The 40,766-nt window shown below is 65.3% G+C and carries 40 protein-coding genes; 16 read left to right on the forward strand and 24 right to left on the reverse strand.

Annotated elements, in window-relative coordinates; all coding sequences use genetic code 11:
• Positions 1-1,028: 1,028 nt before the first annotated feature.
• From CKO28_RS13575 to CKO28_RS13590, 4 genes are all read left to right on the forward strand, one after another.
• The gene (locus tag CKO28_RS13575) at positions 1,029-1,526 is read left to right on the forward strand and encodes a hypothetical protein (protein ID WP_200341329.1); all 498 of its coding nucleotides are present in this window, start codon (positions 1,029-1,031) and stop codon (positions 1,524-1,526) included.
• 156 nt (positions 1,527-1,682) lie between these two features.
• Positions 1,683-2,477 carry a P-loop NTPase family protein gene (locus CKO28_RS13580; RefSeq protein ID WP_200341330.1) on the forward strand — a complete coding sequence of 265 codons (795 nt, stop codon included), beginning with the start codon at positions 1,683-1,685 and terminating at the stop codon, positions 2,475-2,477.
• Positions 2,478-2,485: 8 nt separating this feature from the next.
• The gene (locus CKO28_RS13585) at positions 2,486-3,343 is read left to right on the forward strand and encodes a hypothetical protein (RefSeq protein ID WP_200341331.1); all 858 of its coding nucleotides are present in this window, start codon (positions 2,486-2,488) and stop codon (positions 3,341-3,343) included.
• 41 nt (positions 3,344-3,384) lie between these two features.
• The gene (locus tag CKO28_RS13590) at positions 3,385-5,958 is read left to right on the forward strand and encodes a type IV secretory system conjugative DNA transfer family protein (protein ID WP_200341332.1); all 2,574 of its coding nucleotides are present in this window, start codon (positions 3,385-3,387) and stop codon (positions 5,956-5,958) included.
• A gap of 92 nt (positions 5,959-6,050) precedes the next feature.
• Here CKO28_RS13590 and CKO28_RS13595 read toward each other — a convergent pair whose 3' ends face one another.
• Both CKO28_RS13595 and CKO28_RS13600 read right to left on the reverse strand, forming a co-directional pair.
• Positions 6,051-6,314, reverse strand: a complete 264-nt coding sequence (locus CKO28_RS13595; RefSeq protein ID WP_200341333.1) for a hypothetical protein — start codon at positions 6,312-6,314, stop codon at positions 6,051-6,053.
• A 21-nt stretch (positions 6,315-6,335) separates the two neighbouring features.
• Positions 6,336-7,556 (reverse strand): hypothetical protein, encoded by a 1,221-nt coding sequence (locus CKO28_RS13600; protein WP_200341334.1) that lies wholly within the window; start codon positions 7,554-7,556, stop codon positions 6,336-6,338.
• A gap of 135 nt (positions 7,557-7,691) precedes the next feature.
• Between CKO28_RS13600 and CKO28_RS13605 the strand changes: the two genes are divergently transcribed.
• The 3 genes from CKO28_RS13605 (at position 7,692) to CKO28_RS13615 (ending at position 9,284) form a co-directional block, all read left to right on the forward strand.
• Positions 7,692-8,186 carry a hypothetical protein gene (locus CKO28_RS13605; RefSeq protein ID WP_200341335.1) on the forward strand — a complete coding sequence of 165 codons (495 nt, stop codon included), beginning with the start codon at positions 7,692-7,694 and terminating at the stop codon, positions 8,184-8,186.
• 82 nt (positions 8,187-8,268) lie between these two features.
• Positions 8,269-8,622, forward strand: coding sequence for a heavy metal-binding domain-containing protein (locus tag CKO28_RS13610; protein WP_200341336.1), 354 nt, complete (start codon positions 8,269-8,271; stop codon positions 8,620-8,622).
• 47 nt (positions 8,623-8,669) lie between these two features.
• Positions 8,670-9,284 (forward strand): hypothetical protein, encoded by a 615-nt coding sequence (locus CKO28_RS13615; protein WP_200341337.1) that lies wholly within the window; start codon positions 8,670-8,672, stop codon positions 9,282-9,284.
• An 81-nt stretch (positions 9,285-9,365) separates the two neighbouring features.
• Here CKO28_RS13615 and CKO28_RS13620 read toward each other — a convergent pair whose 3' ends face one another.
• Genes CKO28_RS13620 through CKO28_RS13635 form a run of 4 tightly spaced genes read right to left on the reverse strand, consistent with a single transcriptional unit; the run spans position 9,366 to position 14,114 of the window.
• Complete coding sequence (locus CKO28_RS13620) at positions 9,366-9,938, reverse strand: hypothetical protein (protein ID WP_200341338.1); 573 nt, start codon at positions 9,936-9,938, stop codon at positions 9,366-9,368.
• 13 nt (positions 9,939-9,951) lie between these two features.
• A complete protein-coding gene (locus tag CKO28_RS13625) occupies positions 9,952-11,646 on the reverse strand; it encodes a hypothetical protein (protein WP_200341339.1) in 1,695 nt (564 codons plus the stop codon).
• Positions 11,647-11,672: 26 nt separating this feature from the next.
• Positions 11,673-13,679 (reverse strand): SH3 domain-containing protein, encoded by a 2,007-nt coding sequence (locus CKO28_RS13630; RefSeq protein ID WP_200341340.1) that lies wholly within the window; start codon positions 13,677-13,679, stop codon positions 11,673-11,675.
• Between the two features lie 24 nt (positions 13,680-13,703).
• The gene (locus tag CKO28_RS13635; RefSeq protein WP_207168822.1) at positions 13,704-14,114 is read right to left on the reverse strand and encodes a hypothetical protein; all 411 of its coding nucleotides are present in this window, start codon (positions 14,112-14,114) and stop codon (positions 13,704-13,706) included.
• 45 nt (positions 14,115-14,159) lie between these two features.
• On the opposite strand from CKO28_RS13635, the gene CKO28_RS13640 reads away from it, so the two are divergent.
• Positions 14,160-14,513: a hypothetical protein gene (locus CKO28_RS13640; protein WP_200341342.1), complete on the forward strand. Its 354-nt coding sequence runs from the start codon at positions 14,160-14,162 to the stop codon at positions 14,511-14,513.
• 138 nt (positions 14,514-14,651) lie between these two features.
• On the opposite strand, the gene CKO28_RS13645 is transcribed toward CKO28_RS13640, so the two are convergent.
• Positions 14,652-17,054, reverse strand: coding sequence for a hypothetical protein (locus CKO28_RS13645; RefSeq protein ID WP_200341343.1), 2,403 nt, complete (start codon positions 17,052-17,054; stop codon positions 14,652-14,654).
• A gap of 150 nt (positions 17,055-17,204) precedes the next feature.
• Here CKO28_RS13645 and CKO28_RS13650 point away from each other — a divergent pair, with 150 nt between their 5' ends.
• Positions 17,205-17,501 carry a hypothetical protein gene (locus tag CKO28_RS13650; protein WP_200341344.1) on the forward strand — a complete coding sequence of 99 codons (297 nt, stop codon included), beginning with the start codon at positions 17,205-17,207 and terminating at the stop codon, positions 17,499-17,501.
• Between the two features lie 155 nt (positions 17,502-17,656).
• A complete protein-coding gene (locus CKO28_RS13655) occupies positions 17,657-18,103 on the forward strand; it encodes an RT0821/Lpp0805 family surface protein (protein ID WP_200341345.1) in 447 nt (148 codons plus the stop codon).
• An 82-nt stretch (positions 18,104-18,185) separates the two neighbouring features.
• Here the strand turns inward: CKO28_RS13655 and CKO28_RS13660 are convergent, their stop codons facing one another.
• Positions 18,186-19,514: a hypothetical protein gene (locus CKO28_RS13660; protein WP_200341346.1), complete on the reverse strand. Its 1,329-nt coding sequence runs from the start codon at positions 19,512-19,514 to the stop codon at positions 18,186-18,188.
• Between the two features lie 262 nt (positions 19,515-19,776).
• Between CKO28_RS13660 and CKO28_RS13665 the strand changes: the two genes are divergently transcribed.
• Positions 19,777-20,331 (forward strand): hypothetical protein, encoded by a 555-nt coding sequence (locus CKO28_RS13665; RefSeq protein WP_207168823.1) that lies wholly within the window; start codon positions 19,777-19,779, stop codon positions 20,329-20,331.
• 3 nt (positions 20,332-20,334) lie between these two features.
• Here the strand turns inward: CKO28_RS13665 and CKO28_RS13670 are convergent, their stop codons facing one another.
• From CKO28_RS13670 to CKO28_RS13730, 13 genes are all read right to left on the reverse strand, one after another.
• Positions 20,335-20,784: a hypothetical protein gene (locus CKO28_RS13670; RefSeq protein ID WP_200341348.1), complete on the reverse strand. Its 450-nt coding sequence runs from the start codon at positions 20,782-20,784 to the stop codon at positions 20,335-20,337.
• Positions 20,785-20,920: 136 nt separating this feature from the next.
• Positions 20,921-23,002, reverse strand: coding sequence for a hypothetical protein (locus CKO28_RS13675; protein WP_200341349.1), 2,082 nt, complete (start codon positions 23,000-23,002; stop codon positions 20,921-20,923).
• 360 nt (positions 23,003-23,362) lie between these two features.
• Complete coding sequence (locus CKO28_RS13680) at positions 23,363-23,878, reverse strand: metal-dependent hydrolase (RefSeq protein WP_200341350.1); 516 nt, start codon at positions 23,876-23,878, stop codon at positions 23,363-23,365.
• Complete coding sequence (locus CKO28_RS13685; protein ID WP_200341351.1) at positions 23,878-26,349, reverse strand: hypothetical protein; 2,472 nt, start codon at positions 26,347-26,349, stop codon at positions 23,878-23,880. Before CKO28_RS13685 ends, CKO28_RS13680 begins: the two co-directional genes overlap by 1 nt.
• A gap of 112 nt (positions 26,350-26,461) precedes the next feature.
• Positions 26,462-26,839, reverse strand: coding sequence for a hypothetical protein (locus CKO28_RS13690; RefSeq protein WP_200341352.1), 378 nt, complete (start codon positions 26,837-26,839; stop codon positions 26,462-26,464).
• Positions 26,840-26,857: 18 nt separating this feature from the next.
• Positions 26,858-27,355, reverse strand: a complete 498-nt coding sequence (locus CKO28_RS13695) for a thermonuclease family protein (RefSeq protein ID WP_200341353.1) — start codon at positions 27,353-27,355, stop codon at positions 26,858-26,860.
• 26 nt (positions 27,356-27,381) lie between these two features.
• A complete protein-coding gene (locus CKO28_RS13700; RefSeq protein ID WP_200341354.1) occupies positions 27,382-27,942 on the reverse strand; it encodes a hypothetical protein in 561 nt (186 codons plus the stop codon).
• Positions 27,943-28,013: 71 nt separating this feature from the next.
• Positions 28,014-28,445, reverse strand: coding sequence for a hypothetical protein (locus tag CKO28_RS13705; RefSeq protein WP_200341355.1), 432 nt, complete (start codon positions 28,443-28,445; stop codon positions 28,014-28,016).
• Positions 28,390-29,424, reverse strand: coding sequence for a helix-turn-helix domain-containing protein (locus tag CKO28_RS13710; protein WP_200341356.1), 1,035 nt, complete (start codon positions 29,422-29,424; stop codon positions 28,390-28,392). The genes CKO28_RS13705 and CKO28_RS13710 overlap by 56 nt, the downstream gene beginning before the upstream one ends.
• A gap of 127 nt (positions 29,425-29,551) precedes the next feature.
• Positions 29,552-30,586: a replication protein RepA gene (locus tag CKO28_RS13715; RefSeq protein WP_200341357.1), complete on the reverse strand. Its 1,035-nt coding sequence runs from the start codon at positions 30,584-30,586 to the stop codon at positions 29,552-29,554.
• 624 nt (positions 30,587-31,210) lie between these two features.
• Positions 31,211-31,654, reverse strand: a complete 444-nt coding sequence (locus CKO28_RS13720) for a hypothetical protein (protein ID WP_200341358.1) — start codon at positions 31,652-31,654, stop codon at positions 31,211-31,213.
• Positions 31,655-31,773: 119 nt separating this feature from the next.
• Positions 31,774-32,451, reverse strand: coding sequence for a metallophosphoesterase family protein (locus CKO28_RS13725; RefSeq protein ID WP_200341359.1), 678 nt, complete (start codon positions 32,449-32,451; stop codon positions 31,774-31,776).
• On the reverse strand, positions 32,441-33,937 hold the full coding sequence (locus CKO28_RS13730; RefSeq protein WP_200341360.1) for an AAA family ATPase: 1,497 nt from the start codon (positions 33,935-33,937) through the stop codon (positions 32,441-32,443). The genes CKO28_RS13725 and CKO28_RS13730 overlap by 11 nt, the downstream gene beginning before the upstream one ends.
• Before the next feature lie 264 nt (positions 33,938-34,201).
• Here CKO28_RS13730 and CKO28_RS13735 point away from each other — a divergent pair, with 264 nt between their 5' ends.
• Positions 34,202-34,585 (forward strand): hypothetical protein, encoded by a 384-nt coding sequence (locus tag CKO28_RS13735; RefSeq protein ID WP_200341361.1) that lies wholly within the window; start codon positions 34,202-34,204, stop codon positions 34,583-34,585.
• Between the two features lie 9 nt (positions 34,586-34,594).
• Here CKO28_RS13735 and CKO28_RS13740 read toward each other — a convergent pair whose 3' ends face one another.
• Complete coding sequence (locus CKO28_RS13740) at positions 34,595-35,797, reverse strand: hypothetical protein (protein WP_207168824.1); 1,203 nt, start codon at positions 35,795-35,797, stop codon at positions 34,595-34,597.
• 111 nt (positions 35,798-35,908) lie between these two features.
• On the opposite strand from CKO28_RS13740, the gene CKO28_RS13745 reads away from it, so the two are divergent.
• Positions 35,909-36,463: a hypothetical protein gene (locus CKO28_RS13745; protein ID WP_200341363.1), complete on the forward strand. Its 555-nt coding sequence runs from the start codon at positions 35,909-35,911 to the stop codon at positions 36,461-36,463.
• 383 nt (positions 36,464-36,846) lie between these two features.
• Here the strand turns inward: CKO28_RS13745 and CKO28_RS13755 are convergent, their stop codons facing one another.
• Together CKO28_RS13755 and CKO28_RS13760 are read right to left on the reverse strand one after the other, a co-directional pair.
• Complete coding sequence (locus tag CKO28_RS13755; RefSeq protein ID WP_200341364.1) at positions 36,847-37,440, reverse strand: ArdC-like ssDNA-binding domain-containing protein; 594 nt, start codon at positions 37,438-37,440, stop codon at positions 36,847-36,849.
• 94 nt (positions 37,441-37,534) lie between these two features.
• Positions 37,535-37,900: a hypothetical protein gene (locus CKO28_RS13760; protein WP_200341365.1), complete on the reverse strand. Its 366-nt coding sequence runs from the start codon at positions 37,898-37,900 to the stop codon at positions 37,535-37,537.
• A gap of 501 nt (positions 37,901-38,401) precedes the next feature.
• Between CKO28_RS13760 and CKO28_RS13765 the strand changes: the two genes are divergently transcribed.
• The 3 genes from CKO28_RS13765 to CKO28_RS29135 form a co-directional block, all read left to right on the forward strand.
• Entirely contained in the window at positions 38,402-38,824 is a 423-nt protein-coding gene (locus CKO28_RS13765) for a fasciclin domain-containing protein (protein ID WP_242480559.1), read from the forward strand.
• 374 nt (positions 38,825-39,198) lie between these two features.
• Entirely contained in the window at positions 39,199-39,552 is a 354-nt protein-coding gene (locus CKO28_RS13770; protein ID WP_200341367.1) for a hypothetical protein, read from the forward strand.
• A 196-nt stretch (positions 39,553-39,748) separates the two neighbouring features.
• A partial coding sequence (locus tag CKO28_RS29135; protein ID WP_338050131.1) for a methyl-accepting chemotaxis protein occupies positions 39,749-40,766 on the forward strand: 1,018 nt, incomplete at its 3' end.

The following is a 40,766-nucleotide window of genomic DNA, read 5'->3' on the forward strand; positions in this document are numbered from 1 at the left end:
GGTCTCTGTCAACATTGGAGGGGCGCGACCGGTGGGATCGTTGTCAACATTGGAGGTTGGAGGCCGCCCTCGGCGGCGGTGTCAACATTGGAGGTTGGAGGCCGCCCTCGGCGGCGGTGTCAACATTGCCTGAGGGATGGAGGCCGAGACGCGGGAGCGTCGAGGCCGTTCCCGTGCTTTCGCCGCCCAGGAGCGCGGGAGCGCGACCGGCGGCCTGTCAGGAGCCGCAGGAGCGGCGGAACGCCTTTCCGGCGGCCATCGGGCCGGGAAGACCCTGGAACGGGTCTGTGAGCCTTTCGCGTGGGGCCTCGCCCCGCCGGGTCTTTTTTGGGGGAGCCGCCCAGCGGCCTCGCTTTCCAGCCCAGCGGAGCGTTCGTTTGGCGGCGTCAGCCCAGCTCGGGCGAACTCGCCCGGTTTTGATTCTCATTTCGAGGCGGCGGCAAGCCCCGCCGAGACGGCCTGCACGACCGGCCTCCGCGCGGCAGCGGGAGGCGTCGGCAGGCGCAGGGGGTCAAGGGCGCGGGGAGGCGGAGACGCCTTTCCCCGCTCGCGGACGCCCGCCCTGTGGGCGATGTCGAGAACCGGAAGGGATCGAGGGGTCCGGGAGAGACCCATTGCGAGGGCAGGAGGACGGGAAGCCGTTACACCATACGCATCCACCGAATAAAACCGTTATGGGAACCGAATGTGCGGCGTACGAAACCGATATGTGCGAACCCGACTGAGCGTCATTGAGCCGTTATCCGCGCGGCACGAACGCGGCACAGATGCGAATCGAATACGATATGTGAACGGGACGGCAGCGAAAAGGACGCGTGATGATGGCGATATCGAAGCGTTGCGTAGGCGGTATATCTTCCGCGTTTTTTCGTTACGCCCACATTGAAATCAGACCCTCCTCATGATACCTTAAGGAGCGTTTGGAGTGCGTCAGCAGGGCACAGATGACTACCGGCCAGTCACCGTACGAGGCTTTCCGAGAACTCGCGCGCCAGCCCATGGGGCCGACAAAGGAGCGGATACGCCCTGTGGTCCACCTCATCCGCTGGATGCGGGAGGAGCGCGGCGCGCGGTTCGCGGACATCGCGGACATGCTGCATCGTGCCAAGATCGTGCCGAAGCCGGTCAAACCGGACACCGTGCGCATACATTATCGGGCACTCGTGAAGGAAGGGGCGCTGGACGCGCCCGCTCCGGAGGGGTTCGAGCTTCCGGCGACGGGCAACCCGTCGACGTCGCAACGCCGGGAGCGAAGCGCGCCGGCGAAAACCCCGGCAGATCGGCCGAAACCGGGCGGCGGGGCGAGTCCCCGCGAGGGAACGCGCCGGAGTTCGCGCAGGGAAGCCGAGGAGGGCGCGCGAGAGTCCGCGGCGCCCCAGGCAGGTCAGCGCGGGACCAAGCGAACGGCCACTGCCGGAGACGCGGCCGCAGAGTTGCACGAAGAAGCGGCCCGGGAGCGGCGACGCCGGCAGGGGCATCGCGCGGAAGCAGACGCGCAAGAGCTTTTCCGCCCCGTCGACGACTAAGGGGCGGACGTCGAGACCCCCGCCGGTCGGCGGGGTGTGCAGTCAAGTTGCGAGGAGATCGTGATGTCGCAAGACGAGAAGCAGGCGAAGGGATCGGAGGAAGAACGGCACGAGCCGGTCGGGATCGATCACAAGGAGGAGACCCCAGTTCTCATCATGGCGTCCAACGACGGAGGCGTCGGCAAGACCATGGTCGCCGTCAACGCGCTGATGATCTGGGAGCGCTGCGGCGTGAAGCCGGCCGTCGTGGAGATGGACAGCGCGCGCTCCCTGTCGGGCATTCTCGGCGAGGACCGCGTCGACCTCTCCCTCGATCAGGGGCAGTCCATGGATGAGCTCGCGCGAAACCCTAGGGCCGCCGAGGAGTTCTTCGACCCGACGTTCGACGTTTTCGCGTCCGGCCCGACCGTTGTCGATCCCGGCGCGAACGTTTTGAAGCCGTTCCTCGAATGGATCGAGCGCTCCGAAGGCGCTGGCATCTGGCAGGAAGAGGGCATTCGCCCGCACTTCCTCGCCGTCGCGGACGACGACCAAGAAGCGCTCAAGGAGGCGTGGAAGACCATCGAGCGCGTGCGCGAGGTCTTCGGCGACTGGGCGAAGGTGTACCTCGTGCTGAACGACCGCGCGGGGACCGGCTTCCGCTCGATCTCTGACCTCAAGTTCTGGAAGCGCGTCAAGGAGATGCGCGAGGCCGGCGAACTGACGCTGATCGGGACGGAGAACCCCGAGAACGACGGCGAGGTGCCGTTCGTGCGGCGGTGCGACAGCTTGCTGTGGGAGGCGGTGCGCACTCAGGGCTACACGCCGTTTGACGCCTACAAAGAGCGCGAGTCCATCGCGAAGAAGGCGGGCATGAACGCCATGAAGGCCACGCGGGCCAAGAAGGCCCTGCGGGACTGGGTGGCGCACATCCAGGACGCCTTCGCGCCGATCGCGCCGAAGCGGGGGTAGCCGTGGCGATGCGCGACGCCGACATGGGCAAGGCGGAGAACCCCGGAGGCGGCGCCTCCGGGGTTTCCCCCGCCGGAAAGCCGAAGGTTTCGAGCGGCCCGCTCATCTCAGCCGCCGAGCTTCTTCGCGAGGAGAAGCTGGACGAGCGGACCATGAAGCGCTTCAGCCGCAAGGTCCGCATGCGGCTGCGGCGGAAGCCGCCGCGGGAGCGCGCCCAGATCGAGCGCGGCGTACTCGAAGAGTTGACGGATGAAGACCTGCGCGGGGCGCTCTCCGATCTCGTCGAAGACGCCCGCAAGGAAGGCGTCAAGGAAGGCCGTAAGGTCAAACTGGAGGGCAAGTCCAGGACCTCGCTGAAGCGCCTGGTGTCCGGCGGCGCGAGCGTGCGGTCGCGCGGGAAAAAGGCCGGCGGCGACAAAGCGTCGAGCGACGACTACGACGAGCTTTTCGAGGGGGCTGCGAGAATGCTCGGCGCGAGCCGGGAGTTTGCCCGCGACGGCGCCGACCGTTTGAAGAAGCCTGCCCGTTGGGCCTTGAAAGTCGTGCTTCCCGTTGCGGCGGTGCCGCTCACGCAAGCCGCGGTGTTCGACTACGCGCAGTACCAGCCGGGCGGAGAGAACTTCATCTGGGCGATCGCGCTGGCCCCCGCTTTCTGGTTCGCGGTCTTGGCGCTCTCAACGCGGCTGCGGGGGTCGGCCTTGGGGTTGACGGCCCTGTGCCTATGGCAAGCGGTCTTCGTCGTCTCGGACGGCGGCTTCGCGATACCTGGTGACTCCTCCCAAGACATCCCGGTCGGAGCGGCAGTGGCGATCCTCGCAATGGCCCCGTTTCTCGCGATGTCTTGGAGGCGCACCCGGATGAAGTGAGGTCCGGGCGGCAACGTCTCAGTTAGTGAAAGGTCGGATGGATGTTCTTTTACAGGGTCTTCAATTGGATTTGGGCGCGGGTGTGGCTCGGGATCGTGGCGACCACCCCGTTCTGGCTCCCGGCGATCCTCGTCGGAACCGTCCACATCTGGATCGGGTGGATCCCGGTTTTTGGCGGTTGGCTTGAGGGCCTCGCGAACTGGAAACTCGTCGGAAACCTGTTCGGGACGCCGTTCGTCTGGCTGATCGCGCTGCTGATCTCGACGACAGGGCTGGTCGGGTCTTTCGGGCTCAACACGCTCGCGTTCCTTCACGTGTGCTTCATTTTCGGTTGGGTGCGGTTCGAGCTCGTCAACCGGATCGCGCCCGGACTGTCCGAGTACGGACCCTGGTGGGTTCTCTTGAACGCCGACTACGCGGTGTGGTCGTCGCTGCTCTTCTTGCCGGTCATGCTGATCGTCAACTTCGTGTGCGTGCGAATGGACAACGGCATCATGTACGACAAGGTCAGCGCGTGGTGGTACCGGTCGATGAACGGGGGCCGGTCCTTCATCCAGGCGTCGACGACCGGGCACGGCAGCTCCGCGTTCATGAGCATCAAGCGCGCGAAGGCGAAGTTCAGCCAAGAGCACAGCCTGTTGAGCCGTTTTCCGAACGGAAAGCTGCCGGAACCGAAAGCGGTCATCGGTTGCGCGTCGCCGGGGGCCAGTTACGACCGGAAGAAGCGGGAGTGGGTCAGCACGCCGAAGAAGAACAACCAAGCGCAATTGCTCTGGAAGGGAACCGAAGGCACGGCGGCGCATTTCCTGACCGTGGCGGGTTCCGGCGCGGGCAAGACCGCGTGCGTGGTCATCCCGAACACGTTGACGTGGACGGGCCCTCTGATCGTCTTGGACCCGAAGGGCGAAATCTACGCGGCGAGCGGCAAGCGCAGGAAACAGGACTTCGGGCAGAAGATTTACCGCCTGAAGCCGAAGGACAGCTACAGCGACGCGATCGACGTCTTCGGTTGGCTGGACCCGTCCGATCCGGCCCGGTTCCTGCCGTCGGTGAGCCAGATCGCCGAAGCGCTAGTGCCGGAAAACAGCGAGGGCGGCGACAACAAGTTCTTCCAGAAGACCGCGTCCAACCTCGCCTACGGCATCATCCTGTGCATGCTGGGCGAGCACTACGCGGGCAACCCGGACTACGCCGACCCGCCGACGATGAACACTTTCAACCGCATCGCGTCGCTGACGCCGGAGCGGATGATGGAAATGATCGAGGAGTGGGAAGGGCTTCTCAACGAGAGCTACCGCGAAGCGGAGAACCGCTTCCTCGAACTCCAGGGGACCGACGACGAACCGGAAGACAAGGACGAGTTCCTGCAATACGCCCGGTATCCCGGCTTCACGGTGTCGGCCATCACGGCGCTCGGGAAGATCCCGCGCGAGATCGAGAAAACCTTCCCGAACGCGGTTTCCACCCTGACTTCCGAACTCGGCTGGATGGACGACTGGAAGACCTCGAAGATCGTCCGCAAGCCCGGGCGAAACGGCCGTTATTTCAACCCGCTCCAGGTGTTCGACGGGGACGTGACCCTTTACATCCAGATCCCGGTCGCGACTCTGACCAACAAGAAGAACGCGGGACTGCCCCGTCTGATCCTAACGTGCCTGATGCAGCCGATCTTGCAGGAGCACAACGAGGACTCCGTCGAAGGTGGAGACAGCGAAAACGGCGACACCCAGGGCGTCGCGGAAGCCGACGGCGAAAACGAGAACGCGGGCGGCGGACCGAGGAAGCTGTCGAAGCGCCTGCTGTTCCTGATCGATGAGATGCCGGCCCTGGGGTCGATGCCGATCCTGCACGAGACGGCGAACAACATCGGCCGCGGCGCGGGCATCACGCTGTGGGGGATCGTTCAGGACATCGGCCAGGTGAAAGACAGTGCCGGAGACAGCGGCAAGCGCAACTGGCTGAACAACGCGACCGTCCAATGGTTCGGCGTCACCGGGGAAACCGCGAAGGAGGCGTCCGAGATGCTCGGCCAGACAACTGTGGTCGAGCAGACGGAACAAGGGGAGGCCCGCAAGGGCAGCGCCTCCAAACCCTTCTCGGACTGGGGGTCCAAGGGGTCCTCTTACCGAAACATGGCTCGTTCGCTTCTGACGCCTGACGAGCTGTCCCAAATGCCGCCAGGTCAGGTGCTCGTCATGGCGAAGCAAGAGCAGCCGGTGTTGTGCGGGCTGCCGTTCTACAAGGGGCACGTCGAACTGAAAGCCATGATGAATCGCGCTGAAGCGCAGTCTCAGACGGCTGCCCCGGAAGGCGCGGACAAGCCCGCCGGCGAGGGCGATGGAGCCAAGCCGACGGCCCATTCAGCCGAGAGCGCCTCCGCCCCGGAACGCCGTGTCCCGAAGGTCGGCAAACGGGGCGTCGACGTCCGCCGCGTCGAAGAGGCCATCGACGCCGGGGACGGCGAGAAGGATCCGCATGGGCTTTCCGAGGAGGCGCGCAGCGGCATCGAGGGCTTGAAGCGCGTTGAGGAAGACACGGGCCGCCTGAAAGCGGCGAGCTACGACTTCCGGAAGTTCAAAAAGAAAAAGGAAGAGGACGAGAGCCGAACGGTTTGACCGGAGCTTCCGAAAACGGCCCTGTAAAGAGAGAGAGGCCCCTGGGTTCGTTCCCAGGGGCCTTTTTCGCGGCCAGTGAGGCCGGTCGGAGGTCAGGGGTCGATCGAGCGGCCCTGGCCTTTCGAGTTGCCCCCTGCGGAGCGCTGCGAGGCTTCGCGGAAAGGCTTGAAGGGATCCCGGCGGTCCGTGATCTCGGGCGGCGCCGCTTCCGGGAAATCGTCTTCCATTCCCTCCAGGTCGAACTCGGCTCCGGAAGGCGTTCCGCGTCGTTTCGGCTCGCCTTGGGCCTCCGCGTCGTCGCCCGAGGGCGAAACGCCGGCTTCGTCGTCGATGATGTCGAAGATGTCCCGTGCCATCCCAACGCTCCAGTGAACGACTCAGTCGATGTCCAATCCGAGAGCTTTCGCGGGAACGACCGGTTTCGGCTCCGGTGAACGGCTAGGCTCCGCCGCGTCTTGATCGCGCCCCGACTTCGGCGGCGCGCTCACGGACCCTTTCTCGGAGATCCGCGGCGCGCTGCGTCCAGTCCGCTCCGGCGAGCGCTCGGTCGCGGCCGCCTGCACTTGTTCGGCCTTCGCCTCGCGCTTGGGCAGTTCGGACGTCAGCCCCAAAGCCCTCTGGAAGTTGTCCGGGTCCATATTCGAAATGAGGTCGCTTCGCGCGTCGAACGCCTTTTGGAACCCCTCGGGCACCTTTTCATGCGCGCCGGGACCGAGGGGGGATGGAGCCGGACCGAAGTTCGAGTGGGGGTGCGTGCCGAAATTGTCCTCGAACTCGATGAACTTCCGCGGGGCGAGCGAGGGCGAGCACGACCGCAGGGACTGCATGATCCCCGGCTCGACCTTGGTGAGAATGGCGAGCCGGTCGTGATAGTCCTGCGAAATGTCGCGGAGATCTCTCCAAGCCTTGTCGTACTTCGCCTTGGCGTCTTCAGCCGCTTTTGCGCGCTCGTGCCAGTGTGCCTGCGTGTTCGGCAGCCGCGAGCGCTGCCAATCGATCTGGGCGATCTTGCGCATTTGGTCGACGGCGGCCTTCATGTCGGGGGGCGGCTTGATCGACCCGTTGCGGAGGCCGATCCGCTCTTCGCGAGCGCGGGCGTACTCCTGCATTTTCCCGACGGCTTCGATCTGGTCGGGCGTGGGCCCCTCTTCTGGCTCCGCGTCCGTGATTTCGCCCGCTCCGCCGCCGGAGACCTCGATCGCTCCCCTGCGGGCGCCGTCGACGTCCTTCGCCTTCGACTGGGCGCGCTGCGCCTGCATGGCGTTCGCCCGGTCGTATTGCTCTTTGGCTCGGGCGAAATCTTCCTGGAGCTTCGTTTGATCGCCGCCGCTGAGGAGGTGGCGGTGGTCCGGAAGGGCGTTCCCGAGGAAAAGCGCGAGCTGGTCCCTGACCTCCCGGTGGCGCTGGTACTCCTGGTACCGGCGACCCTCTTCCTGTTTCGCCCGGACCCAAGCCTCTTTGCTGCCTACGTTGCCGCCCGTCATCTCGTGGCCGAGGCGACCGGCCTCCTGCCGCGCGCGCTTCCACACGCTCACGCGGGTGGCCGGGGCCATTCGGGACGGAGGCGTCGCTCCGGCGTTTTGCGCAACCTGTTCCATAACTGACTCCAAACTTACATCGCTCGCTTCCATATGGTATAATACACGAAGCGCCGGCGCGAGCCCATTTTTAGATATGGGCCGTTATCGGCGGTCCGCAATCGCATTCGGTACGCGAGGGAGATCGCAGTGAGCATGAAACGTAAGACCCGCCTGCTCGCCGCCGCGGGCGTCTTCGCGGCTGTCGCCTTCGGCGCGGGCGTCGCGCCGGGTTCGGGTCCGGGCTGGGGCTTGTCCGCGCAAGCGCAGGACACCGGATCTGTCATGGACAACGAGCCGGAGAGCTTCGCGCGCGCCGGCGAGCGCCAAGGCAAACCCTGTGCCGCCCCGATCGAAGAGGTTCCCGAAGACGCGTCGCTGTTCGAGAAGTTCCAGGCGACCGCGATGAAGCGCATCCAGAACGAGACGATGCGGAAGTTCGCCGGCGACGATTGGTGCAAAGGCGACTACGGCGAGAAGTTCAAGGAGAAGTGGAAGGTCGAAGAGAAGCTCGAAAACTCCATGAGGGTTGGCGGAAAAGCAGCGGAACAAGCCGTCAAGAACGCTCCGACAGCCGAGGAGGTCAACGACCGTTGGAGCAAGGGCGTCCAGCGCTTCGAGCGGATGATGCAGGAGCAGGAGGGCGGCTAGTTGGCCGCCCTCCGGTTTCGGTTCAGGAGTGTCGCTGCCGATCCCTTGAAGGTCGGCTTGAGTCAGTCGGAAAGGTAAAGAGATGCCGGAGATCGAAGAAGGCTTTGTTCCTATCACGCCCCGCGACACTGTCGTGGGTTACGAGATCGTCGAAGAATTCGGCTTGATCCAAGCTTCAGGCGTCACTGGCCGAGGCGTGGGCAAGGAGTTTTTCGCAAACATCTGGGACAAGCTCGGAGGGAACAACCGCTCGTGGGAGAATAGTTTCGAACAAGTTATGAACCGAGCCTACGACAACGCCAGCAAGAAAGTGTTGGAAAATACCGACGGTGGCAATGCCATCGTCAACGCTCGGTTCGACTTCGGCAGCACTCAGCGCGACATGCCGTATTGCGTGCTCACGGGACAGGCGGTGCGCGTGGAAAAGCGCGAGTAGGGCTTTCTGGCCGCAAGCGTCATTGGACTGCGTGAAAGGGACAGGCGATGTACGGCGACACGTTGAAGAAGGGCTCCGACGGCGAGCCGAAGGCCGAAAGCGGGGACGTTCAGACGGTAGATCCGGTCCAGCCGTCTGAAGGCGCAAGCGAAGGGCAGCGCCCATCGATCGAGCCGAACACCGGATGGAGCTACGGCGCGCCTTCGTTCGACGCAGTGTTCGGGGCCGGGCAGCGCGAAAAGCCCGAAGGTAGCGGCCAGGCGGCGACGGACGGCAACTCGTCGAAAACGTCGAATGACGGCGGAGAGACCTCCACGTCCGACGTCGAACGAGCGATGAAGGAGAATTTCCAGAAGGCGCAGGACGAACTTCAAAAGTCCCAGCAATACCGCGAGCTCGAAAACCAGTTCTTCGAGGCCACCGAGCAGGTGCGCGAAACGCAGGCGGAAGCGGGACCCGGCTTTTGGGAGGGCGCGCACTCGGTGATCGTCTACGGGGCCTTAGCGTTCGTGCTGGCGTGGGCTTTGTGGGAGTTCCTGAAGACCCTTGGCGACAGTTCGCGAATGGGCCCCCAGATTATGACAGTCCTCGCCATTCTCGGCATCGGCATTCCCGTCGTCATGGTGTTGGATTGGGCGGTCAGCGGACTGTTCGGCGTCTGAAGCGTCCGCGCCGCCGCGGATAAGAAAAGGCCCGCTCCATGGCGGGCCTTTTTCGTTCGGCACGGATCGCGCGCCGGAAAATCAGAACAGAGCTTTGACGCCGGACCACAGGCCCTTCTTGGCGCCGTCCCCGACGTGATCGCTGAGCACGTCGGTCTGTGCGTCGACCTTGCCGACGCGGACGCCGTCAGGCCCCTCCTCGACACCTGCGCGCACCGGCATGAGCACCGGCTCCGGCTGGTCGCCGAGGAAGGCCGAGAGCGTGTCGCTGGGCGGCACCGAGACGACGACGCGGACGACGGCCCGGCGATTGCCGTTGGCCGCCTCCCAAATCTTCAAGAACTCCACGCCGCTGTCCGGAGCGAACGTGGCCTCGGACACCTCGAAGACGCGGCTGTTTACGGGACCGAGCGGAGTCTGCCTGACTTTCTGGACGATGGCCGAGACCATGCGGCCTCTTGCAGACCCTTCATCCGCTCCTGTTCCCGTACGCGGGCCTGCGATCAGCCACAAGGCGCCGACGATCGAGAGACTCATGGCGACCAGGATACCGGCGCCCAGCAGGCGCTTCCCCGCGCTGCCGGACGCGGAATGACGGGCGCGGCTGGACCCGTTCGATCCGATGGGGCCGCCGAGTTTCGGGGGGTTGCTCATCAGTCACCCTCCCTCACCGGACCGGATTGATCTCGTAGATCCGAACGCCGACCGGAACGGCTGAAATGAAACCGGCAGCAACGGACTCGAAAGCGTACCGCACGCGCCCGCTGACGAAAGGCTCCATGTTCGGATCGCGCGGTCCATCGGGGACTACGTAAAACTTCCAATCGAACACGCAGATCTGGTCGTTGGGACGGCGACAAGACCGATAGGCGGCTTTCTTCATGAAACCGATCTGATCCCACTCGAAGGGATACCTGTTTGGAAACGCCTCCTTGAGACGGGTGGTCTGGAGTTGCCGGAAAACCATCCGCTTCATCGTGTGCTCGATCTTGTCCACCTCGAACTCGACTGTCTTCATCGTGTAAAGGGTGCCGTCACCTTTGCCGCGTTCCCAGGCATCTTCCTCGACGACTTCTTTCCAGCGAATGATGTCATTGCCGACAAGGCTCGGGTTGAGAAGCTCTTGGTGGCTCTGGGAGATCACGGTGTTACGGTCGACGCCGCGTCCGTTGCGGGCGACAGGGTAGCGGATCCCGTCCGGGGCCAAGACGGAGACGATGCCCGTGGCGTAGTACCCGCTGCCGTCACGGGGTTCGTACTTGCCGGACAACCCGTCATCTGCGGAGTTGGCTTCGATATACGTCGTGATCGAGCCGACGCCGCTGCGGTCCAGCCTCAGGTGCGTTTCCGGGTACACCAAGTCTCCGCCGAACATCGAGACGACTTTTTTGCTGGCGCTCGCCGTGAGGTCCGGCTTGTCGATCATTGAGGCGACCTCGGGCGGAACGGGCGTGGAGTTGGCGATCTGATATTGCCGCCGTTTCATGAGTTTTACCGCCCCCGAAGGCAGGCGGTCGGACCATGCCTTTGGAAACTTTTCTGACATCGACGCCTTGAAGGCGTTGAGTTCGGCCATCGTCCCGACAGTGCGAGCCCGAAAAGCCGCCGCCAGTTGATCGCAAGAGACGCCCTTGCGCGGCTCAGGCGCTTTGGCGAGATACACCGCGCGTCCGTATCGGACACCCTCGGCTTTTGACGGGCCGCTGAAAAGCTTGTCGAACAGCCCCCCGCCATGGTCTGCGGTTTCCTCGATGAACACGTTGTAGACGAAGACAGGGGCGCGCAGCCGATCCGAAGACGCGGCGAGCCGTTCGGCGAGATAACCCTTGAAGCCGCCAGGACCTTCAAGAGTCGGCTGCAAGCCTCCGGCCAAAGGACTGTCAGGCGCGAGCGTCTGAGGGTCGGCAAAACGCGGCGCCATGAATACGCTGGACGGGTTGCCGGACGCGCTCTTCATGGTCAGCCCGTTCGCCGGGCTCTGCGCGTGCAGAAGGTTCGGCGAGGTGGTGGCGAGCCACTCGTGGTCCGACTCCCGCTCGAACTTGTCCCTCAGCCAAACACGGCCCGCGGAGAGGAATCGGAAACCGCCGAACTCTTCGGCGAACGCGTCCGCGCACTCGTAGTCCTGAGCGCTGACGATGTTGGACATCACGCGCTTGCCGATCTGGAGTTCAGACGCCGCTCTTTTCCAAGCCCGGATCTCTTTGGAGGCGGTCGTTTCGGGCTGCGCGTTCTCCTGTCCGGAAGACCCTTGGCTGGCCGGGGGCGGAATGGCGCCGTCCGAAACGGCAACCGAGGGAGCGAAGGCGGCGCCGACGGCGAGCGCGGCGCACGCCAGATTTTTCGTCCAAGCGGAATGCATGATGGGAGTCCCTCTCGACTGACTGCTCAATTTTTCCAAGGGAGGCCGGAGCCGCCCTCTTCGGATTTCGCGTCCCGGAACTCCGGGGGTTGGCCCGAAAGCAGGAAGCTCGCGATGTAGCCAGATCGCCCGTTGTGCTCGATGCGGATCCAACGGTAGCCGTCACGCTCGCCCGCGACACGGCCTGTGGCCCGAATGCCCGAGTCCGTCTCCAGAACGCCGAGGCTGCGCGCCGACGTGGTCGGCTTAGCCCTGATGTTCGAACGCTTCTTGGCCCACATCACACGGTCGAAGGTTTCGGCGACCTCGAAGCTGAACGCCTTCTTGGACGCGTCCGCGCCGCCGGAGTTTTCGGGGGCGTCGGCCTTCGACCCGGCGCCCGCTTTCACTTCGTCCACGGGCTTAGAGACGACCTTGCCCTCCGGATCGTCGGACTTGGAAGGGGCCGATTTTGCGTTCTCGCCGGAACCGCCGCCGCGACCCGCTTCAGCATGTTTGTCGCTTTCGGAAGCGCCCAGGTCGTTCATCGATCCGAGAGAGGGGTAAGCCGTCGTGTCCTCGGCATTTTCGGACGGGGTGTCGTTTTCCGGTTCCTGCACCTCCTCGCTCGACGCCTGGCCGCTATCGACTGTCCCGAACGAAATCCCACCGGAGCGCTCGGGGTCGTCGGCCCGGTCTTCCGACGCGGGGTTTCCGGGCTTGTTCGAGGGAGTATCCGCCTCGTCGTCGTCAGAAGAAGCCAGGAAGTCCGAAAGTTTCGGCCGTTCGCTGTCGCTGTTCCCGGCCTCGCGGGGGTCTCCCGGCTCTTCGTCGGAGAGAGAGTCGAACGAAATCCCGCCGGAGCCGGAAGTCTCCTCTTCGCGCTCCGGCTTCGCGCCGTCGTCCGAAGCGGACCCGCCATCGGAGCCGAACGAGACGGCGCCGGAAGAAGCGGAAGGCCCGTCGTCAGTGTTAGCGGAACGGTCCTTCGCCGTGTCCTGGCCGTCTGCGGCGTCGTCACCGTCGGCGAAGAGGAAGTCGGCGGACCGGCCCTGGATGCCGTCGCTCTTGCCGCTTGATCCGTCGTCAGGCTGTTCCCGGGCTTCGCCGGAGCTTCCCGCCGAGGCACGGTCAGAAAAGGTGACCGCGCCGCCGCCCGACGTCTGTTGTGGGTCGCTGTCGCTCTTGCCGTCGGACTTTGCCGTTTTTCCGAAAGAGACGGCGCCGGAAGGAGCGTCGCTTTTCGGCGACCCTTCACCGCCCTCGTCGGCGGGGTTGCCTTCCTCGGTCTCGTCACCTTCGCTGTCGCCGCTCCTCTCGGACAGTAACTCGGACGCCGGCTTGCCTTTCAACTCGCTGCCGCCGGTCTGGGTCTCTCGATCGCCCTTTAAAAGTTCGTCGACGCGGTCATCCAGACGCTTGCGCAGCATAAGGAGATCGGTGCCGTCCTGGATCACTAGGCTCATCTGCTGGTCGACTGTCTCCCGCGCGGGATTCCGCGTCGGATCGACGCCTTGGACGTCATACCAAGGAGGAAGGATTTCCATGGCAGCGTCTTTCGCTTGTTCTCGCGAGAGTTGCCCCCCTTCGAACGCGGTGCCGTCCCAGAAGCCGTCCGGTCGGGCAGAATAGCCGTACAGGCGAGCCATGAACGCGTCGACGATTTCTTGCCGCTTTTCGCGCAGCGTCTTATCAGCGTGGTCGGCGCCTTCATCCGCGGAAGCGGGTTCGTCGAGTTGGCCCGAGCTGTCGGTCTCCGGGCTTTCGTCGCTTGTTTCGCTCTCGGCGACCCCGCCATTCGGCGTCCCGGCTTCGCGACTTCGGTTTTCGGGGGATCGATACGGCGCCTCGCCCGAGGTTCCGGTGCGGTCGCCGTCAAGCTTTTCGCCGCCGCGATCACTGCCGTCACGCGCGCTCCCGCTGCCGGAAGACGAGCTCGCGGGGGCCGGGATCGCTGTCCCGCCGGTGGGGAGTATGAAGACGGACACGACGCCGACGCCCAAAGCGACAACGGCGACTCCCGCCAACAACACGTATTTGAACTTGCGTTGCATCTGCTGCCTCCGCGGCGACGACGGTCAGGAGTTGGGTTTGTCGGACCCGGACAGGCCGCGCCAGGTGAAGCCTTCCCGCCGCGCGACGCGCGCGCAGGCGGCTTGGCAAACGTTTTGGACGGACCTGCCCGTTTCGAGAGCGTAACGATGCAGGGAGCGCGCGTTCTCTCGGGTCGTCTCGAAATGCATGATGACGACTTCATCCGCGGCGCCTGCGCCTCGGACCGGATGGCCGCGGCCGCGAGGCTCGGAAGACGAGTCCCAGGGGTATCCGGCCGCTTCGAGTTCGGCGGCCAGTTCGTCCAGCAGCATCGCGCGGGCGCTGCTGTCGGTTTCCCTGGCGCGGGAAAGGAACGCGACGCGGTCACCGCGAAGGCAACGGAAGCCGACCTGCTTCAGGTTTCGTGACGCCACTGACGGAATGCCTTTCGACAAACTGCAACGTTTTCACGCTATCCTATACGCTACATAATAGCGCACATGTTCATATTTTTCAAGGTGGACGAGGAGTCCGATCACGCCCGCTGGAAACAGGCGCCCGCTCCGTACTCGCTCCCTTCCGCCTGGGCCGTTCATGGACGTGCTTCGGTAGGGAGCTATGGAAAGCGTTTGCGGGACGCGGCGCCGAAGGCGTCCGGATGCTACGATACACGGTTGCCCCTGACCGTAGGCGCGCTGTTCGGAATGGGAGGCGGGGTGCGAAAAAATCAGAACGAACGCCCCGACACGATCCAACGCCCCGACAGGGCAGAAGGCAAACCTCTGGCAGAGGGCCGGGATTTCGCCGAAGAACGAAGGGAAAACGGCGTTCTCATTTTTTTGCAGCGTCGTTAGAAGACCAGACAACACGTTTTCTAACGGTGGTGAAAAAAAATCGAACCGGGTCTGCCGACGACTCCCGGAGACCCAAGCCTGTGGGGTATGGCGCGCGGCGGGGAAGCAGCGTCGTTCCGACGCTCCTTCAGAAGCCTCTCACAGAGACGCTGCGGCTGACGGAGGGTCCACTTGCCCTTGCGCCGCCCAATCGTCCTCACACGGCTCGTGAGCGGTTTGCATGGCGGACAGGGCTTGCTCGTGCGAGGCGGACGGAACGGCCTCCTCAGGCCCGAAACGCTCGATGTGGTCGAGAACGGATCCGACCTTGTCTTCGACGTCGGACAGCACCCAAAGGTACGGCGGACGTCCTTTCTTGCCTGTCTGGAGTTTCACCGGGATCCAGCCAGAAGGACACGTATCGCCGGAAAAACCCGCTTCCTTGAGTCGCCGATTGGCCGAGGCGAGTTTCTTGGCCTCGATCGCGCCAAGTTCGACGAGGGAACGGGCGGAAACGCATCCCGATCCTTTTAGCGCCGCGGAGCGGTACGGGTCGGGATTGAGGTAGTCTTCGAGCCTCACGACACGGTCGAAAACGACCCCAGTCGGCGGGACTTTGCCGATGATGACCGTCGACGTCGCTTGGCCCTCGGCGGCTCTGCGAAGCGGGGAGACGCGGTTGGCCGCCCGGGAAAGCTCCGCTTCTCTCCGGCTGCGGAGGACGGACTCCTCGACCGGGTCTTGAGGCATCCGGCACACGACCGACGCGACGGAGCCGTCTCTCAGGGGCAGTCGAACGTCCCTCTGTATCCACCCCACCTCTCCGCCGTGGGGCGGGAACGCGCCGACCATGTCCCCGGAGCGGACAGCCATGGCCATTCGCCTGACGGCGTCTTCGGGAAGCTCCACGCGCCCGCAAACGACCGATCGAGTGGCCGTCGTCGGCGCGGACATCCGGAGCTTCCCGAAGCGAGAGACTTCGGACTGGTCGGCCAGTTCCGCGGGGTCGGCGAAAGCTTCCTCGGCGAAGCCTTGCGGCGGCTCGGGAGCGACGACGCAGGCTTCAGGGGCATTGTCCCCCTCAGGTCCGCCGGAAGCCGTCCAGACGGCGTGGGCGAGCTTCGCGCGCCGCCGTTCGGCTTCCTTCCAAGGATCTCGTTCGAGCCCGTTTGAGTCCGTGTAAGACGACACGCCGGCTGGCGGGTAGAGCGTGCTTCGCGTGCCGCCCAGACCCGTCACGAACGTCGCCTCCGACCACCCCTCGCAGCCTTCCGGCGCGGGGACGTCGACGACGTCGTGCGTCTCGGAGAACACGGCCCGATACAGGTCGGGGTCGCCTTCGGCGTCGAGCACGGCCACGGGCCTGTCCGGCCAGGCGAAAGGCCGTATCCATCCGATGTCGATCCACGGGTTCGCGCCATGCGGCGCGCGATAGGCGATCCGGGCGTCGTCGCCGAGCCTTTCGCCGCCGTCCATCAGGATCGACCGGAACACGTGCCAGAGGCGCCATTCCGCCCGCGCGTGATCCCGTCGCGCCCGGGCCGTGCGAGACTTCAGGCGGCGCTTGTCGTCGGAGGTCGAAATGGCCGCCGCGGACAGCGGACGGCAGACCTCCATGGCGCCTTCGATCTCGGCCACGGCGGCTTTCTTGTCGCCCGACAGCGCCAGAACGGTCGCCAGTGGATCGTTCCCCTTGCGGAAAGCGTCCGCGACCACTGACGCCAGCTTGTCGCGCCCCGTGACCTGCGGGTCTTCGCTCTCGTCGGTGCCCGCGTAGGCGATCGAGGTTTCGAGCGCGTGGACGGGAACGTAGCCGTGGCCCAGAAGCTCCAGCAGAGGCGTCTCGTCGATCACGACGCCACGGCAGTCTCGGATCGCGGGAGGAAGTCGCTTGTGCGAAACGGCGCGCACGGGCGCGAACGTGACGGCTTCCGGCTCGTCCGGCGTCAGGCCGTCCTCGAAGTCGAGGAGCCGGTGATGCTCCCACCGCCCGCGCCCCCACGGGTCCTGGTGTTGGCGAGTGCGCTGGCGAATGAAGCCGCAACGCTTCCGCGCCGGGCACTCCCAGTCGCCGCTCTTGCAAAGCGCGTTCGTCGGCAGCCCGGCTGCGGCCAGTTGGCCGACTTGCTCCGGGTACTCGCATCCCGCCAGGCGCTTCCCCAGCATATTGCCGACGAGCGAGCCCTTCTCCGCGCCGTCGACGCCCAAGACGTCGAGCTGCTCGGACACGCGCTTGCGCGCGACGTCGACCTTCCGCGAGTCCGGGCACAGGTACACCAAGGGTCGAACCGCCTCCCCTACCCCGTCGGGCGCCGTCGCCGCGCCGGAGCGGTCCACGGCCGCGAACGCCGCCAACTGGGCGGCCGCACGGCTTTTGCCGGTGCCTGAAGGGGTCCTTATCAGATAGAGCTTCGGGCGGGAGGTCGGCTTGCCACCCAAAACCGCTTCCTCGCGGTCGAGCACGTCGTTCCAGAAAGCGGTCAAAGCCTCTTCCGCCGCGCTCTCGCAAGCGCGCAGCAGATCGCCTGCCCTTTCCCTTTCCGACGCACTAAATATGAACATGTTACTATTCTACGGCAGAATGGGCCTTTTTTCAAGGTCGCGTATCGTCTTATGTGTGTGCGTACCGCCTTGTCGTGTTAATCACTGCATAACGCGGGGTGCGGTCTAATGCCTGGCGCTGCGCCAGGGCAGAGAGAACACGGGGCGGTCTTGCGACGGGACGTGACGGTCAGCGTGGAGAGAGCGGAACTGGAAGCCGCCCGGGGCAGCGCGGACGGCCACACGCGGTTGTCCGAGTGGCTGCACGACGTCGACACGGCGGGTCCATGGGCGCCTTCGGAAGAGTTGAGAGTCTTGCTGAACGTGGCGCCCGATCCCGACCATTCCGTGGCGCGGTACCTGCATATCGTGATCTACGGCGTCATCCCGCCGGGCACCGATCCGGACACCGCGCGCAACGGCGCGTTCGATTTCGCGGTTCGAAGGGATCCGCTGGACCCGAAGTGAGCGGCTTCCGGCATTGAAATAGCACCCATATGGCGTATAATACAGTATCCGCGCGACATACGCGCGGGCAAGTCAGTGAACAGGAGACGAGTATGTCCGCAAGCCGAACGAAGACCGTTAAGTCTGTCGCTCTCGCGCTCGCCCTGAGCTTGGGCGTGGCGGGAACCACCGCCGGGTGCGCGCAGTATCCCGGCGCTTCCAAGGTAGGCGGCGCGGCTGTGGGCGGCGCCGCGGGCGGCTTGCTCGGGTCCATGGTGGGCGGCGGAACCGGCCGGCTCGTGGCCACCGGCGTCGGCGCGGTGCTGGGCGCCGGCGTCGGCATGCTGATCGCCGAAGACATGACCCGGCACGACAAAAAGGAGCATGTCGAGGCGACGGGCAAGGCCCTGGAGGACAACCCCTCCGGCGAGCCGGCGACCTGGAGCAATCCCGACAGCGGCAACAGCGGCAAGGTGGTGCCGACCAAGACCTACCGCGAGAACGGCCGGTACTGCCGCGAGTACCAGACCGAGGTGACGGTCGGCGGCGAGAAGGAACAGGGTTACGGCAAGGCGTGCCGCCAGCCGGACGGCGATTGGAAAATCGTCAACGCCGACGCCTGATCCACGAGTTTCCAGAGAAGCTCGAAAAGAAGAGGCCCGCCATCTCGGCGGGCCTCTTTTCGTTCCGGCGTCCCGTCAGGGATCAAGCGGCGCGCTTCTTGCGCTCGGTCCACCCGCGCGAGCGCCATACGGTCGAGATGTCGCGGCTGGTGGCTTCCGCTTCGACCATGGACGCCCATTCCCGCCATGCGTCCAACCCGCGCTCCTCGATCGCCTGCTGCAAGAGGGTCGCCAAGCGGTCGACGATCGGCGTGGTGCGCTTGCTCTCCCCGGAGCCGGTGGAAAGCCATCGACTGCCGGACGACGCGTCCCGGCCAAGCGCCAGGCTGAGATGCTTCGCCGGGATCGCGGGGAAACCTGCGCCTTCCAGGCGCTCGTTCAGCAGGTCGTAGACGTCCGCGACGTCCGACCAAATCGGAATGATGCAGTCTTCCGGATGACGTTCGAGCCAGCGGACCAGAATGCCGATCGTCGGCTTGTCCACGGTGTCCCTGCTCCGGTCCCGGACGTGGCGGATGGAGACGATCTCGCGCGGCCCTATCCGGTCGGTGAGGGATCGGTCCCAGTTGAGGCGCTGCTCAAGGCGCGCTCGACTGCCGGAGGGGACTGGCACCTCTTCCTCTTTACCGAGCGCGTCGCGGACGAGGATCGCGTATTCGTCGTTTCGCATCGCCGACCACGCCATGGGCGTCAGCCCGAACAGCCACAGGGTGTCGGGGGTGCCCAGGCCAAGCCCCAGCGAGAGGCGCTCGATCCGGTTGCCGTTGACGCCGTCCGCGGGCTGACCCTCGGGATCCGATATCCAGCTCTTGCGGCTGGAAACGCCGTCCATCCCGCGAGCGCGGGCTTCCTCCTCCGCGACCTCCCGCCATTCTTTCCAAGCCTGCGGGCCGTCCCGGCGGATGGCGCGCATCAGGGTCATCGCGGCGTTGCGGACGACAGGCGTAGCCTTCCCCTGAGCGGTGCCCCAACGATACGCGGACGAGGCGTCGCGACCGAGGTAGAGCGAGATCAGACGGGCGGCCGTCGCCTTCCCGTCCGCGCGCTCTCCGACTTCGGCCAGGAAATCCACCACGTCGGCCATCTCGGCGTGGCGCGGGGCCTTGTCCCACACCTGCGCGAGCTCGTGCGACAGGCTTGGCACCGGAGCTTTTTCGGGGTGGCGCTCCAGCCAACGGGTCATCAAGCACATCGTCGCGTCGCGCACTTGGCGATGGCGCTTGTTCGTTTGATGGATCGACGACCATCCTACGGGGTTCATGGCGAACAAGTAATGGATGTCGGCGACCGAAAGCCCCAACCCCCAAGTGCAAAGGCTCTCGACGCGATCGCCGGTGACCGGATCGACGTCGAAAAGGGATCGCGTCGTCCGACGATCCTCCTCCATGCGTTCCGACTTTTCGGTCGTCATTTCGGCCCCGCTTCACAAATCTTTTAACGCGCATCGCGTGAGATTGATACACTACACGACAACGGTCGATCTGGCAAGCTTGTCGGCGACGACTAAACGGGTTACAAGTGAGAACGGCACGCGGGCGATAGAGCGCCACACGAACGCCTCCACCCCTGCGTGCGATCGTCTCCAATGGGATTGTAAGATGTCTATCGTACGCTTGCAGAGCTACCTGACATATCCGGAAGGGCACCCTCCGGAAAGCGCGGAGATACCCGACGTGGCGATGCCCGAAGGGATGCGCGCTCCCGCGAACGGCCTGACCTGCTTCTACGGCGCGCGGAACCCGAGTTTCATGCTCGCTTGGAAGGGCGCTCGCGCGCAGGAGCGGTCCATCTCCCGCTGCGAACTCCACGTCGATGTCGGGAAGTACGACCCGAGCCGTATCTCGCTAGACGACCTGCCGGAGCGAAAGTTCGTGGACATGGAGCGCCTGAAGGAAGACGCGCGAGAGAAGGTCCGCGAATACCTTCTTGGTTACTGCCGGGAGTTGGGGCTTGAAGAAGATCACGCCGACCCGTGGTCCGGCACGCGTTTCCGAATGCGGTATCCGCGGCTCCTCGGTCGGCTGGTCCAAGAGCCGGAGTTCCGGCATGTGGCCGTTCTGGTTTACTCGGTCGCGTCCTCGGACGGGGACGTCCGAGGTTTCGGCACGCTCTTCGATCCGGCGGCGGTTTCGGAGATACAAGCGCACGACGCCAGCATCGCGTTCCGCCTTCCTGAGATCGACTGGGCGCGTCCGCTGAAGGGTCCGCGAGTCGAAGCGCGCGCTTGAGTCTCAAGCGGCTGATCGGCGCGACAAGTTGCGGCTGTCGCTCCGCTCCCGTGCATCCTGAGAACCGTTTTCCGAGGGCCTGCTGAGACTCGCGATCTCGCAGGCCCAAATTTTCGCTTGGTCAGCCACGATGGAAGCGATGGCGGGTTCGAGGCTGCCGTTGGAGACGCCGCCGAAGTCAGTCGCTTCTCTCAGGGCAGCCGCCACAAAAAAACGCAACGACGCCTGGCGCGGCGCGCTGCCGTCGTGAAGCCGAATGGAAATGTCGCCATTGCGGCACACGCTGACCTCGATGCTCGCGCCTTTGAAGCCGTGTTCCTCTCGGCGCAAGGACCTCACGTCGTCGGCTAGACAGCGCCAACCGTACGAAACGCAACCGGCGAGTATCCGGTCGGCGATCAAAAGCTCCTCTTCAGTGTCCGCCATCCCCCCGTTTGGCAGCCCTTCGTTCACTGGCCCTCTCCAGTCATTGCGCTCAATCCCCGGGTTTCGACCCCAAAAACAGTTACGCGCATACCATAAACCCGTCACGCGATGCACACAGTTTTTGGTTCCATTCGGTTTGGGCTTGTCAGGAAGTTTTTTCGCGTCAACGCGAGATCGCCATTCCGTGCGACCGCCCTTTCGATTTCGCGGACTTTTCGGAACTCGCGTTCACTGAGCCGCCGCCGGCCTCGCGCTTCGGCTGACGCGGCCTCGGCTTGGATCGGGGCATAACTGGCGCGACCTGCTCCTTTACGGCCGCGCGCAAGGGCTTGTCCTCCTTGGCGCGACCGGCGTACCGGACCGGTTCGACAGGCTTGCCTTTCTGCGCCCGGTTTTGCGCGAAGTGGGCGCACCAGGAGCCGACGTTCTGCGCGATCACCGGCGTCGACGGGCCGCCCGTGGCCAGAACGGTGTACGGCGCGTCGGGGTTCTGGCGTGTCCACTGCACGGCCTCCGAGGCCGTCGAGAACACGAGAATGCCCCTGTCGTCCTCGAACGCGCGGCTCGCCCAAATGCCATGCGAAACGCGGCTGTCGCCTCCGGGTGCGGAGATGGCGCCGCCCTGCTCGGAACCGACTTTTCCCAGACCCTGCGGCGACAGCACGCGGCCTTCGACTTCCACGGCGCCGATCCCGCGCGGATGGTGCTTGTCGGGGACAGTGCGGAACGCGAAAGCCTCCTCGCCGTCGGGCAGGTTGTGGACCTTGCCGACAAGGCGGTCCGGAAGGTCGTCTGCGGGCGCGTCCTCCAAGGACAGCGCGAGAGCGTCGAACCGATCTTCCGGGACGGAGCGGATGCCGCTGCCGAAGTCGTGGTCCTTGTCCTCCGCCGCCGCCGAAAAAGCGGCCTGCTGCTCGGCGGCGACGGCGTCCGCGTCCGGCGCGTTCCTGGCGTCCAGGGCCGCGTTGGCGACCGTTCGGCGCGCGTAAGCGTCCAGATCCCGAACGCGCCGGGCAGCGTCGCTCTCGGCTTTCAGGGCCGCGACAGCCGCCTCGAACGAGTGATCGCGCATCACGTCCTGCGAGATCGCGAAGTCGAGGAACTCCGGCTTCCAGCCCTGGGCCTTTTCGGCCTTCTTTTCGGCGAGCGCGCGCCATTTGCTCCGGGCCGAGTCTTCCGAAGCGGATAGTCCGGGGTGCTCGATCATGGCGTTGTCCGGATCGGCGAAGCTGACCGAACGCTCGGGACGCTCCTTGGCGAACTTCCGCGCGGCCGTCGTCAGGCACTCGTCGAGGTACATGTCCGACTCGTACCGGGCGACGTCGCCCGAGGGGCGCCCGGCGGATTTGGGCGCGGCCTGGATGTGCTCACGGACGCTTTGCTTGAATGTCTCGGCGTGCGCCTCCCAATCGAACGCTTCGCCGAGCTGTCCCACGAAGCTCGCGCTCGCCGCCACGATCGGAGCGTTGAACCCTTCAAGGCCGCCGCCGTCGCCGATGGCCGCGAGGCGGTCTTCCCATTTCCCCGTCGCGTCCGGGAGGCCGCGCTCTCTCCGCTCTCGGGCGCGCTGCTGCCGGACGGCGTCTTGCTCGTCCGTCGTAAGCGGGCAGCCGTCCCGGACCCAGGCGTTGTAGGCGTTGGCCTGCTGTCGGGCCGCCAGGACTTCCCGCTCCACGCGCTCCCAGTGGCGAGAGGGAACGTGGACTCCGCCGCCTTCGACGACGTCGGACCGGGTATCGATCTCCACCTCGACGTCTTCGAGGATCGGAGCGGCGGTGTAGTGCGGCTGCACGGCCTTGGCGACGCTCGGGTCGATTTCCGACATCGGCACGTCGAGCTTGAACGACTGCTCGGTGAGCCAGATCGCGAGCGCGCGGTCGTGGATCGGGGCGTCGGTCACGAACCACACGTGCGCGTTCAAGACGCCGCGATCCGGCTCCTGCCCGTCCACCGGGACGCCTGCCGACGACGACAGTTGCCAGTGGTAGCCCGCCCCCCGGAACTGGTGCGGCAGGTAGTTGGAGATGTACCAATCGATCGCCTGGTCGGGCCGGTCGAGGCCGTCGTGTCCCTTGGGTAGCCGAACCTTGTCGATGTCGATCATGATCCAGCGGTTGCCGTCGGGACGCTTGCGCAGCGAAGGCGGGATCCCGTCGCCGCGGTCGTGTTCGAGACGGTTGGCCGGGTACTGCCCTTCTCGCAACCGCCCGTCTTTCAAGTCGTCGTCCGTGAGCTCGCCGCGCACGACGAAGGCGTGGGGGTCTTCCTGAAGGCGATCGAGGAACGCGCTGAGCGCTTCGACGGAATGCGGGTATTCGACTTCGAAAGCGTCATACCAGCGGCCTTGGGAGAACTCGGTCTTGCGAACGACGCCGTCCTCGCCTGTCCAGAACTTCTTGGTGGCCCAGGGGCGGACCCATTCGACGTCTTCCGAACTGCCCTTCTTCATGGCGGACAGGCCGTCGTTTCGGCGCGCCTGCCGCCTCGGCCTCGGGCGAAGCACGGTCATCCGGATCCGGTCGGAAGAGTCCCCGCCCTCGCTTTCGGCGGCCTCCACGGCGGATCGGACGACGTCCGGCAGATTTTCCTTCTTCACTCCGACCTCCTAAGCGCCCAGCGCCCTTCCGACTTCAATGGCCGCGCCCCGCGCGAGATGGATGGGGTCGCCTCCGACGAGGGTCAGGGACGCCGCCACGCAGAGCGGAAAAACCAAGAGCTTCTCCGCGAAACCGCCCGTCGACACCAAAGCGACGCCTTGGCGCGCGTCTGAGGGCCACAAGAACGGCACGCCGCCGCTCACCGCGTCGGCCGCCAGATGGCCGGCGTACGCCGCCGCGAACGCTGTCGCCCACTCCCACGGCAGAAAAGCGAACGCCGACGCGGACAAGGCCGCAAGGCAGGCCGCGGAGTGAGTGACGCCTCGATGGCCGAAGATCGCCTTCAACGGCCACGAAAGGATCGGCACGCGCGATCCGGCGTAGCTTCGGGGTTCGTCGACGTCGGGTAGCAGGCTCCCGACCGCCAGGGCGGACAGGGTGAGGGGGTCGACGGGGATCGCTCCGGCTTGAGCGAGCGCCCCGCCGACCGCGCCGCCGACGGCGATGTGGGTGTGCCACATCATCAGGAGATGTCCTGGCCGCGCTTCTTCCCTTTGCTTTGCCCGCCGCCGTTGCGGCTCGGCGCCTTCTTCGCTTGGGAGTTGGCGGACCCTCCGCCTTCGCGCTTGGGGGCGGAACCGCCGGCCGAGTTACCGCGGCTCCCGGCCGAGCGGTCTTTCTTGCCGTTCCCGGCGCCGGCGTCGCGGCCCTTGGACGGCGACCGCTCCTGTCCGCGCCCCTTGTTCGCGCTCTTCTTCGGACTCGTCGGAGGCGACACCGAACCGCCGGCGGAGCGCCCCTTGCCGGATCGGGAAGGCATCTTCTTGCCGGTCGCGGCGCCCTGCCCCTGCGGCTGCGGCTGAGCGGACTTGCCGGGAGACTTGTCCCCGCCGGATTGGCCGCGCTGAGGGGCGGGTTGCCGGTCTTGTCCGCCCTTCCCGATGCCGAGTGCGCTGCCCAGGCGCTGGCCGAGAGAGGGCTTTCCGCCCCCTTGAGACGGCTGGCGGTCAGGGGTTTTCTGAGGCGCCTTCTGCGCCCCCTTTTGCGGCGTCGATCCGGCGCTGGGCGCCCCTCGATCGGGAGAGCCCTTCCCGCGATTGGCCTGGGGAGCCGGCGCCGCTTTGCCGCCGCTGCGCTCTGGGGCGCGATTTTTCGTCGGTGTCGGCGTCTTGGCGGGACCGGGGAGGTTCACCGACCCCGTGCCCCGGCTTCGCGGGTTGTCGACGCCGGAGGGGATGGCTTTCTGTCCGCCCTTATCCAGTCCGGGGAGCCGCGGGGAAGCCAGAGACCCCTGTTGCGCGGAGTAATCCGGCATCTTGGGCGCGGACGCCTTCTGTTTGAACGGGTTCACGTGCGAGTCCATGTTGCTCAGCAAACGCGGGGCTTCCGCTTCTTGGGTGCCCTGGAACGGACGTCCGCCGCCGGGCGCCTTAATGCCCGGAGGCGTGAGGCCGGGCGCGGGCGCGTTCGGGGTCTTGTCGGGGGCGGCCTTCTGTTTGAACGGGTTCACATGGGAGTCCATGTTGCTCAGCAAGCGCGCAGCTTCCGCTTCTTGGTTGCCTTGGAACGGACGTCCGCCGCCAGGCGACTTCATGCCAGGCGGCGTGAGGCCGGGCGCCGACGCCCCCGGCGCCTTGTCGGGAGCCGGAGACGGAGCGGAAGCTTCCATCGAACCGGCGACCGCCATCTCCGGTGTTTTCTCCGGCTGTTTGGGCGCCAACCCACGTGCCTTGATCGGGTCTTTTGCGTCCTGCTGAAGCCCAGCGACCTTGTTGTTGACGGACCCGTTCGCGCCCTCGATCGAGATATCGCCCTGACCGCGAGGATCTTCGCCGGACATTTTCCCCGCGTCGATGAGAACGCCGCCGTTGCGATGGGGCTTCTCGAAGGCTTCCTGGTTCCATTGCTTGGCGAGGCCGCTGAGTTGCTCGTGCGCCGAGAACGCTTCGGCTCGATGGGCTTGCCATTCGGGCGTTCGACCGTTTTGACCGTACTCGCTCTCCGCCAGGCGGTTCGCCCGTGCCCCGACGTACGCCGTCGCTTCGATTTGCTGCTGCAAACCGAGTCGTTCCGCCACGTCGGGGCCGAAGCGGTTGAGGTCTTTATCCATGGCGGATTTCAGCCCGCGCATCCGCGCCGAAACGTCTGCCTGGGGTTCCGTCCCGTCCCAGTCGAGCTTCGGCGCCATGCCTCTGCCGAACTCGGAGTTCTCGCGGGACACCTTCGGTTGCGGGCGAGCGGACGGGGACATGTCGTTGTTGCGGTTGAACGCGGCTTCGCCGTCACGGGCCTTCTTGCCGAAGTCGCGGGCGTGCTGTTTGAAGGAGTCGATGTTCGTTTGCCGGAACGGGCCGTCCTTGCCGTGCTCCAACGTCCGCGCCGCGTCGTGGAAAACCTGGCTCTTGTACGCGTTGGCCTCGATTTCGGCCTTTTTCGAGAAGCCCCTACCTTTTTCGGTGTTGGAGTGCGCCAGCGCCTTTTCCTGAAGCATTTGCTGGCGCTCGAAAAACTTGCGGTCACGCTGCTCCGTGGCCTGCATCGAGTGCTTTGGGCCGAAGTTCCAGTTGGTGATCGGCTTGCCGTTTGGATTTTTGAGCTGACCATCCGTGGGGCCGGGACGATTGATGTCGTCTCGGCTGCGCGACGCGGGCTCCCGACGGCCGATGCCGCGGAGCGCGGTGCCGATCCGGTTGGACAGGTTGGCCTTGGTCGCGGCGTTGAAAGCCTTTTGGGCGGCTTCGTTGCGCCCGACCCCGAGCTTCTGCTGAGCGGTGACGAGGTCGCCGCCCTTGGTCCCGAGCTGAGCTTCCGTTTCCAGGACGCGCGCGCCCTGGACCTGCTGCATTGCGCCCAGGGCAGCTTTTCGGGCCTGCGGCATCCTCTTGGCGCGAGCCTGGGCCTCGCGCTGCATCCTGGCGCGCTGGTTTTTCCTGCGGGCTTCCTCTTGGGCCTCGAACTGCTTCCGGGCCATACGCCGCTGAGCGGCTTCGGACATAGCCATTTCGCCTCACCACAGACTGCATGTCGTCGTTCTGGATATGTATCCTACACGACACAGTCGTTTTGTCCAGGCAAGATCGGATGTGTCTGAGGCGAAGGACGGATCGTCAGTCGACGTCAACTGCCCGGTTGAAAGCCTCGACGCTCTCGTGTCCGGCGAGTTCGCGCTCGACCGGGTCCGGGTCATCGACGAGAAGGAAGCTGCGTTCTACGGCGTTCAGCCGAGCCACGGCACGGGCATAAGGGATCGGGCTGGTACGCAGGTCGCGTGTTCCGTCGCTGAACTCCGCCAAGACGTGCGCGGCCTTCCCGGTCACCATCCCGGTCCATCCGACGCTCGCTCTCAGGGCGTACAGACCGCCCGACTCTTCGAGCCAGAGGTCGTAGACGCGCCACTCGCGGCTCACGCGCCGCGGTTCCACCTTCGTGACGTCGTTCATGGCACTGCCCTTCCGCTTGGCCCTCTCGCGTTCGAGATCGATCACGTCTCCCATCGCCTCACCTCACTGAGCCAACCTCTCGCCTCGGCGGTACTCCCAGGGATAGAGGGTCCGCCCCTTCCATACTCCACGCCGCTTCGAACGCGCGACATCTTCCTCTTCGACGTACTCTCTCGAATATCTACGATACGCGAAAGCGAAGCCCGACTCCACGATCGCGGCGTTCAAGTCGCGCATCGAACCGTTCTCGAAGACATAGCACGTGGCGATCACGCGCCCGTAGCGGTCCCGGTCGTGCGCTCGGCAGGCGACCTGCTTGCCGCGGAGGTAGCTGCGGACGGCCTGGGTCGCGTTGCGGCCGCACATGCGTGCCTCGCCCTTGTGATAGCAGGGCTGGTCGCTTTCGGGCGCGTCGATCCCGTGAAGGCGGATGCGCTCGCCCGAAACTTCGAGCGTGTCGCCGTCGATGACTTCGGCGTCGCCGCGGTAGACCTCCTGGGCGGAGGCCATCGAGGCCGAAAACGCCACGAGCGCGGCGGCGAACAGGGTTCTGAAGGTCATGTCGGTCACTCCAACGGACTGAAAGGTCAAGCGGATGCTCTGCGTGCGAAAGCGCGCCCGATCGCGTGGCCGAGGGCCGACGCGCCGAGCAAGGCAGCGGCAAGATGGGCGTCGAGGGTCGCGGCTCCGACGAGATACGACGCGAGAAACAGCCCCCAGACGAACGAGACGCCCCGCTTCGGGTCGATGGCGTCGGCTTCGAGACCTCCGGCGAACGGCCGCGCGATCGTTCCGGCGAAAACGGCCACCGCGAAGCCGAGCGCGCCGGACGCCGCGATCGCGTCGGATGTCCAGAGCCAATCCGGAGCCGCGGAACCCGCGACGAAGAGCGCGCCGCTGATCGCGGAAGCGGCCAGCCACCTGAAAACGTGAGGGATCGCGCCGAAGGCCCATAGCACGCCCAGCAGGATGAAGGTCGGGAGCAACACCGTCACGGCCAAGCGCGCCGACCCGTCAGGAACGCGACCCAGGGCGTCGACCGTGGCCATCGCCCAGGCGTACGTCGCGGCGGCTGTCGGAAGGGTGGCGCACACGAACAGATGGCCACCGACGTAGGAGGCGATATGTCCCGGGGTTCTCGATGTCATTGCCTGTCTCTTTCGACGCACTGCATGTGAAGTATGGTATCACAATTAGAGTGAACAATCAATTTCTGCCTTCAGACCCCCAAAGCGGCCCGCAGTCGCGACCATTGCTCGGCTGTGGGCGGAGGGCCCGGGGGCGGCTCCGAGCGGACCTCCTCGATCGCCTTCAAGACCCCCTCCGCTCGGCGTCGTTTCGTGCGGCGCTCGGCCAGTTCGTCGCGCACGGCGGCGACGAAGTCGCCCACCTCCGGCATCCGCGGCCACTTGTGCTCGGCCCACACGATCACGAACGCGCGCTTGAACAGGTCCGCCGGAAGGGTATGGAGCACCCGGAGGTCCATCTCCAGGGCCTTCTCGGAGGGGAGATCGACCCCCTTCCGCTCGGCCATCAGTTGCAGGCTTTCCAGTATCTGTTCGTAAGACGCCGGCGCGTTGTCGCGCTGGATGGCTTCAAGCTCTTCTCTCACCGCCGCTTCCAGCCCGTCGCTGAGCCGAAGCCGGATCATCGACCGGAGGCTCCTGGGATCGGCCGTGGAGGCGATCAAGCACTGCGCTTGCTCGCTCTGCGTTTCGCTGTACGCGGTCGGCGTCCGACTTTCTGCCGCCACCGCCACGTCGCTGTGCGTTGCCGTTGTGTCCGTCATTGCCGATCCCTTCCTTGGAGCCGTGGCCGGGGGCGTTCCTGTCCGCGCCGCCTCGCCGTTTGTCTTCTCGGTCCACGCGACCCGCGTGCTCGATGACCCAGTGCCTGTAGGCAGCCGAGTGGTTGCGGTAGCGATAGCCGTTGGCTTGGCACGAGAGAGCGAACTGCTCGGCGAAAGCGTGCGGATCGATGTCCGGGTGCCGCTGCTGTATCCAGGCGATGTCGTCATCCGAAGGTCGCCAGTCTTCAGGGGGTACGGTTTTCTCGTCTCCCCCTTTCCCTTCGATTTTTGAACCGCCCCGCGCGCGTCCGCCCGAGAGAGATTCTGTTCTAGTGGTATTGTTAGTGTCAGGTGGGCTGACAGGGGGCGTCGACATGTCGACAGGGGGTGTCAGCCCGCTGACAGGGGGTGTCAGCCCGCTGACAGGGGGTGTCGACTGGCTGACAGGGGGGCTGTCCGTGTTCGGATCGGGAGCCGCAGGCTGGTCGGGGAGGCCCGCGTCGTAGCGGATGCGGTAGATAGCGGACAGTTCCGCGCCGCTGGCGGAGAAGCGGCGATGCTTCTCGACCAGGCCAATCTTCACGAGCTTGGCGAGGATCCCGTTGACCCATTGCCGCGACCGGTCGAGCTGTTTCGCGATCCGGCCTTGTGACGGATGGCACCAACCGTCTTGGTCGGCGAAGGTGCTGAGCGACGTCAGCACGGAAATCTCGCCGAGGCCGATGTCCGGGTGTTCCAGCCAAGCGGCTGGCACGATCCCGAACCGTCCGGTGAATGACCTCAAAGCTTCCTCCTTGAGGGCATACCGACCCTGTCGCGGAAAATCGGCGTTTTCCGGCACGATCGGCTTGCGCCCGATATCCGAGGAAGCGTAAGCTCAGGGGTGCGGTTGGGAGCTTACGCCTCTCATCTTGTGAAGTCTGAAAGAGGCCCGTAGCCGTTCGCGGCGGCTACGGGCCTCACTCGTTTCAACCCTCTGGCATGTCCCTCTCGATCCTTTTGGCGATCGTCTGCCGCCGCCGTTTCGAAAGCCCGACCTCGCCCTTCGGCGACCTGGCCGAAACGGCGCTGCCGCCCACGGCGACGAAAGGCTTGCGCAACACGGCGGGGTCCGAGTAGCGCATCTGGAGCCCTTCTTCGGTCAACTCGACGTCGGCCTCGCGGTAAGCCTGCAAGGCTTGGCGAATGGACGTCTCGAACGTCTCGACGAACTTCGACGGACTCTCGTTGCTGCCGAACTGAGCGATCAGGTCGCGCCAGCGCACCAGTTGGCTTTCGCCGGGGCTGATCTGCGGCAGCGTGTAGGAGAGGTACACGAAGATGTCGATCGCCATGGCGCTGTGCGCGATCGAGTGAAGGCGGGCGCTCGGGATGGGCACGGAATGCCGGCGCATCCGCTCGTACGCCGCTTGCGTGAGCTGAATGCCCGCTGGCCAGTCCATCTGGCCGAGATTGCCCTTGCGGTACGCCTCGATCTGCCCTGCCCCGAAGACGGCGGCGTCGATGAGGTTGTCTCGCTTGAAGAGTTCCTGGTCCGAGTGCTTCAGGACCATCGTGAACTCTGAGAAAGTCAGCCGGACGAGCTGGTCTTTCGTGATGTTCGTGTTGCCCGCCTGCCCGGTCCGGGGCTGGATGCCGATGCTGCGGAGCCAACTGGGCGCGTGTCCGATCTCGATCCAAGTGTCGCCTTCCCGCCGCCGGGGATTGTGTACTTCGGTGGCGAGCCAGATGGCCAACAGGCGCGCCTTGGGGCCGTAAGGCACGCCGATGGTGACTTCCGCGCCGCCCGGTAGGGTAAAGTTGGACGGCTGGACCGTCAGCGCGAAGCGGTCGTCGTACCTGCGCCATACGGTCTGGTCGTTCTTGGGCTTACGCAGCGCCAATCCGGCAATGCAGAAAGACTTGTGAAGAAAGGAGATGTCGGAGTCGTCGCGCGCGGGGTCGATAGGCAGTTCGTATTGGCCCGCGCCCAGATGCGAAGCCCTGAAATCCGACACGGTCATGTCTCCGTCCAATGGCATTGTGTGCTCCCCTGACTATACGGGGCTCTGACAGGCGCCAAAAAGGTCGACGTTTTCCGAAAGTCCGACCCTCTTGCGTTTTGGCTTCCGAAAGTCCGACCCAGGGCTTCCGAAACCTGTACCCCCGCGCGGGTTCGCGGCGCTCGGCGCCTTCCGAAACCTGTACCCTGGGGACGCCGACTCGGACGGGACCGCCATCGTCGGGCGCGCTCTGGCGGCCGGTTCTGTGCCGACTCCGGATCGGAACCGCGGCTCCGGAGCGGTTCTCGGCCCGCGTCGGCGGAAACGGCAGTTTCCGGACCTTCGCGGGCATATGAAGGCTTCCGAAACATGCACCCCTTGCCCCCTCTGAAGACGAGCCCTGGTATGTCCGCGCCCAGAACACCACAACATGTCCTGTTCTTCCAGGCGAACGGGTACAGATTGCGGAAAGGGGGTCGGACTTTCGGAAGCTGAGCATGACGGGTTTGCCCCGAAACCCCCGATGGGGTCGGACTTTCGGAAGGGGCGTTTGGCCTGTCTGCCGGCAGAAACCGGGATTTCCGAGAACCGTCGCCCCTCACCCGAGGGCCGCCAGAGATGGGGGTACGGGTTACGGAACCGCGATCATGCCGCCCGTCTCGCCACGGAAGCCGACGCCAGCCATCGCCTTGCGTCGGAGCGCGTCGGCGTTTGGCTGAACAGGGCCTCGTTCACGGCGAGGTTCAGGGCTGCGCGAACGATGTGGCCCTCCAGCCCCTCCAGCAAATCGACGGCTTTCGCGCGGTCCGCCTCGGGTACGTCCCGGCGGGACAAAGGGCGGGCCGCTTCGATGATCGTGGCGTCGGCCCGGTGGGAGACCTCGAAGAGGATGCCCCCCGACACCAGCGGGAGCCGTCGCGCGGCGACGGCAAGCCGACCCGACAGGTCGTCGAGCCGAAGGAGCGCGTCCAGACGCGTCGTCGGACTGCCCTTGTCGGGTTTTCGGAAAAGGCTGTCGCCGATCTGGTCGCTAACGCCGCGGATATCCGCGAGCAGCCCCCAGGCGACCATAGCGTGGTTTGACTTCATACCTCTTTCCGTCACTCGCGACGCCGCTAAGCGTCGTCAGGGGTGGCGTGGACGTTACTTCATACGCGAAACGGCTCCAGGCTGGCAAAAGCCGACCTGTAGTGCAAGCCCGGCGAGTCTCAGTCGCCGAACCGACGTCGATGCGCGGTCGCGAGTCCGGTGCCGAGAACTTCGATCCCGCAGGGCAGGCGATCCTCGTAGGGGCGGTGGTGATGGCCGTGGACAATCAGGGACGCCCCCAGGGAACGCGCCAGGTCGTCGAATTCGCCCATCCCGTACGGATGGCAACTCGGCGCCTCGTGCGTCACCAGGACGTCCGCGCGCTTGCCCGCGAGGGCGTCGAAATCTTCGTAGAAGATCGAGACCCGCTGCTTTAGCGGCATCCCGCCGCGCCAACGCGCCTGCGGCTTCTGGATCGCCAGGTATTCGGCTCGGGTGGCGAACCTCACCGTGCCGTCGCCGTCGAGCGGGTGCCAGATTTTCGAACGGAAGACGCCGCCGAGGCCCGCCACGCGCACGCCGCCGAGATCGGCGACGCGGGCGTTCAGGTTGCCGCCTTCGAGGCCGCCGTGGAAAAGCCTGTCATGCCACTCGGTGCGGTCGCCGTCGTGATTGCCCGCGATCCAATGCACGGCGACGCCCGCGTCCGTGAGAGGGCGGACCTTGTCGGACAGCGGCTCGTCGAGATCCATGTCGCCCATCAGTACGACGGCGTCCGGGGCTTCGATCTCGCAAGCGCGGAACAACGGCCGCCATTCGCCGTGCGGGTCGCCGTAAAACAGGACGTTAACGGTCATGGCGAACCTCCGACGTCGCGGGGGCGCGGCGAACGAACGCCTCCGTGGCGCGCACGAGATCGCGCAGGGACCGCTTGGCGGCGAACGCGCGGCGAAGCCGCTCGACGTCGAGTTCCGAGGGGGTCGGAAGGTCGCTTCGCTTGGCCCCCACCTCGCGCGCCAGGTCGGCGATGGCGCCCTCGACGATCGAGGGGACGTGTTCGTCTGAAGGGGGTTCGCAACGCACGACCCGCACCCGCGACAGGAAGGCGGCCGGAAGGCCCGACTCGTCGTTCGCCGCCAGGATCCACGAGCAATGGCTCAGGTCGGCCTCGCAATCGAGGCAGTCGTCGTGGATGCGGCTGGCGTTCTCGGGCTCCAGCACGTCCATGAGCGCGTCGAGGACGTTGCCGTTGTGTCGGCCGGTCGCCGTCTTGTCGATCTCGTCGACGAACACGACAGGGTTGGCGATCCGGTGCTGTAGGATCGTTTCGAGCGGGCGCCACGGATGCGTCGAAGCGTAGCCCTTGGAAGTGGCACGCAGCACCTTGTCGTCGGACGCTCCGCCGGCGTTGAGGCGACGGGAAGGAACGCCCGCGAGTTCGCCGAGGCGACGGGCGAAGCGCGACTTTCCTGTGCCCGGCGGGCCGACGAGGAGAATGGGCCGGAAGCGGAAGTGGCCGGCGCCGTAACGCTCGAAGAGCGCGGCGTCGGCTTCGATCGCGTCGATGGCGCCGGTCATCCACGGGAACTCCGAGCGCAGACGGCTCCCCCACCCGTCTTTGGGTCGGGCGAGGGGGACCCGGGACGCGAGAGGCTCGAAGCGTTCGGCGACCGCTTTCGAGTCCTTGGAATGGGACGAGGGGTCCAGCCCGCGCAGGACGATCGCGCAGGACTGCGGGGCCGGATTTTCCGCGGCGCGGGGAGCGCCCGCGAAAGCCGCGCGAATGCCCTCTTCGTAGGCTTCCGGATGGAGCGCGCTCGCGGGCCGCGAGGAGTTGGGATCGGCGGCCGCGTCAAGGTCGGCGCAATGCACGAGGTTCGCCAGAAGCGAAGCCAACTCGTTGTCGTTGCGCTGCGTCCTGCCCGGGTTCCGAGCCAGTTTGCGGACGCGGCGAGAAATGCGGTCCGCCGCGTACTTGCGGGCCTCTTCGTTGCGGCCGCGCGACCACACGAACGCGAAGACATCGGTGTTCACGCCGGCCTTCCACGCCGCGCCCGTGTCGAAGCGCGACAGCCGAAAGAACTCCGACGCGTTCGCTTCAGCGAAAGAGCTCGCGTGAACGATCGGCGTGAAGCCCGCGTCGTGCAGCTCGTCTTCGGCCAGGCGCGCGCGGAGCAGCGTACGGATTGCGGTGAAGAGGGTCTCGATGTGCGGCGCGCGCCCGCAAATGACGTCCTCGGGCGGTTGCTGGCCGGTTTGGAGGACGAGACGGGCCGCGCCTCTGGTCTTGGTGACGTCGTGCCGCTCGGCGGCACGCGCGGACATCTCCCGGTCGACTTCCATGGGTTGCCTCTCGACTGACTGAAATGGCTGCTTGAGCCGGACTTCCTTTATATTCAAGCCGAGCCGGATGTCAACGGGAATGAACGCTTGACAGGGAGCGCGGGATATATAAATTACGCTGAAAACTTGAAGTCAGACGCCCCGCGAGGCGACATGCCGTTCAGTCTCAGCCGCGACCAAGCCGTTAAGGCCTCAGCAAACGGTCGAATACCGTCCGCTTGAACGCGGAAGGCTTATCGATACCGTCAAAAGAGGGAGCGCGCCATGAGCGACAGCAGCGCCAAGACCGCCGAGAGCCGTCAACGGGAACTCCGCGGCCGCCACCGCCACATCGAAGTCCGGGACCTGTCCGTTCCGTCCGGATGGCTCACGGTCGTGTCGAACTTCGTCGAGAGCGTGAACGACGTCCTGCCCGTCACCAGCAGCCCTTTCCCGCGCGTCGTGGTGGACGCCAAAGAGAAGTACGGCTCCCTGAGGCTGAACGTGCAAGGTACGTACGACCTCTCGAAAGACGACGCCTTGGAAACCCTGGTCGACCTCCACGAGGACGACGCCGAAGCGACGTGCATGGCGTGCGGAGGCCCGGCGTCCGAAAAGGCGAGCGTCGGCTTCACGCGGCGGTGCGACCGCGCCGAGTGCGCGCGGTAAGCCGGTACGTCAGATGTCCAGCCCGGAGCGGGTCCTGGGCTTGCCGCCCGACCGCTCCGGGGACTTCCTGCCGCCCACCGCTTTTTCCGGGTCGGGCTTTTCGCGCGTGCGCGGTTGGCGTTCGGGCGCACTTGTCCCTGTGCCGCGAGACGGAGCGGTGGGTGGCCCGACCGGGTCCACTTTCAACGGGTTGTCGCGCCGTCCCGTGCCTCGCTCGGGCGGACGACGATCCGGATCCAGGCCGACTCGGGTCGCGTTGACGACTGCGTTCGTCTGGTCTTCGTCGAAGCCGTGGCTTTCGAGTTCTTCGCCCAATTCACGGGGCCAGCCTTCGTCGGAGACGTCGACCTCGAAAGGTGTGGGCCCGCCTCCTCCGGGGGATCGCTCCACCAGGATGTGGAAGCTTTGGTCGTCGTCGGTAGCGCCGAACAGGTTCTCGATCGCCCGGTTTCCGGCGACACTACCTCGGTCTCGAGGGCGAACGGATGGCAGGACGGGATCGTAACCCCTCTCTCCTCCGGGTTCCGGCATTGGGGCCGGTCGGGTGCCCGTCACTTCGCTGACGCCTTCCCCTAGAGGGTTCGCGAGGCCGCGGAGTTCATGGCCCTCGCGCTCTTTCTGGGCCATGGCTTGCACGATCCCTTCAAGCCGGGAGAGCTTGCAATAGACGCCTTCGTCGGCCGCCACGAAGGTGTCGGCGGTGCCCCTGCCCCACGTGACCCGGCCTTCTTCGCGGGCCTGCTCGATCGCCTCGTCGTCTCCGACCGCGCCTTCGTTGTGCCTGAGCCAGTCTCCCCAGCCGACCCAAACTTGCGTGTCTGGGTTCTTGGCGATCTGGGTGCCTATGTCCGCGGATGCGAGCGCGCCCTCCGCATGTCGAGCGGTCGGCGAACACACGGCTGGTCCGGTGCGCTTGGGGGACAGCGGAGCTTTCACTCCTTTCTCGGAGGGGATAACCGCGAGCGCTCGATATCCGGTGAGTTTGAAGCACGTTTGGTTGGCCGCGCCGCTGTACCCGGTGCATGAGGGCGCGTCGCCTACGAAGACGCGGTGCTTGCCGTTGAGCGCCAGCTTGTTCTCGGTAGTGCGGCAGTTGGTCGTCTGCCCGGGAGGGAGGCCCCACGCGGCGTCGGCCAGACTCTTTCCGATGCCTTTGTCCACGGGTCGGCGGTCGTCGCGCGGCCCGACATATGTGCGCGTCACTTTCGCCATGGTCGCCTGCCAGATATAAAATACACGAGTTATCATGGCACATTTGGATGCGATGTGCTATAATGATCTTCAATGGAGTCAGTGGGCCTGCCGCCCCAGGGATGGATTTCGATGCCCAAGAGATACGCAGTTCGCCGAGGTACTCTCGAAAGCAAGGTTGCGGAGGTGCTCCGCGGCGAGAGGTTGTGCCGATGGAAGACCGGGGCAGACCCCATTTCGGGTACGGACGGCTCGATCCATGCCGTCGAAGTCTACCTCGGGAACGAAGGCAGCCTGACCGTCGGGCTGCGGGAGTTCGTGGCGACGACTCCGGCCAACGTCGAAGCCGTGACCTCGGAGGCTTGGGGAATGGGGTATGGCGTGGCCGTCGAAAAGGAACACGACGATCCGGAGTTCGGACCCACGATCTTGATGCGGCCGCCTTCCAGGACTGGAGCTCCGGTCGCGGTCTCGGGTATTTGCGATTGGGTTCTCGCTGAACCCGGGGACTACGAGGAAGAGCGAGCCGCGGAACTGCTTACAGAGAGCGGTGAAGACGCCGACGAGGTTGCGGTCGAGAAGCTCTCTGAGTCTCTCCGCTCCGAAAGCGTCATCCATTTCAAGCTCGACGCGATCGTCGATTGCCTCGCCGACCAACTCGAAAGCAAAGGAATATCAGTTGTCTGAACCGTTAGCTTGACCGGGCGTTTGAAAGCCGTAAACGAGATGAATCGACGAGATGAGCCTCTCGGTTTACACCGGTGGTTTTGCTGAAGAGTGTTACATGTCCCATAACCGCTTTTAAAGTGGTGCTTTTTCTTTCTCCTGATCGTGTCACCATCACTCTGCCATGGGCTGCTTACTGCTCACCGATTATCGGTGCCCGCACGGTCCGCTGCGAGTTCTGGCCGAACATCGGCCAAGCTGAATCGGCAGGACCGTCGATCGCCGTGTTCAACGCGTAGACTTTGTTGTCGTAGGACCCGATGTAAACAGTGCCGTCCGGCCCTATTGCAGGCGGACTGAGGGCTGATGACCACCTGCGACAAGCTGGGTGTGTCGTTCTGGGATTACCTCGGCGACCGGCTCGCGATCCCGGATGCCCCGGACGTCCCCCCGCTGCCCGTCCTCATCCGAGCCCGGGCGCCGACCTGAGCCGGGCGCGCACCAATGCATCGACAACTGCTGATTGGACGGCGTCGGACCCCCGGCCTGCCCCATGCCCGGGCTTTTGCCCAATGTACGTGCGCAAGGGTGGCATAGTAGCTCTCCGCATCCCAGAAGGTCTCGAAATGCGGCATGCGGACCCGGTCCAGGGTGACGCTGTAGCAGGCCATGTTGCCGCCGTGCTCGATCGCGGCGCCGGTGGCGGCGACGAAGGTCTCGGCGGCCTCGATCCGGTCGACCGGGTCAAGCCGGGGCTCGGCCGGCGCGGTGAAATGCGCGGACAATCCCTCGATCTGCTCGACGTTTAAGACGGTGTAGCCCTTCATAAACGGGATCTCACGCTCGACGTCCTCGCCGCTCTGCTCGTCCGTCTCGGTCCGGGTCAGGGTGTTGGCGTAGACGACGAGGCTGCCTTTCTCGCCCTTGCGGACATGGGCGCCCATCTCCTTGGCCTGGCAGAAGGTCATCCAGATGGGGGCGGCGAAGCCCTGGGCCATGGCAGCGCGTGAGGCGCGATGAGCGGTTCGACATGGTGACCGTCCTCCTGAATGGCATAGCGACCCGTCCTGGTCGCACCGGTGGGCAAGGCGGTTAGACCGCCGCCTCGCAAAGCTCGCGGGCCAGCGCCGGCAACCGCTGCAGATCCGCGGTGGCCCGCTTTAGGTCGTCGATCGAGTTCTTGAGGGCTAACGTTTCCGCACGCATGCGCTCGCAGGCTTCGAGGAGGTTCCGCGGTTCCGTCCCGGCGGCACGCGACCCCGTACCGGGATCGCGATCGCTACCGTCCACAGGCGCGGCGTTGACGGGCTTGAGTTCGGGTACGCGTCGAGCGGTTCCGCCGGGCTCGCCGACAGTCTCGGACGTGACTGCGGCTGCGGCCTCGTAGAGCTGAGCCGGGCTCTCGGAGGTAGCAACGTTCCGCCGCGCGGCGAAGTCGATCTGAATGACCTGTCCCATGGTGTGCTCCTGTCGGGGTAAGTTTTCGACACCATAGAAACGACAAATCGGCTCAAAATGCTCGCGTCCACAAGGTGATCCGCGCTCACGGGCGGTTAGCCCGTTATGGTTAACAATAAAACGGAGGTATATCGGGGCAAAAATCTGGCTTGACCCGAAATCCACTGCGGGAAGTGCGCGTAGAAATCGCCCTTGTTCGTATGGAATTGAATGTATGAGCTGCCGCGTGGGTCTGACGAACGGTCGGCAGGAATGTCCAGAACCGGAATACACGTGCTGTACTCCGCGGCGTCGGTACAACGAACCATCGCACGCAACAACGTCGTGTCGGCCTCTCCGGCATCGATGTTAATTTTTTGTGTCGGCATCGGCACGGCGTAGGAACGAGCCAGTTCAAGTCAGCGGGCACGCGCCATAACCATCGGAGGCTATCTCATGCTCCGTCGTATTGTTTTAGCGCTCGCTTCCCTCGTCCTCGTGTCTGGGACAGCAACTGCTGGAATGAACAAGTCGGTGGTCGACATCGCTGCCGGCGATGATCGTTTCGAGACGCTCGTACAGGCTGTCCAGGCAGCCGATCTGGCGGAAACCCTCAGCGGCGAAGGCCCGTTCACGGTTTTTGCGCCGACCGATGAAGCATTCGCGAATCTGCCCGAAGGCACGGTCGAAAATCTTCTGAAGCCGGAAAACCGCGATCAATTGCGGGCGATCCTCACCTATCACGTGGTCCCGGAAGAGGTTCCCTCGAGCGCGATCGCGGGCAAAACCCTCCAGGCCGATACAGTCAACGGCAAACCTCTTGGGATCGACGCATCCGGCGGCGGTGTCGAGGTCGGGAACGCAAACGTCGTCGCGGCGGACGTCTCGGCGTCGAATGGCGTTATTCATGTGGTCGACACGGTGATAATGCCGCCCGAGAGCTGATGTAAGCGACAACGTTTCCAAGCAGGCTTGCCCCGTCGATATATTCGACGGGGCTTTTTTTAGTCCGGTCAAGTTTCGAGCACCCCAATTTCCGGCGAACCGTTTGTGTCTTGACGAACCCATTCCAAACCTAATTGCACCGGGCACCTGCCCGGCGGGCGGCCAATATCAACGAAAACTGGGGGCAAAGGGTCCCGTTAGAGACAGGTGACCCCCGGCGAGCACGTAACCCATCGTCTGGGATTGCTCCAACGAGCCCGATTGCGCCCTCATCCGCGCACATGTCACTGGCCTTCAGCCATAGCCTCTTCACCGGTTTTTAATCGCATTCGTCCCTAAACTTCGGCACCGAAACCAAGGGTGAGGTAGCGCGCATGCAGTGGAAGGGGGCCAGATCGCGAGGCGGTGTCTGGCCTGCGATCTACCTGGCGCTCGGGACTTTCGTCTTTCTGGCCGCGCTGTCGCTCCAGGCACCCCAGGAAACCCGCAAGGTCGCGGTCGTGTTCCCGCCCGGTACCTCCTTTGCCCAGGCGGTGGACGCCCTCGCGTCCGTCGGCGCGCGGCCCGTTCGCGACGGCGCTTGGGCCAACATCGTAGTGGCGGACCTCGGGCGCGTGCGCCGAATCGCCGATCTCCACATACCTAACGCCCTGTTGCTGCTCGACCCGATAGCGGTCGGCGGGTGCTTCGGCCCGCCCGCTTGGTCGCTCAAGGCCGGGCGGAGTTAGCATGATGACCGCTTACATGAACCAGCGCCCGTCCGGGCAAGATCAGGAGAGCCCGCGCATGACAGACCTGGCCGCGATCCGCCGGAAAGCGATCCTCGGCCTGCTGGCCGCTTTCGCGCTGCACATTCCGCTATTCCTCGCGGTGGCACTCGCACGCGGTCTCCCGTTCTTTCTGCCCGTCCTGGGGACGGTCGTCGTGGTCGCGGTGATCGCGGGCACCTGGTGGCGGGACCGCGACGGCCCCGGAACCCGCTACATGCTCGCCGTCGGGGCTGCCTTCATGCCGGCGGTGCTCGTTTATCTGCTGCGCGGTCATCCCTGGCAAATCGACATGCACATGTATTTCTTCGCCATGCTCGCGATCCTGGCAGTGCTGTGCGACTGGCGCGCCATCCTGCTCGGTGCCGCGACGATCGCCTTCCACCACTTGAGCCTCAATTTCGCCCTGCCAGCGGCGATCTTCCCTGACGGCACGTCGCTCATGCGCGTGGTGCTGCACGCGGGGGTGGTCGTCGTCGAGGCGGGCGCGCTCGTCTGGCTGTCGGCCACGCTCGCCAGCGCCCTGGCAAGCGCGCACACGGCCGTCGAAGCGTCCGAGCGTGCGCGTCAGGAGACCGAACAGGCACGCCAGGACCGCGAACGCGCCGAGGCCGAAGCCGCCGAGGAAAAGCGCCAGGCGATGCGGGATCTGGCCGATCGATTTGAAACGAACGTTGGCGGCATTGTTGAAACGGTGACGTCCGAGAGCACGGAGCTGCAATCGACGGCGCAAAGCATGGCGTCGGTCTCCGAGGAGACGAACCAGCAGGCCGCCACCGTTGCGGCGGCCGCGGAACAGGCATCGGGCAACGTCCAGGCCGCGTCGTCGGCGGCTGAGGAGCTGTCCAGCTCGATCCAGGAGATCTCGCGGCAGGTCGCCCACTCGACCGAGGTCGCCGGTCACGCGTCGTCGCGCGCCAACGATACGCAGGCGGTCGTCTCGGAACTCTCGGAATCGACCCAGAAGATCGGCGAGGTGGTCGACATTATCTCCGATATCGCCGAGAAGACCAACCTGCTGGCTCTCAACGCGACCATCGAGGCCGCGCGGGCCGGCGATGCCGGGAAGGGCTTCGCGGTCGTCGCGAACGAGGTCAAGGACCTCGCCAACCAGACGTCGAGGGCAACGAGCGACATCTCCCAGCGGATCGCCGACGTCCAGCAGCAAAGCGAGC

The organism is Rhodovibrio sodomensis (genome assembly GCF_016583645.1).
Taxonomy (GTDB): domain Bacteria; phylum Pseudomonadota; class Alphaproteobacteria; order Kiloniellales; family Rhodovibrionaceae; genus Rhodovibrio; species Rhodovibrio sodomensis.

Excerpts from the sequence above, each read along its gene's own strand:
- CKO28_RS13740 (WP_207168824.1), bottom strand. The coding sequence starts at position 35,797 with ATGGCGAAAGTGACGCGCACATATGTCGGGCCGCGCGACGACCGCCGA.
- CKO28_RS13700 (WP_200341354.1), bottom strand. The coding sequence starts at position 27,942 with ATGACATCGAGAACCCCGGGACATATCGCCTCCTACGTCGGTGGCCAT.
- CKO28_RS13625 (WP_200341339.1), bottom strand. The coding sequence starts at position 11,646 with ATGCATTCCGCTTGGACGAAAAATCTGGCGTGCGCCGCGCTCGCCGTC.
- CKO28_RS13705 (WP_200341355.1), bottom strand. The coding sequence starts at position 28,445 with ATGATCCGGCTTCGGCTCAGCGACGGGCTGGAAGCGGCGGTGAGAGAA.
- CKO28_RS13720 (WP_200341358.1), bottom strand. The coding sequence starts at position 31,654 with ATGAAGTCAAACCACGCTATGGTCGCCTGGGGGCTGCTCGCGGATATC.
- CKO28_RS13610 (WP_200341336.1), top strand. The coding sequence starts at position 8,269 with ATGCCGGAGATCGAAGAAGGCTTTGTTCCTATCACGCCCCGCGACACT.
- CKO28_RS13660 (WP_200341346.1), bottom strand. The coding sequence starts at position 19,514 with ATGACGACCGAAAAGTCGGAACGCATGGAGGAGGATCGTCGGACGACG.
- CKO28_RS13615 (WP_200341337.1), top strand. The coding sequence starts at position 8,670 with ATGTACGGCGACACGTTGAAGAAGGGCTCCGACGGCGAGCCGAAGGCC.
- CKO28_RS13735 (WP_200341361.1), top strand. The coding sequence starts at position 34,202 with ATGAGCGACAGCAGCGCCAAGACCGCCGAGAGCCGTCAACGGGAACTC.
- CKO28_RS13585 (WP_200341331.1), top strand. The coding sequence starts at position 2,486 with ATGCGCGACGCCGACATGGGCAAGGCGGAGAACCCCGGAGGCGGCGCC.
- CKO28_RS13590 (WP_200341332.1), top strand. The coding sequence starts at position 3,385 with ATGTTCTTTTACAGGGTCTTCAATTGGATTTGGGCGCGGGTGTGGCTC.
- CKO28_RS13770 (WP_200341367.1), top strand. The coding sequence starts at position 39,199 with ATGCAGTGGAAGGGGGCCAGATCGCGAGGCGGTGTCTGGCCTGCGATC.
- CKO28_RS13600 (WP_200341334.1), bottom strand. The coding sequence starts at position 7,556 with ATGGAACAGGTTGCGCAAAACGCCGGAGCGACGCCTCCGTCCCGAATG.
- CKO28_RS13685 (WP_200341351.1), bottom strand. The coding sequence starts at position 26,349 with ATGTCCGAAGCCGCTCAGCGGCGTATGGCCCGGAAGCAGTTCGAGGCC.
- CKO28_RS13620 (WP_200341338.1), bottom strand. The coding sequence starts at position 9,938 with ATGAGCAACCCCCCGAAACTCGGCGGCCCCATCGGATCGAACGGGTCC.
- CKO28_RS13695 (WP_200341353.1), bottom strand. The coding sequence starts at position 27,355 with ATGACCTTCAGAACCCTGTTCGCCGCCGCGCTCGTGGCGTTTTCGGCC.
- CKO28_RS13605 (WP_200341335.1), top strand. The coding sequence starts at position 7,692 with ATGAAACGTAAGACCCGCCTGCTCGCCGCCGCGGGCGTCTTCGCGGCT.
- CKO28_RS13765 (WP_242480559.1), top strand. The coding sequence starts at position 38,402 with ATGAACAAGTCGGTGGTCGACATCGCTGCCGGCGATGATCGTTTCGAG.
- CKO28_RS13640 (WP_200341342.1), top strand. The coding sequence starts at position 14,160 with ATGTTCATATTTTTCAAGGTGGACGAGGAGTCCGATCACGCCCGCTGG.
- CKO28_RS13630 (WP_200341340.1), bottom strand. The coding sequence starts at position 13,679 with ATGCAACGCAAGTTCAAATACGTGTTGTTGGCGGGAGTCGCCGTTGTC.
- CKO28_RS13580 (WP_200341330.1), top strand. The coding sequence starts at position 1,683 with ATGGCGTCCAACGACGGAGGCGTCGGCAAGACCATGGTCGCCGTCAAC.
- CKO28_RS13760 (WP_200341365.1), bottom strand. The coding sequence starts at position 37,900 with ATGGGACAGGTCATTCAGATCGACTTCGCCGCGCGGCGGAACGTTGCT.
- CKO28_RS13680 (WP_200341350.1), bottom strand. The coding sequence starts at position 23,878 with ATGATGTGGCACACCCACATCGCCGTCGGCGGCGCGGTCGGCGGGGCG.
- CKO28_RS13725 (WP_200341359.1), bottom strand. The coding sequence starts at position 32,451 with ATGACCGTTAACGTCCTGTTTTACGGCGACCCGCACGGCGAATGGCGG.
- CKO28_RS13755 (WP_200341364.1), bottom strand. The coding sequence starts at position 37,440 with ATGGCCCAGGGCTTCGCCGCCCCCATCTGGATGACCTTCTGCCAGGCC.
- CKO28_RS13730 (WP_200341360.1), bottom strand. The coding sequence starts at position 33,937 with ATGGAAGTCGACCGGGAGATGTCCGCGCGTGCCGCCGAGCGGCACGAC.
- CKO28_RS13715 (WP_200341357.1), bottom strand. The coding sequence starts at position 30,586 with ATGACCGTGTCGGATTTCAGGGCTTCGCATCTGGGCGCGGGCCAATAC.
- CKO28_RS13645 (WP_200341343.1), bottom strand. The coding sequence starts at position 17,054 with ATGTTCATATTTAGTGCGTCGGAAAGGGAAAGGGCAGGCGATCTGCTG.
- CKO28_RS13595 (WP_200341333.1), bottom strand. The coding sequence starts at position 6,314 with ATGGCACGGGACATCTTCGACATCATCGACGACGAAGCCGGCGTTTCG.
- CKO28_RS13745 (WP_200341363.1), top strand. The coding sequence starts at position 35,909 with ATGCCCAAGAGATACGCAGTTCGCCGAGGTACTCTCGAAAGCAAGGTT.